Raw genomic sequence first — 57,671 nt, forward strand, 5'->3', positions numbered from 1 at the left:
AAAGAGCATACTGAGCGGCTATTGCCGTGTCAGTGGGATGCATTATAGATAACAGAGCTTCATTGGCAAGTGATTTACTAAACTTTATGACACTTTCACTTAATTAGACTAAAAAACACTCAAAAAGTGACATTTTAAGACTTTTTAGTCGTGAACAATGACAAAATAGTCCTTATATAGAAGATAACCGCCGCTAACAACGAGATCTGCATCATATAATGATAGAAATAGTCACTAATCTACGTAATAACTCTAAACATCGATAAACAAAGCTATATTCATATAACTGTCATCTTTCGCTTTTACACTGCAATGCATCAATATAGATAGCTTATCAGGATGATGACCTTGCGTATTACAACTCTTTCTCGGATCAGTTCCCTTACTTTAATCTGCCTTTCACTCTTAATGACCTATAACCTTTACGGTAGCCACCAACAGCTTAATCGTCTTGATCACCAAAACTCGATGTTTGCGCGAATGAAAGAACAAGTCACGATTAAATTAAACCACTCGATCTCAGATTATTTACAACAAGGCAATACTGCAGATTTACAGCAGTCCGAACAAATTATCAGTCAGTTGATCAATTCACTTCAGCAACTGGCCAGTGCCATTGATACCACAATATTAAGCAAAGAACTCAATCAATTTGCAAGTCTCGTTGAAGGACCTTTACGGTCATCGGGTAAATTCGCCTCTGATAATTTTCAGTTATTGAATTTTAACGAAAAAGAACTGGCGGACAATTTATCGCTATTAAAGCGTCGGTTATTAGAAAGTGAGATACCGTTACGTCAACAAGATCTCGTTCTAATTAGTGATATACAAGCAACTCTCGCCCACTTGGTCAATCAGCGTCAACGCTATTTTAATCAGTTACAAGCATCGCAATGGAAAGAATTATTACTCGTAGTGAAAGAAACAGGTCTACTGATTAACGAATTGTCTCAATTGAGTCGTTATGACACCAGCACTAAACTTACGATTGAGGACGATAACTTCTTAAATGACGAAGAAGATGAAGAAACTATTTTAATAGTTGATATTACCAATGAACTAAACAGTCTTATTAGTCGTTATCCAAAAGAACTATTGAATACTAAAATCGTTATTTCTGAGCAAACACATAACCAACAACTCGTTTTAACGGCAATCAGTAATATTCAAGCCGCTATCTTAGCATTAGAGAAACCCGTTAATGACTATGCCAACGCACAAAGACAAAACACCTATTTATACCTTGCCGTGATCGCTCTCAGTTTGATCTTACTTGGTATTAGTTTGTTTTATGCTCAGAAATATTGGGTCGTAAAACCGTTAATTAAGCTAGATAGAGCCCTTGCCTCTTTAGTGGAAAGTAATACCCGTGAACGTCTGACCTTTGCCGATCATAAAAGTGAAATAGGTTTAATCGCCTTACATTTTAACCAGCTACTTGATAACGTTAAACAAGAGCAAGTTGCTAAACTTAATCAAGTGGAGCAAGTAACACATGCATTAAATTCACTGCAAGATGACTTCCAATCTATTAGCCAATACTCACAAGCCAGCAGTGGTACCATTGGAGACATAAGTAGTGGCGTCTCAGCAATTAATGCATTAGCACAGAAAATTGATACCGAGACCCAGTCGGTGCACGACTTAACCCAGCAAACCAATCAAAAAATGCATAATGCAGCGAGTCAGATTATCGATTTCAGCTCAGCGACTCAGCAGACTAAGCAAGCGGGGACTGACAGTTTAAAAGCCATTAAAACCTTAAATACCAACATGGAAAATGTCGAAACCATAGTCGCCTCAATTCATCATATCGCTGATCAAACCAATTTATTGGCACTCAACGCGGCAATTGAAGCTGCACGGGCGGGTGAGAAAGGGCGTGGTTTTGCAGTCGTTGCCGACGAAGTGCGTAATTTATCGAAAAAAACCCAGCAAGCACTGGAACAAATCAGCATTTTTCTAACTCAATTAAATAGTTCGAGCACATCACTCGAACATGAAGTTGTGCATATCGCAGAACGCTGCCAACAACAGTTAGATAATGCTCAGGACGTGCACAAACAAATTAATAGCGTCATTCAGCAATCTGAACAATCACAACAAAACGCAGCTAATAGTCGTCATAATACTCATCAGCAAGTCAGCCATATTAGTATCGTAAATGATCAAATGCAGGCGCTGAAAAATCACAGTGAAGATACCCATCATAAAACTCAGTCAGCACAGCAACAAGTTTCAGAACAAGTGAAGCAAATATTAAGTATTTTTGCATAATAATTAGAAACTTGAACCCGGTGTATCCAGAAATGCCAATTCTTCGGCGGTAGATTTTCGCCCAAGAATATCATTACGATGAGGATAGCGCCCGAACTGTTCAATAATCGCTTGATGCTTTAATCCAAACTCAAGATTAGTTTGAATATCATTTTCTTTGTATAAAAATATCGCTTGCTGATGGATCACTGATGATTCACTATGCATAAAAGGTAAGTACAAGAAACTACATTGTAGTTGGGTTAACTCACGATCAGCACCGCAAGCTATCGCTTCTTGTGCAAGCGCTAATGCCATACCGTCATGAGCAAAAGCGCCTGCGGTGTCTCGGTACATATTCCTCGAAAATTGATCCAAAACGATAATTTCAGCTAACCGCCCTTCTGCACTTCGACGCCAGTGAAATAACTCCCCGGCAATGGCACGTTTATGTAACTCACTAAAACGGGTTAAAATTGTTTGATCAAACTCAATATCTTTAACCCACCATTTTGCTGGATTAATCTCTTCAAACCAAAACTTAATCACTTCTTTATGCATAGCTAAACCCATCTCCGATGATCCCACCAATTGAGTATAGATTAACGCGAATCACTGAGCCCATTTGATAACGACACCTAGATCTCAATTCTCACATTTACGTGCAGTTTTATTATGTATTTCTAGCGCATGATACAACTTCGGTCTAACGACTGAATTGACGAAAACCGAATACTTAATGTACTCGGTTTTTTATTCTCATTTGAACGACCTATTTACATGGTGTAAAAATAGTATATTTGCGATTTCATCCGAATAATAATACCGCGAATAACATCTAAGAAACCAAGAAACGCAATGGGTTTCACACCACTGATCCAGGCTAAACCAACAGCGCCAACAGGAATGTCATAATCCTCGATTTCAATCAGTTTTAGACGTACAAAATGATGTTTATTCATTACATTCAGTCCCGTGGTAACTCGAACCGAGGTTTCTCTTGCCAGCAATGAACCTTGCGCTTCGCCTGTCGCTTCTATAATCCCTTCTACTTCCGCAGCAAAAATATGACCAGGGTAAACCGCAGACGCAAACTCTGCACCTTGGCCAACTTTGATATTGCGAATGGCTTGGTGGTTAACACGCATTAGCACATATTTTTCTTTGGTATACATTTGAATACGCGGCATCGCACCTATGTATTGACCTTCACGAATAATAAAATTTGTTAAATAACCATCGACTGGCGCATACACACGGGTATTTTCTAAATTCCACAGTGCTTGTGCGTACACTGCGGTTTGATTGGCTAAATCAGCTTTACGACTATTCACAGCATGTTTGGATTTGATAGTATTAAGCTGGGCTTGTTGTGCACTTAGTAGTAATTTTTCAGCTTGAGATTGCAACACTGTCAATTTAGCTTCCGCAACTTGTACCGCAGTTTTCTGCTCATCTAACTTACTTTCAGTGATGGTAAATGCAGCCACTTTGTTTTGATCAATATAGCGCTGCAATGTCGTCTTCTTCCAATTCATATCGACGTCTATTTCAGCTTGTTGATCGAGGTTGATCTTTATCTCTTTATTCGAGATCGCGTATTTAGATTCATTAATACGCACATCATCTAATGACGATGTTAACGCAACTTCAGCACTCTTCACTTGCGCAGCAGACTTATTCAGTGCGATCTGATAAACCTGATCTTCAAGTTCATAAATAAGTTGACCTTTAGTGACAGCCTGATTCGGCTTCACATAGATCTTTTTAATATTGCCGGTCACCTGCGTTGAACCCGGACGTAACTGAATATGTGGCGATTGCACTAATGAACCACCCGATAAATCCATCGGTGTATAAGTAATTAACCCAACCCAGACGAATAACAACCACCCAGAGCCACCTATATAGGCAAAGCTCTTAGAATATTTATTCCATGGCATCCCGATTAAACGTAATAGATAAATAAGAAATGCCCAGACAGCTAAACCTTCTAACATGAGTTATCCCCCTCTGCTTTCCAAATATCACGTACCTTTGCAATAGCTTGTTCTGTATCGACAAACGCAATAATCACTGCGAGTACCCACACCCAATGCCAAATGAACCCGACCCAAGTTAATGTCGTGATCAGCGTCAATTGTTGATGGCTATTTTTATGTGCCTGATGAATAGGAACCTCATGAAACTTCCAAAAGCTAATCCCTGCAGCAGCCACCGTTGCGATAAGTACAACAGCAGCAACAATATGTAATCCCGTATTAAAGCCAGTGCCCACAAAGGGCATAGATATTAAACTCACAGGTTAATTCCTCAATTAGCTAGTTCAGTACCTACGAATTAGGCACTAAATAACAATAATGAATATTGAGCTCGATTATATTCGTGAAAGGAAGTCAAAAGGTACTCGTATAATTGCTAGATTTACACACTGTCACTATTTTTTTATAGCCAAATAGTACGTGGCAAGCCCATAATATATGACTGTAATGAGACGAATTACATATACCTTAAACTTAATAAGGACACTACATATGCGAGCGCTGCCAAAGATGAATGAGGCTGACTTAAGTATCAAACAATTCACCACTAAAATTTCTAATTGGTTATTGGAAAACGATACCGCCGACTTACTGAGTGCTATTGAGTATTCGCTAGCTGCTTTTCTGCCCTATATCCAAGTTCAGCGTATGTCATTGGTTCGCCTAACCCTAGATAACCGCTTTGAAGGTGCACTTGCTGTTGCTGCTCCCGGCTACAAACCCGTATCATTACCAGCACAAGGACTCTACTCCCCCTATTTAGATCAGATAAGTAAAGGCGAGCTCATTATTGCAGAAGGTAATCTGCTCGATATTATCAATCATGATGAATTGCTACTTAAAGAAATGGCTGGAGTTATTGCCCATATTGTCGTCCCCTTCCGTGTGCAAGGCCGAATTTGGGGTGGTATTACAGCTAGCCGCTATATCGAACCAGAGCATTGGAATGAAGATGCCATCACCGGAATAAGTGCTTTTGGCCAGATGCTAGCTTGTACTTACGAACGTTATGCCTATTGGGAAAAGTTACAGCGTAAAAATGAAAAACTCAAATTATTATCACACCATTTAATGGATAGCCAAGAAACCGAGCGTCGACTGTTATCCCGTGAGCTACATGATAATTTTTCACAACGAATGGCGCTATTAACCATTAAAGCATCTTCGCTTTCGCAGACCTTAATTGTCGATAGTGAAAAACAGTCCGCGAGCGCATTACACCATGAGATTCAAGATTTAGCCAAAGATATGCAAGCCTTATCACGATCGTTACATCCTGCAATCTTAGATGATCTCGGTTTAATAACCGCATTAAAAGCGGAATGCCGCCGAATATCTACAATTAAAGATATTGATATACAAACTTTATTCAACTCTATTCCAGCGCTTAATAACGAACTATCCTTAAATCTTTACCGCATATTACAAGAAACATTAAATAACGTTACCAAGCATGCACAAGCATCTGCAGTATTTGTATTGATGCAACACCATGAAGGTAACCTCCACTTTCAAATTATCGACGACGGGATAGGTTGCGATCTAACGTTGAATAAAACAGGTGGGGGGATCGGATTAATTAGCATTCAAGAACGCGCACAATTATTTAACGGTACAGCGGTATTCACTTCTCCAAAAAATGGTGGTTTTATCGTTGATATCATGATCCCTACCTTAAAGGAATATTATGAGTAATATAGTTTTAGCCGATGATCACCTGATTGTAGCGCAAGGCATCACCAGTATTTTACAACCTGAGCATCAAATTTTAGCAATTGCCAAAGATGGCTTAGAATTGATCAAACTAGTTAAACAACATCAACCAAATTTAGTGATCACCGACATTAGTATGCCAGACATGACTGGGATTGCGGCTATTGCAGCGTTAAAGCGGATTAATAAAACCGTGAAAATAATTTGTCTCACGATGCATGACGAACAAGAATATGCCGAAAGTGCAATGGCTGCAGGCGCAAAAGGTTATGTACTCAAGCACGAAGCGAGCGAGAGCTTAATCGAAGCTGTTAACCAAGTATTAGCGGGGAATGAATATATATCGCCCTCTATCTCAGTAAATACCGATAAACCAAAGCTATCATCTCGTCAAATCAGCGTATTACGTTTATTAGCACAGGGGAAATCCGCACGCCAAGTCGCTGATGAATTATTTATTTCACCGCGCACTGTCGAGTTTCATAAGTATTCAATCATGAAGTTAATCAATACAAAAACCAGTGCCGAGTTAATCCAATATGCACTTAATCATGGATTAATGGATTGAAGCTAGGCAATAAAAAACGTCTTTATTGCCTCTTTATACTGGTTATACCGTCTGCTGTTCCAGCGTTAATTTATCAAAGAATAATCGCGTTTCGGCAATCACCACATGACGTAGACCAATCAAACCAATTAAGTTCGGAATAGCCATTAAGCCATTCACAATATCAGCCAAGATCCAAATCAGGTCCAACTGTAGGAATGCGCCACCAGCCACCAACAATATATAAAAATACTTGTACGGTTTAATGCCTCTCTGACCAAACAGATATTGCACACAACGTTCGCCATAATAATTCCAACCGAGAATCGTGGTAAAGGCAAAAAACACGAGCCCTAAGGTAATGACGTATTGACCAATTAGCGGTGATAAACCTTGCTCAAATGCTAGCGTTGTCATCGCTGCACCGGATGTTTCACCACTCCATACCCCAGTTAACACTAATGTTAGACCTGTCATGGTACAAATAATGATGGTATCAAAGAAGGTGCCAGTCATTGAAATCAGCCCCTGCTTCACACAGGAATCTGTTTTTGCTGCCGCAGCGGCAATCGGAGCACTGCCTAAACCTGACTCATTAGAAAACACACCACGCGCCACACCACTTTGGATAGCCAACATAACTGTCGCACCTAAGAAACCACCAGTTGCCGCTGTTGGAGTAAATGCACTGCTGATCACTAAACCAATTGCATCAGGCACCGCCTCGATATTAAATAATAGAATCAGCAACGATGCCAATACATAACATACAGCCATAACGGGCACAGTACGTTGAGCAATAGCTGAAATAGAGCGAATACCACCTAAGGTCACCATAGCAACCAATACCGTCAGTATCCCCGCAGATAACCACACCGGAATATTAAACGAAATCTGAACTGCATCAGTAATAGCATTCACTTGTGGGAAAGTACCAATACCAAAACACGCCACACCAATACCAAACAGGGCAAAAGCTTTCGCTAGCCAACGACTACCCAAACCATGCTCAAGATAATACATAGGACCGCCCGCCATTTGCCCATTTTCATCAACAACACGGTATTTCACAGCTAATAAACATTCGGCATATTTGGTCGCCATACCAAAAAAGGCCGCCACCCACATCCAGAATAATGCACCGGGACCACCCATTTTAATCGCAGTAGCAACACCGACAATATTACCGGTACCAATTGTGGCAGAAAGTGCAGTACATAACGCCGCAAAGCTACTGATATCACCTTGTTTACTGTCACCTTTGTCTCCAGAGAACAGATATTTTAGTGCTAACGGTAATTTGGTGATTTGTAAAAAACTTAAACGTAAGGTGAGATAGATACCTGTGCCGACCAAAAGTAATAATAATGGCGGACCCCAAATAAAATGATCGATGCTTTGTAGGGTTTCTAATAAAGAAGGTGGTACAGTTTGTAGTAAAGAAAATTGTAAATAGTGCATTAAAAATCATTCCTCGAGAATGTGAATCTGAGGAGGATGTAATTATTCAAGATGGGTAAACGAAGCAAAAAAACCACAGCAAAAGCCACAGCAAAAAGCAGACGTGAAAGTACGCAAAAAAAATAATCCTATCCTCTGTCCTTTGTACCTGAGAGTTTCAACGACATTGTCGCTTTGCTCCTTCGGCGTCCAATTTAATGGATCTCTCCAGAGGCTCGTCCAGTAACAGTCCATGCTTTTTCTTGCGAAATAAAGCGCCTGAAAGATTTACTTCTTCGGCGGGCACATTGGCCACTCTCCTGCTACCTTCATCCGAACTTAGTGTGGATACGAAATAGTGTTAAACACTACGCGCAGATAAATACTATCACGTATAACTTCAATAAAAACACAAAAAGCAGTTTTAATGATTAACAATTAATCTTTATTCAAAAAAAAGCCCTGATACTCAGGGCTCCTTTCATTATTCGTTAATGACTATTCATATTTATTGGCTGACGCTTAGCTCATTATCAACCACACTTATCTTAATCTGTTTACCCGGTATTACTTCGCCCGCCAAAATAGCATTGGCTAATCGATTCTCGATCTGCTTTTGCAATACGCGTTTTAACGGTCGGGCACCAAATAAGGGATCGAACCCGGCTTCCGCTAGTTTTGCTAATGCACCAGAGGTGATCGACAAACTATAACCCAACTGTTTTAGTCTCACTTCTAATGATTTTAACTGGATAGCGGCAATCTTTTCAATGTGGCTACGACCCAGAGGGTGAAATACCACGGTATCATCAATACGGTTGATAAACTCAGGGCGGAAACTTTGCCCAAGTAAGTCTAATAAGCGTAATTTTACCGTATCATAATCATGTTTACCGTATTCCTCTTGAATGATATCCGAACCTAAATTAGACGTCATAATAATAACCGTATTACGGAAATCAACAGTACGTCCCTGACCATCGGTTAAACGACCATCATCCAACACTTGTAATAAAATATTAAAAATATCTGGATGCGCTTTTTCAATTTCATCCAATAAAATCACTGAATAAGGTTTCCGACGTACTGCTTCCGTCAGGTAACCCCCTTCTTCGTAGCCTACATAACCCGGAGGCGCACCAATTAATCTCGCGACTGAATGTTTTTCCATAAACTCAGACATGTCAATACGGATCATGGCTTGGTCTGAATCAAAGATAAAATCAGCTAAGGCTTTGCATACTTCAGTTTTACCAACACCCGTCGGTCCCATAAATAAAAAAGATCCCATCGGACGGTTTGGATCAGCCAACCCAGCACGGCTACGGCGTATCGCATTGGATACCACGCTAATCGCTTCAGCCTGACCTATCACCCGCTGATGTAAGTTATCTTCCATCGCCAGCAGTTTTTCTTTTTCGCCTTCCAACATCCGGTTAACCGGGATTCCCGTCCAACGCGATAAAATATCGGCAATTTCAGCTTCACCGACCTTATGCTTTAACAAGGTCATGTCTTGCATTTCAGCTTGGGCGGCTAAATCCAATTGTTTTTCTAACATTGGAATAGTGCCGTATTGCAGTTCTGACATTTTATTTAAATCACTCGCACGTCTGGCCATATCCAACTCAACACGGGCTTTATCTAACGCTGATTTAATGTGCTTAGTACCAGAAAGCGCAGCTTTTTCAGTCCGCCAGATCTCATCTAATTCGTTAAACTTATCCTGCTTCTCATCCAATTCTTCCGCAATCGTCGATAAACGTTTAATACTGGCGGAATCATCTTCTTTTTCCAACGCCTGCTGCTCAATTTTAAGTTGGATAATACGGCGTTCTAACTTATCTAAGGATTCTGGTTTTGAATCCATCTGTAAACGAATAGACGATGCAGCTTCATCAATCAGATCAATGGCTTTATCAGGCAATTGACGGTCGGAAATATAGCGATGAGATAAGGTCGCAGCCGCTACAATAGCCGGATCAGTAATATCAACGTTATGATGCAGTTCATAACGTGATTTTAAACCACGTAGGATAGCAATGGTATCTTCAACGCTTGGCTCTTCAATCAGTACTTTTTGGAAACGACGTTCAAGTGCAGCATCTTTTTCAATATACTTGCGATATTCATCCAAGGTGGTCGCACCCATACAATGCAATTCTCCACGGGCCAATGCCGGTTTAAGCATATTTCCTGCATCCATCGCACCCTCACCTTTACCCGCGCCAATCATGGTATGCAGTTCATCAATAAACAGAATAGTTTGGCCTTCGGTTTGCGCCAGCTCTTTGATCACTGATTTTAACCGTTCTTCAAATTCACCTCGATATTTGGCACCTGCAATCAACGCCCCCATATCCAGTGATAACACACGTTTATTCTTTAACCCTTCCGGTACTTCACCATTCACAATTCGCTGTGCTAACCCTTCCGCAATCGCGGTTTTCCCCACCCCTGGTTCACCAATTAATACTGGATTATTTTTAGTACGGCGTTGTAATACTTGGATAGCTCGACGGATCTCGTCATCACGGCCAATCACAGGATCTAGCTTACCGACTTCAGCACGTTCGGTCAGATCTAAAGTATATTTAGTTAAGGCTTCGCGCTGCTCTTCTGCGCCTTGATTATCCACTTTGTCACCACCACGGATCACATCAATCGCTTCTTCGACTTGTTGACGAGTTCCACCAGCTTTACGCAATAAGTCCCCTAAACGCCCTTTATCTTCAACTCCTGCAAGTACAAACATCTCGGAAGAAATAAATTTATCTTTACGTTTTTGGGCATATTTATCGCACAAGTTTAATAGCATATTTAATGCAGACGATAACTGAATATCACCTTGGGTACCTTGCACTTGTGGTAAGCGATCAAGTTCGTCATTCAACTGCCATCGCAGTGAATTGGCATCAATGCCTGCGGCTGTCAATAATGGGCGAATAGAGCTATGGTCTTGGTTTAATAACGCGGTCATCAAGTGTATAGGTTCGATAAATTGATTATCTTTACCCAAAGCAAGTGACTGTGCATCAGAAATAGCCATTTGGAATTTAGTGGTAAGTTGATCTAAGCGCATAACGATGTCCTATCGGTCGTGGCTATAATTATAGTCGTTTAATTGGCTGGGAATATTTAGCAAGGCACTAAAACCCATAGTTATTATCTGGGGGTTATTTATTGAGATTCAAGGTAAATCAAACTTGCCTGGCGACCCGTTTGGCTATCTCGTCGATAAGAATAGAATAAATCAGTTTCACGGTAAGTACAGTGGTCACCACCATAAATATCAGCCGCATTAATCGTTAACGCTTGTAGACGTTGGCGAGCTAATAAATATAAATCTGCTAACCATTTATCACCATCGGCAATAAACGCACAGCTTGCTTGTGGATCATGTGTAATAAAGGCATCACGTACTTCACTGCCTACTTGAAAATGAGCTTGGCTAATTGCTGGACCTAACCACACTAATAGTTCATTGGGTGTAGCAGTAAGCTTCACTATGGTATTTTCAATAATACCATCGAGTAAACCACGCCAACCAGCATGAATAGCAGCAACTTGCGTACCTGCTTTATCGCAAATTAATAGCGGTAAGCAGTCGGCAGTCATCACTAAACAAACTTGCCCCGTCATCTGTGTTACAGACGCATCTGCAGCAGGAAGTTGCTTCGCATTGTGAGATTGCCCCACTAAACTAACAACATCGATACTGTGAGTTTGATTCAACCAATATGGCTGTTGCGGTAAATGAGCAGCGGTCATTAACAACTGCCTATTTTTCCACACCAACTGACTGTCATCTTGCACATGCAGACCTAAATTTAGTCCTGCATAAGGCATATGACTAACGCCCCCCTCACGAGTGCTGCTTAGCGCCTTGATATTACTCGGCGCTGGCCAGTTTGGTTGAATAAAACGAGGCATCATCAATGATTAACTAATGAAATCATCAATCATGTTTAACGCAGTATCTTCACGTAAGATATGAATTAATGTATTCATATCTGACGGACGCTCTGCGCGCCACATCATCATTTCACCTGTTACTGGATGCTCTAATTTCAACATACGTGCGTGTAGTGCCTGACGGCCAAAACCACGTAAAGCCATAATTAGCGTATCTGTTGCATTACCAGGTGGCTTCGGACGACCTGCGTATACCGGATCACCAACAATTGAATGCGTAATGTGAGTCATGTGTACACGAATTTGGTGTGTACGACCCGATTCGAGACGCAGTCTTAGTAACGTATGAGCACGATATTTCTCAGCCACACGGTAATGGGTTTTAGCCGCTTTACCTAATGGGCGAACAGCCATGTGTGTACGTTTAGTTGGATGACGACCGATAGGCTCATCAACAAAACCACCCGCTGTCATAGTACCGCTTACAATCGCTTCATATTCACGTGTAATACGGCGCGCTTGCAATGCTGTTACTAAATGCGTTTGTGCTGGAATTGTTTTCGCAATTACCATCAAGCCAGTTGTGTCTTTATCTAGACGGTGAACAATACCTGCACGTGGTACGTCAATAATGTCAGGATAATGGAATAATAATGCGTTAAGCACTGTACCATCTGGGTTGCCTGCGCCCGGGTGAACAACTAAGCCCGCTGGTTTGTTGATAACAAGAATATCATCATCTTCATAAACGATATTAAGTTTGATATCTTGTGGCTCGTAACGAACTTCTTCGTCAACTTCCGCGTTCAAAATAATCGCGTCACCAAATTGCATTTTTTCGCGTGCTTTAACGACAATTTTGCCATTAATGCTAACAAATCCTGCAAGAATCCATTCTTTCAGACGTGAACGAGAATAATCTTGGAACATCTCGGCTAAAACTTGGTCTAAACGTTGACCGACTTGGTGTTCTGCAACAGCGGCAGAAAGTTCTATATGTTGGCTCATAGGTAGCTGGGACCCTCTTCGGTCCTAATTTTCAGTATAATTACAGGATTCAGGCTATTTTAGCCTTTTATTTTGCTGTAGCATATTAGCTACGTAATTATTTTTAGCATTAAGCAATTTGGAACTTATCCAACCTAATGAAAAAATCAATAAAATTAGCAATAAGTCTATCGCTCGCACTGGTTGTCGCAACAGGTTGTTCTTCAAAATCAGAACCAACTGTACCGGATAAACCAGCCATTGAGCTGTACAGCATCGCCCAACAATCGTTACAAGCGGGTAACTTTGTTTCCGCTATTGAAACGCTTGAAGCGCTTGATACGCGTTATCCATTTGGCCCTCACACAGTACAAGTGCAGTTAGACTTGATCTATGCTTACTACAAGAATAGTGACACTGCACAGGCATTGGCCAATATAGATCGCTTTATTCGCTTAAATCCAAGCCATAAAGACATAGACTATGTCTACTATATGCGTGGACTTACCAATATGGGCGCGGATTATAACCTATTTCATGACCTATTTAATATAGATCGTTCAGATCGAGACCCAAGTTATGCAAATGCAGCCTTCAATGACTTCACGCGCCTGATCAAACGCTACCCAGAAAGTGAGTATGTGGCTGATGCGCAAAAGCGTGCGATTGCAATTAAAAGTCGTCTTGCACGTTATGAATTATCTGCAGCAGAATATTACATGAAGCGTAAAGCCTACATCGCGGCGATCCAGCGTGCACAGTATATTATCGACAACTTTGCAGATACAGAGTCACGAACTGGCGCCTTAAAAGTTATGATTAAAGCGTACGATATTTTAGAACAGCCAACGCTGAAAGCGAATGCCGAAAAAATATTAGCGGTTAACGCGGATTAATGATCAAGGCACCTCACTAACGATTATTAAGACTAAAAATAAAATATAAAAAAACGGCGTCTATGCAAATAGACGCCGTTTTGTTTTCGATTACCGTATAACTGTAGCCAAGTGAAAGCTACTGTACCTGATTATAGCTTACTTGTGGTATGGCTTACTCAATTCACCAACCGCTTCGATGAATACACCTGCTTTTTCAGGTTCAACATCTAAATGGATACCATGACCTAAGTTCATCACGTGACCATTGCCTTTACCAAAACCAGATAAGATCGTGCTTACTTCTTCACGAATACGTTCTGGTGATGCATAAAGCATTGAAGGATCCATATTACCTTGCAGTGCAACTTTATCGCCGACACGGGCTTTAGCTTCTGCAATATCAATTGTCCAATCCAGACCAATCGCATCACAACCTGTTGCAGCGATCTGCTCGATCCATTGACCACCGTTCTTAGTGAACAGTGTCACTGGCACTTTACGGCCATCGTTGAAACGCGTTAAGCCATCAACGATTTTGTGCATGTACTGCAGTGAGAAATCTTTGTAATCTCGTGGCGATAATACACCGCCCCAAGTATCAAATACCATCACAGACTGTGCGCCTGCCGCGATTTGCGCGTTAAGGTAAGTGATAACAGAATCCGCTAACTTATCTAATAATAAGTGTAGCGTCTGTGGCTCAGCGAATGCCATTTTCTTAATTTTAGTGAAAGTTTTAGTACCGCTACCTTCAACCATATAAGTTGCTAACGTCCACGGACTACCAGAAAAACCAATTAGCGGTACTGAACCATCTAGGTTTTTACGAATAGTACGAACTGCGTTCATTACATATTGTAATTCGCCTTCTGGATCTGGAATACCAATCTTGTCTACGTCTGCTTTACATGTAATCGGACGCTCAAACTTAGGACCTTCACCTTCTGAGAAATACAGACCTAAACCCATCGCATCAGGGATAGTTAAGATATCTGAAAATAGAATAGCCGCATCAAGTGGAAAACGGCGTAATGGTTGTAACGTTACTTCACAAGCAAGCTCTGCATTCTTACACAACGACATAAAGTCACCCGCTTCAGCACGCGTTGCTTTGTATTCTGGTAAATAACGGCCTGCTTGACGCATCATCCATACTGGTGTTTGGTCTACCGATTCTTTGGCTAACGCACGTAAATAACGATCATTCTTTAACTCGCTCATATCCTTTCCTGAATTGCGGCTCTAATATGGCGTGATTGTAACATTATTCAACAATTGACAAAATATCTGACGCCATTTTCACCGTTAATTTAACAACAAGTTGATCATAACAGGGGATTAACGCCAAAATATAAAAGATTTAGCCAAGATTACTGACTTAGCGGAGAAAAAAACAACAGCTTTAAATTACCCATAACAACTCACTCAATCTATGTTTCAATTAGCGCAATTAATTTACGCAATTAGTACTAATAGAATCAGAGACCTTAATCACAATTCATTGACAAGCTCTCTCTACAAACCCAAAAATCATTCATAACAAACACTTATGTGCTATGATTAGACATACAACAGTTTCAAATCAGTAATCGTCCATTAGTAGATAAATCTATTACTGTGATGCTAATTAATCAGGTTTGACCAGATAAAATAGTGTTGACGTTTTACGGTAAAAAATTTAGTAATAGGATACCTTATTTTTTTAAGGGTACATGGAGTAAGTCATATGTTAACCAAATTAGAACAAGCGCAACAAGCTTGGGGCGGCACGCACAACGCCATCGATCATTGGCTAGAAGAGCGACAAACACTGATTGTCGATTATTGCAAACTCGAAGGCTTACCCCCATTTGAAAAAACTGCCGCATTACCCAGCAAAGATGAACTACAAGCCTTCTGCCAAATCTTAATTGATTATTTATCTACGGGTCACTTTGAAGTTTATGACCAGATCGTATCTCAATGTGCAGAATACAGCGCAAAAAGTCTTACCCTCGCACAACAAATCCAACCTAAGATTATATTAACTACAGAAGCACTGGTTGAATTCAATGATAAATACGCTGAAGCAAATCAAGATGACGATACACTTCTGTTGTCTTTAGATAACGATATGTCAAAAGTCGGTGAGCTATTAGAACAACGCTTTGAATTAGAAGATAAGTTGTTATATACCCTATCAACTTATCATCGCGAAGTGGTCGACGCAGAATAAGCACTGTACATTTGATTTAACTCCAGCCAATAAAAAACCCATTCACATCGTCAAATATGAATGGGTTTTTATTTAACAACAGCCACCTAAAAGTAAGCAATTGTATTATTAATATTCGTTTTATTTCTTATCTTGACCAGCAATTTCTAATAACTCAACTTCAAATACTAATGTTGAATTTGGTGGAATGTCTGCACCCGCACCTTGTGCGCCATAGCCTAATTCAGATGGGATGTATAATTTATACTTACTACCCACGTTCATTAGCGCCACGCCTTCAGTCCAACCAGGGATAACACGATTAAGTGCAAATGTTGCTGGTTCGCCACGTTCAACAGAGCTATCAAAAACGTTACCATTTAATAATGAGCCAGTGTAATGCACTGTTACCGTATCATCTGGTGTTGCTTGCTTGCCTGTACCCGATGTTAGTACTTCATATTGAAGACCAGATTCAGTCGTGGTAATACCTTCTTTCTTGCCATTTTCAGCAAAGAAATTTTCTGCATCAGCTTCTGCTTTTTCGCTTTCTATACGTGCAGCTTCAGTTGATAGCGTATTCATTTTCTCGTCATACGCTTTTAATACAGTTTGTAATTCTTCATCAGATAACTGCGTAGATTCGTTTAACGCATCAGTAATGCCTTTAACGATAATCTCCTTATCTAATGGTGCACCTAGCTCTTCTTGACGCTTAAGGGGTGCGACCAAGTTGCGCGCAACGATTGAACCGATTGCATAAGCCGCTTGTTGATCTTCAGTGTATGCTTTAATGTCTGTTACTTTTTCTGCTGGAGCTTCTTGTGCTTCTTGACCACATGCCGCTAACAGAGATACTGCTGAAGCGAGTACCGTTACTTTAAAAAATTTTTTCATCGAAATACCTAATTAAAATAATGCAGTGTAATTCCACAACTACGTTCTAAGTTACTTATACCTAATAACTACTTAGTATTATCATAACTATTTGATGCTTTCATACAAGATATTAGCAACTATAAATGTAAAAAATGATAAATCATCCAACTTTACTTAATTTTACATCCTATCTAGCCTAGTATTTCAGCTCAAATAAATCGACATTACATGTTAAACTTAGTTCATAAAATTATAGCCATAGTGGAAAAACATGGAAATTCAGCAATTAGAAGAGCGTGTTTGTGACTTAGAGATGAAACTAAGTTTTCAAGACGACACTATCGAACAATTAAATAATGCCATTATTGATCAGCAAAAAATACTTGAAGATCAAAAAGTACAGCTGACTTTTTTAATTAGTCGTATAAAAACAATGCAAGTGGGCAGTGGACTAGCAAGCGAAGCAGATGAGACACCGCCACCGCATTATTAATACGTGAATGACTGTGGTTGCCGAGAACAAAATAGCAGGTTATTTACTGTAAACAATAAAATGCCAGTCTCAGTGACTGGCATTTTGCTTTTAATTAAACCGAAATTTAATTGTTATTGTGGGTCATCGACAATCAATAACGACACCCAAGACGACTAGTGACCGCCGCAGCAACCGTCTTTTTTCTCTTCTTTAGGTTCTTCAGAACCACAACAGCCGCCTTCATGATCATGATCGTGTCCGTGGTCATGACCACAACCACCAGCACCATGAATATGACCGTGCTCTAGTTCTTCTTCCGTAGCTTCACGAATACCGATAATTTCACCGTTAAATTGCAGTGTACGACCCGCAAATGGGTGGTTCGCATCAACAACAATAACGTCGTCTTCAACAGCCGTTACAATAACTGTACGGTGACCAGCATCAGTGTCAGCACTGAATGCCATACCTGGTTCAACGCCTTCAACACCATCAAATAACTCAGCAGGTACTTCTTGAACGAGTTCAGGATCGTAAATACCGTAGCCTTGTTCAGGTTGGATCGTTACGTCAAATTCGTTACCAACTGCTAGGCCTTCTAATTCAGCTTCAAGACCAGGAACAAGGTACCCAGAGCCCATTAAGAATTCCAGTGGTGATGAATCACGCGTATCATCGATAAGTTCGCCTTTATCGTCTGTTACTGCGAAGTGTAGTACTACTACTGAGTTTGCTTCAATAAACATATCTATTCTCTTCATTCCTGATTAACTATATATGGTTGTCTTTAAACAAGGCTATTGCCTAACTATTGTTTAAACACACCTATCATTTGTTCAAAATCGCGGGTGGCGGTACTCACCTCTCCATCGGCTTGTGCTTGGGTATAGCCACAACTAACACATTCAATTGTTTCTACTCCATTCACTTGAAATAGCTGGATCACATCTATTTCATTGCACGTCGGGCATTTAGCACCGGCGACAAAGCGTTTTTTCTTCCGTTCAACCACTGCAACCTCCCAGTCATTTACGACGTAAGTTAACTTAAATCATCAGCGTATCATTGCTGATCTTTAGTCTATTACCATCGTTTAGCTATAAGTGTACTTTATTCTTAGTACAAATTTCAAAGTTTAACATTTTAAACTGCGCGTAAATCCGTTAAAATCGCCGCAATTATAGTTACTAATAGCCCTCATATGATCATAGCTAGCGATATTGAACTTCTGCGTGGCGGCAAGCCGCTTATTACGAATACCAGTGCCAAAATCAACCCAGGTCAAAAGGTAGGTTTAGTCGGTAAGAATGGTTGTGGTAAATCCAGCCTATTCGCCCTTATTCGCCATGAAATTAGTTTGGATAACGGTAGTCTAACCTATCCAAGCAGCTGGCAAGTCTCGAGTGTGAAACAAGAAACGCCCGCGCTTGATCGTAGTGCCCATGATTATGTGCTGGATGGTGACATTGAGTTCCGTCAATTAGAAGCTGACCTTGCACAAGCTGAAACAGCGGATAACGGTAATAAAATAGCTGAAATCCATGGAAAGCTAGATGCGATTGGTGCTTACAGCATTAACGCCCGTTGCTCTGAACTCTTATCGGGCTTAGGGTTTACGGAAGATAAACAACAACTGCCAGTACAAAGCTTCTCGGGTGGTTGGCGTATGCGTTTAAACTTAGCACAGGCGCTATTATGTCGTTCTGATTTATTGCTACTGGATGAACCAACCAACCACTTGGATTTAGATGCGGTTATTTGGTTAGAAAAATGGTTAAAACAGTACGATGGTACATTAATGCTGATCTCACATGATCGTGACTTCCTCGATGCCATTATTACTAAGATCATTCACGTTGAAGACCAAAAGCTAAACGAATATACAGGTGATTACACCTCGTTCGAAAAGCAACGTGCCGAGAAACTATCACAACAGCAATCTATGTTTGAAAAGCAACAACGTGAAGTTGCTCATATGCAAAGCTACATCGATCGTTTCCGCTACAAAGCATCAAAAGCTAAACAAGCACAGAGTCGTATTAAAGCGATGGAGCGTATGGAGCTTATTTCTGCGGCCAATGCCGATTCACAGTTTAGCTTTAGCTTCTTAAAACCCGATGCCCTGCCACTCCCGTTGTTAACAATGGAAGACGTATGTGCAGGTTATGGCGATACCTCAATTTTAGATAACATTAAATTGAATCTCGTCCCGGGCAGTCGCATTGGTCTACTCGGCCGTAACGGCGCAGGTAAATCAACACTGATTAAATTATTGTCTGCTGAAATGGAACCGCTCAAAGGCACACTCGAAGTTAACCCCAATTCAAAAGTAGGTTACTTTGCCCAGCACCAATTAGAATTTTTACGCTTAGACGATACGCCATTGCAACACATGGTACGTTTAGCGCCAGAAAAAACTGAATTAGAACTGCGTAAATACCTAGGCGGTTTTGGTTTTATCGGTGAAAAAGCGTTAGATATTGTGCGCCCATTCTCGGGTGGTGAAAAAGCACGGTTAGTACTAGCGCTGATCGTATGGCAAAAACCAAATCTATTGCTGCTTGATGAGCCAACCAACCACTTGGATTTAGAAATGCGTCACGCGCTGTCAGTGGCCCTACAAGGCTTCGAAGGCGCGATGGTTGTAGTATCACATGATCGTCACTTATTACGCTCTACGACCGATGAGCTGTACTTGGTACACGATAAGAAGGTATTACCCTTTGATGGTGATCTGGATGATTACCATCGCTGGTTAAGCGAACAACAAAAAGTTGAAAAGCAAGCCGTACAAGTAATCAATACAGGTGTCAACAGTGCGCAAGCAAAGAAAGATCAAAAGCGTAAAGCGGCTGAATTACGTAAACTAACGCAGCCAGTACGCAAGCAAATAGAGAAGCTAGATAAACAGCTAGAAACCTTAGGTGACAAGCTAACTGCCGTTGAAGTACAGTTAAGTGAAACCAGTATTTATGAAGATCAAAACAAGGCTAAGCTAAAAACCGCATTAGGCGATCAAGCGAAGTTTGTTGTAGCGATTGAAGACGCTGAAACCACATGGATGGATTTAAACGAACAACTTGAAGAAATGATTGAAGAAAGCGAACAAGCTTAAATTATATTGTAAATATAGAGGCTGGATTTGTCTTAGCCTCTATTTATTTTATTTACTATCGTTACTTTTTCACAGTTTAAGGCCAACCCAAACGTCTACTGCTAATTCAATGAACTTAATATTTCATCATATTTGTTCAGCACTGAAAAAGTCACCATGTAAAATGGTTCAGAACAAGCGTTTCCATTGTTCAGTATCGACAAACCATCTTTCCTCATAAATTTTGTCGCCTTCAAATCGGAACAAGACGGATAATGCGGAGAACTCTATTTTATTTGATTTCCATTCAACGATTGAGACAACTTCATTTTCTCCTTCAATCTGACGGAGTTCTGTAATCTCGAAACCGGGAGGAAGTAAGCCACCTAGCTGATCTAGCACAGAGCGGAACGTCATCAGCCCTCTCACTATATTCTCCTGCCCCGGCATTATAAATGTAATATCATCTGTGTAATCAGCGACTAAGGTATCAAAATCACCTCTATCAACGGCTTCCCAACCACGCTGTACTATATTAGATAGTTTCATTACGGTTGCCTTCTATATATTTTTTATCATTTAACTATAGAATGCATTTAATAACTCCGCCTTAGCCACTATTAGATAAATATCCCAGTAAACACCAAGGAATATGACTTACAGCTGCGCTAGCCAACCTTTACTGTAACCTTGGTATTGTTTGGTCTGTAACAGTTGTAAATTATCTTTCGCTTGTGCTTTTTTACCTTGTTCAATTTGGCTGACGGCTAATAAAAGTCGCCATTTATCTGTCATAAGTAACGTTTTTTTATCTTCTCCCTTAACACTACGATCCAACAATGCGGCATACGCTAATTCAGCTTCTGACCAACGTGCTTCTAAATACAATAACTGGGCTTGTTGTTGATCCTGCTTGGCTAACTTAATGCCAGCGGATTTAGCTTGAGCTAAAACAGCGAGTGCCTTACTGCGCTCACGCGCCATTAACCACGCATTGCTCAAACCTTTAAAATAGGCTTTATCTTGGTTAAGTAAGTGCTTATCCGCGCCTTCTAAGTACACAGCTGCGGCTAATCGAGGCTGTTGTTGCTGCAGGTATAACGAAGCTAATACCCGATAACCTTGTGCCGAGAGAAAACCTTGATTACGGGTGATCGCCAATGTCGATAACGCGGATTTATTCTGCTCTAAAGTCAGGTAACTATACGCCAGACGTTCCCAATAATCTTTCGATTTAGGAAAATCGACGACCGCAATTTCAAGGTATTTATTAAGCGGTTTATGCTGTTCTAAACGCTGTAATAAAGCTAACAATAATTTAAGATAAGATTCATTCTTTGGCACAAGTTTGTAAGCACGTTTTGCTGGAGATAACGCTGCGGTTAGCTTGTCTTGTAAATAATACGCTTGCGCTAATAATGCGGCATTACGGGCTTGTTTAGCTGTCGTGATTTTATATTTGGTGCGTTGTTTGTCATCGAATTTATCTACTAATGAAAACCAAGCATTAAGGTGTTTTTCGACCAAGTTCCACGACTTGCTTTCTTGTCCTTTCGTCGCGACAGTTTTTGCTGTTAACGACGCGGCTAACTGCGCTGCGAGTTGTTGGAATGTCAATTGTTGTTCAAGTTCTAGCGATAAACTTAATAACTGGCTCACCACCTGATAGCCTTGCTGATAATCTTGCTGCATAAGCAGAACTTGCAGTTGTAAATTACTGGCCAGCAATTGACGTTCTATCGAGTGATCACGCTGCTGTTGATAAAAATCAGTGATATCTTTAATCAAAATATTGTTAGATTCAATCTTGGCTTTGCTTTGCTTATCGTCTTGTGCAGACATTTTAGCAAAGGCAGTTGTTAAGCTAACGTAACGGCTATAAACAGACGCAGGTACTCGCTGTGCTTGCGCAGGCTGTAATGATAACAACAATAAACTCGAACACAGTAAAATAATAGATAACAATGATGAACGGTATAGCTTCATTTTATTCAAGTTCAAAACTCATTCTCCATTTTTTCCACACCTCAGTACCTACAGGGGCTTTTTCAAACAGCCAACGACGTACCGCTTTACGTGATGTTTTAGCAAAATAACCCCGTGGTTTTTCTTCGATAACCTTAATCTCTTCTGCACGACCATCATCGTTAATCAAGATATGTAATAACACATACCCTTCAATCCTGAGGCGTTTGGCTTTATACGGATATTGCGGTTCAGTTTTACGTAATATTTTTGCAAAACTAATTTCAGGCTCACCAACCGCAGTTTGTTCAACATTAGTCTCTACTGTGGGCGTAACTTCTACTTGGGGCTGAATATGGCTTGTGACATCGATAAGTTGCGGTGATACGTCAAAGGTTGGCATTGATAACGCAGACAAGGTTATGCTGCTGTTTAAATTAATGTTCTGCACATCGAAACTCGGCTGTATCGATTGTGGCAGTGCGACCATATCTTGCTGTGGTTTCGGCTCAGGGATCATCTCTAACTCAGGGGTAACGTGCTGTTCTTCCACATTCGAATCAGTAAACTGACGAAAGTTGATCGTGATCGGATCGTTCACCGGTGCTTTATTCCCGCCAATTGTGAGGGAATAAATAAGTCCTGCTAAACTGATATTAACCAGTACCGCCAGTACTAGTGCGATTAAACGAAAGCGCTTACTTCCCCGCTGTTGCAACTGCAACATTGTCCACCCCAGCTAATCTAATTTGATCTAATACTTCAATTAAACGACCGGTATCAACCGTGCGATCGGCATTTAACATCACCGAAGTATGGTCACCACCGCTCAAGGTTTTTACGCGACTCCGTAATTTACGAATATCGACGGGTTCACCTTCAATCCAAACACCACTTTCAGCATCAATAGACACAACTAAACTGACCGCCCCTTGCATATCATTGGTCGCGCCATCAGGACGTTGAATATCAATCGCATTCATTTTATTAAACGATGCAGTCACTAAAAAAAAGATAAGTAAAATAAACACCATATCAATCATAGGTGTTAAATCAACAGTGAGCGCATCACTATTACTTCGGCTAAATCGCGTTCTCATTTATATCCCTTTAACAACTAATTTTTGGGCGAGATCCAAGGTCAATAAATTCGCCCGTTTGTTCAAACTATGACAAAAAAACAAACCAGATAACCCTGTCACCAATCCCGCTAGCGTAGTTAATAATGCTTGGGCAATCCCACTACTAAATAATTCCGATACACCGAGACTGTCAGACAACACGGAAAAATTATCAATCATGCCATCGACCGTACCCAGTAACCCTAATAACGGTAAAACCCCGGTTAAGGTTTTAATAAAAATAAGCTTACGAGTGAGCTGACTTTGTAATTCAGAAATAAAGCCATCGCGCACCGCGACCGCAAGTAAATGAGATTGTCCCTGCCACTGCGCCCATTCGCGTTGGTAATGCAGTGATAGCACCGGATATTGCAAAGCATACTGTAAATAACAACGTGCTATCGTCCACCACATCACCACCGACAACAACATGATGACCCAAAAAATCACCGACGCATTGCTAAGAAAATCAATAAAGCCAGACATACTTACACGTTACCTGTCGCTTGCTGCTGATGAGTCATTACTCGGGGCTCTGCTTCATTGGCATATAAGCTAAGGCGCTGTTGACGTTGCGCTAATAAACCTGCACTTTGGTGTTCTATTACATGCAGGATACTGTCACTTTTACTGGTTAATAAGCTGTGTAATAACATAAGTGGCACAGCGGCAATCAAACCAAATTTAGTGGTTAACAAAGCTTGAGAGATACCACTTGATAATACTTGAGGGTCGCTGTTTCCGTACGCGGTAATAGCTTGAAATGTTTCAATCATCCCTGCCACAGTACCTAACAACCCGAGCAGTGGCGCGATAGTCGCCAGTACCGCTATCGAACCCAGTCCTTTACGACATTCAGGTAGCTCAGCCAAAATTGCTTCATCAAGAAAACGCGCTAGTTCATCGGCATTACTGCGTTCGTGACGCTCCGCGACACTTATGATACGGCCGAGTGGGTTATCTGTCAGTTTATTTAATTGCTGTTTTTGTAATTCTATTTTCTTCGCTTCACGTGTCAGAACCAACAGACGGAATAAACCGATTGTCATGCCGATAATTCCCACCGCGACAATAATGCCACCAACAACACCCGCATCAGAAAATACCTGCCACCAAGCGCGAACTTGTGTCGCACGCTCCAGTAATGCACCTGCAGAAGGGTCAATTAAGGTACTCACAAAGCCGTCTTGTGGTTGTGAAAAAGCCGCTATACGTGCTGTCATATCCGCCGAATTTGACGGTAATAACTGATAACTTTCACTCGCAGGTTGATACAACAGCGGGCCTTGCGCGGTAAATGCGGTAAAACCAGCGATTTGGGTAACCGCTAACATTTCTTTGCTACCATTCGCCATCGTCACTTGAGTTTCTGTGGTCGTGACTTTACTGCTTGCCACCATTTGCTCGGTAAATAATAACCATAAGTTTTTAATCGCTACAAGATTCGGTTCAAAATTCGCTTCGCTATAAGGTGATAGTTGGATTGAACGTCCTGATAAAATAGCGCTTAGTGGGCTTTTATTTAATTGACCACGTAGGTCCTGGCTAGCGCGGCGGAATTCACTGAACACGTTATCCAAATCGGACTTTTCACTATTGGCTAATTTTTGTTTCGCTAAAATCAGTTTATTGTTGCCAGCAATGGTATTTTGCAACTGGGTCATTTGTTGTTGTAGTGTTTGGTTACGTTTAGCTTGTTTCGCTAAATTGGCTTCTTGAGTCGCAAGATTACTTTTAAAACGCGTTAATGCCTCATTGTCTATTTTAGTTTCAGCCACATTACTTTGCTTAACTTGCTTTAACAGATCATCCAATGGTGTCGCATTGACGTTGAACATCAACAAGCTAGTCGTAATCAAGAGAGCGTTAAAATACGTTGGCATAATTCTAAGCGTAGTCGTAATAGTCATTATAGCGCCTCCTGCTGCTGCGTGGCCGAAACAGAATTCGCCGGTACGATTTCCGATACTATCGATGCCTCTAATAAAGGTAGGGATAATAAAGTTGGTACGGTTTTGTTGTCTGCCACATCATAGGCTTGTTTCACTTTCGGCAGCCAACTTGCTGGTAATATTAACCAAGTGCGACTGCTGTTATCCCAATAACCTGCGTTATTATGATCTGGCGTCAGGTAATATAGAGCGACGCGACCAACACGGATAAGTTGTACAGTTTTGTCGGCATCACTTAATGGTAGCTGTGCTTGCCATGTTTCGATAGTATCACCATATTCAGTCTCAATTTGATAGGCTTCTAAGATACGACGGTATTTATCCGCGACACTAATATTAGGGTTATCTAACAAACGATTGAGTTCAGCTAAACGTAATTGACGTTCTTGCCATAAGAAAGGGATATCTTGTTCAACAAACAGGGTTAGTACTTGTACCATTTCTTGCATTAACGGGGTCAGTTCCATACGTGTTTCACGGACGCTGGCCATGTTCTTTTCTAAACTGATGAGTAACTGCTGCTGTTGTGAAACCTGTTTTTCTAACTGTGTTGTATAAGCAGTCAATACTGCGTTTTCACGTAACAATGCACGATATTCATTCACAGTTTCGCTTGTTTTGTCATCTAGATCAGCAATATGCTCCTGAGTACGTTGTGCTTGCACCTGTGATTGCTGCTTGCTACCAATAATATTATCAAGCTTACTCGTTGCCTGAGCAGGCATAATTAATGCGCCTGTAAGTAACCCGATTGACCAAATTGCTGAATAGTTCATGTTGTTCCACTGCGACTAAATATGAAGTTAAGAGTGAGCGAATATATAAATCGAAACAATCTAAATGAGAATCATTGTATTTAAGCTGGCTGTATTTAGCAATCAATTAGAAAAAATATGTTAATATTAGACAAATTATCGGTAACCACTAATGTAGAGCTCAATTATGATTATTCCATATCAGCAACTAGATACAAATACGCTAAATACATTAATCGAACATTTCGTGCTACGAGAAGGTACAGATTATGGCAGCCTTGAAATGTCGATGTCAGAGAAAGTGTGCCAGGTAACCAAACAACTTGAAACCGGTGATGTGGTTATCGTTTACTCTGAATTACATGACAGCGTAAACATCTTACCAAAGAGCGAAGTTCTTAAAAACCCACAATAACTGTGCAAATTTTATACTTGATCTCAGTGCATTTAACTCGTATAACATAGCACTCACTCCTTAAATTCAACTAGTTGGTCGATCAAATGTCAGCAAAACATCCTATTATTGCTGTGACAGGTTCATCAGGCGCCGGTACTTCTACCACTAGCTTGGCCTTTGCACATATGTTCCAGCAAGAAAACATCAAAGCCTCTTTTATCGAAGGCGACAGTTTTCATCGATATACCCGTCCCGAAATGGATGTGGCTATCCGCAAAGCCCGTGAACAAGGTCGACATATCAGCTATTTTGGCCCTGAAGCCAATGATTTTGAGTTACTGGAAAGCTTCTTTCAAGACTATGGCCGCGATGGCAGCGGTAAATATCGTCGTTACCTACACTCGTTTGACGAAGCCGTACCATACAACTTAATGCCGGGTACATTTACGCCTTGGCAAGATATCGATGCGGGTACTGATCTTTTATTTTATGAAGGCCTGCACGGCGGCGTCGCGACCAAAGACAATGATGTGGCCAAGCATGTAGATCTATTGATCGGCATGGTGCCGATCGTCAACTTGGAGTGGATCCAAAAACTAGTCCGAGACACTGAAGACCGTGGTCACTCTCGTGAGGCGGTAACAGATTCAATTGTGCGGTCGATGGACGATTACATTAACTTTATTACTCCGCAGTTCTCACGTACCCACATTAACTTTCAGCGCGTACCGTTAGTCGATACCTCAAACCCATTTAGTGCGACAACGATCCCAACATTGGATGAAAGTTTGGTGGTGATCCGTTTCCAAAGCGTAAAAAATGTCGACTTCCCTTATTTGCTAACCATGATCGATGGCTCGTTTATTTCTGGGATCAATACCTTGGTTGTACCTGGCGGAAAAATGGCACTGGCGATGGAGCTTATCTGTGCGCCATTAATTCGTCAGCTATTAGTTGAAGGCAAGATTAGCTAATTCAAAAATTAACTTGTTCAGGGACTAAATACAAAAAGGGAGGCGCTGACTAACAGCATCTCCCTTTTATTTATCTGGATTTATTAGCCTAAGTTCCTGTGATTACAGTACTAAGAACAAACTAATAAATAACGGTGACGATAAACTTAAAATAAAACCACTAACAATGGCAAGCGGTACATAACCATTACCACCGGATTTTTGGATCATTGGTAGCGTGAAGTCCATTGCCGTCGCGCCCGCATAACCAATTGCAGTGGATGGGTATAAACGAATCAATGAGGGAATAATTAAAATAGCCAGCAGCTCACGACCTAAATCAATAATAAACGCCGCACCACCAAATACTGGCGATAAACCATCTGTAATCAAAATACCCGATAACGAATACCAACCGAAGCCCGATGCCAAGGCCAAACCATTCGTTAACGGTATATCCAGTAATAAGGCTGCAGCCAACCCACCAACCCAAGAACTCAGTATCATCACTATCGCAATCTTGATACCCCAAGTATTAAGTAAAATTTCGCGTAATTGCATACCACTATTACGTAATTGGCAACCGATAAACAGTAACAGTAATACCAATGCACCTTCACTGATAATATCGATATTAATCATTTCTGAAGGAATAAATAAACCCGATATAAAACCGCCAGCAATAACAAAAATTAACTGTATCGATTCTAAAATAAGATGCCATTTACTTAATGACTCCCCTTCCCCCACTATCGTTTTAGTTAAACGTTTATCCAGTCCCCACAACGTAATTAAGTTCGCGATTGACACACAACTGAGCACCGTAAAACTGTATAATCCGATATTCTGAATATTTTGCGCAAAGTTATCCAAATGCGATAAGCTAATTCCCATCAAGAACAAGATCACGTAGATCATTTTATTGGTACAAACATTAATCCAATGAATATGTCTCGTTTGTTTTAATTCGACAAGGTAGCCCAGTACCAAAGGGACTATAACAATGAAAAAACCTGAATACATCTTAAAATCAGTCCTACAAATAATTAAGCGATAACACTAACCGCGTTGAGCTCTGTGGTTAATAAATTAAACTGTTCGTTGTTATTAATTAACAGACAAACCCGTTCGCCTTGTTGCTTACGCGCTTGTACTTGCACAGCAAAGTCATCACTCAGTACAGGATAGCGCTCGGCATCACGACGGCATAATTCAACAAAATCAGCAATATTGTCATCGCCTTCTACATATAAAATCACATCAGCTTGCTGCATTAAACGCAAGGCTCTTAACCGTAATAAATCAATTTCATCAGGTAATTGAATAAGGTAAATATCCCCACCAACATCGGTATTCGGTGTGCTTAACTGTCGATCAAATTCAGACTGTAATTTCGTGTTGTCGGTTGCAAGTTCAACTGCTTTCGAGGTGAAAAAACGTTCCCAAAAACGACGTCTTTCTGTCACGCTACCAAATTTTTGCTGTACACGTTCACGCTGTTCACCAGCAAAACTACCAAGCAGGCCGAGTGTTTCCGGTAATAATGCTTCTAATTTCTCCCGTAAATAGCGGATAAGTACAGGCGAAGCGCCACCACTCGATATAGCAATTTGTAACGGTGAACGATCAATAATAGAGGGAGTGATAAACTCACACAATTCAGGCTGGTCGGCGACATTCACTAATAAGTTACGTTCGCAACAGTCTTGCCATACTTGTTTATTGAGCAAGGTATCATCCGTTGTTACCCATACCATCACGTAATCACCGAGGTAATCACGATTATAGCCGTCAATAACCACTGTTATTTTGGCATCATCACGATAGCGTTGCAGCGTATCGTTTAAACGTGGAGATAACACAGTTACCTTAGCACCGGCACTCAATAACAAGTCAACTTTTCGACTCGCGACTTCACCACCGCCAACAACTAATACGTTCTTATTATTTACATCCATAAAAATTGGCAAATACTGCATGTTACATCCATTTAAAAGTGCATAAACAGTACTTAGTATACGGCTCAACCAACTGATAGTCATCAATATCACGACTATTGAAAATAATTAATTTAGTGGCACAAAAAATGCTTATATTTGAACCTAAGAAGAATTACAGAAATAATGTCATACATCAGACAATTTTTTGACAGCAGTTATTAGTAGAGGCTTGATCATGCATGAACTTAAGCAGTATATTCAAAATTACAAACAGATAAACATTGCCACAACTTGGTTACTGCTTGCAGCAGCATTAGTACTGCTACTGCCAACCACAGCATTGTCGGTATCAGGATTAGAACAATGGGTGACGGAATACCGTGGTTATATCTCTATTGTTGTCATTTCAAGCATCGCTTATTTTATCGCACTGTTACTTGTTCAAGTGGGCCACTCAGTGCTTGAGAAACAAAGCGAAACAGATATGATGAATAAAATAACCAAAATGGTTAAAATAATGAATACCTCTGAGCAAGCTGTGATCCGTGAATTCATTTTTCAAAAGAAAGATATTATTTCACTGCCTTTAGAAGTCGCTTCTGTTGCCAATTTAATCGAACACTGCATTTTAGTTCCCGCCCTCAACAGTCAAGAAATCATCGGTAGTGGCAGTAAAATCAAACTGTGTATTAATATTAAGGCCCGTGCTTTACTCGATCACAAAGCGTTAGGTTTTCCAGCCGGTAAAATGACTGAACAACAAGCACAAACTCTTAAAGCGGCACGTCCATCATTTGCAAAAGAGTTTTACGTACGCCACTAATACTCGCACTCATAGAAATACGGCGAGCACCTAAGCACGATCCACGACGGTAAAGTACATAATTAGGTGTACTTTGCATTGATCGTGATAACGAATGATAATTATCCCGTCTTTTTACAATTCTCTATTCAGATTGCCGCCATAAACGAGTAAACTAGCCAAAAGAAATTCTATTTGACGTTCATCGCTAATCATAGCGCTGGATAGTAAGAGGTAATCCGTGTCTATTAAATTTATCGCATCTTCAAAACTACCTACACCTTTTGGTACTTTCACAATGCACGGCTTCGAAGACTCAGAGACAGGCAAAGAACATGTGGCGCTAACTTATGGCGAGTTAGCGAAGGATGAAGTCGTACTAGGACGTATCCATTCAGAATGTTTAACTGGTGACGCTTTGTTTAGTTTACGCTGTGATTGTGGCTTCCAACTTGAAACCGCAATGAAAAATATCACTGAAGCAGGTTCTGGTTTCATTCTATATTTACGTCAAGAAGGACGTGGTATTGGTCTACTAAACAAGATCCGTGCGTATAATTTACAAGACTCTGGTGCCAATACGGTTGAAGCAAATGAAAAGTTAGGCTTTGCTGCCGATTTACGTAATTATGCGATGTGTAAACCTATGTTAGATCACCTTGGCATTAACAAAGTTAAATTGATGACCAACAACCCGAAAAAATTAGCGGCAATGGAAGAATACGGCGTTAATGTGGTTGCTCGTCAACCATTACAAGTGGGTAAGAATATGCACAATGAACATTATTTAAAAACCAAAGCCGACAAGCTTGGTCATATGATGACTGAAGAGCATTTCAAAGAAGATTAACACGACTTATGCCAATCAGTAATAACAGCAGATAGCTTCTGCTGTTATTACCTTTCATACTGCCATTTCAAAACAATAATTATTTTCTGTTATTCGAAAACAATAGTTATTTTCTGCGTTATAGCTCGCAAGTACGTTCCGCTAAATAACCTTCGTAATCAGGCACTGCATGTTCGTATTTGTTACTGGTATGAATCGAATCAATAATGAAATCAGCCGTTGCTGGATTTGTCGCAACAGGAATATTCCATACTGCGGCTAAACGTAATAATGCTTTTACATCCGGATCATGCGGTACTGCGTTCATTGGGTCCCAGAAAAAGATCATCATATCAATCTCGCCTTCGGCAATCAGTGCGCCAAGCTGTTGATCGCCGCCCATAGGACCGCTCAATAGTGCTTTAACAGGTAGTTCAACGTGTTTGGTTAATAAGGTGGCTGTCGTGCCAGTTCCGAATAAATGGTGTTTTTTGAGAATATCAACACGTGCTTTTGACCAAGCAATCAAATCTGACTTCATGTGATCATGGGCTACAAGCGCGATACGTTTATTAGTTGCCATGCAACGGGTAATTTTTTGCATCAGTGACCTACTTTTAATTTACAAATGATAACTTAAGACACAAGTTTACAAATGATAACTCAAGACAATGGGGCTGATGATACTACTAAATAAACGGACTTACACTGATAGGAGTCCCATATCAGGCATGCAAATGCGTACCTGATAGGGTTATTCATATTAAGCTAACAATTAATGGTCGCCGCCACCGAGTTCTAACAAGGTTGCATTACCACCCACAGCAGTAATATTAATGGTACGTGTACGCTCGGTAATAAAGCGTAAGATAAAGTGATTATCTGTTACGTAAGCCAATGCACTACCACTCACTTCAGCCACTAACTGCGCCAATAAACCCTCGCGTGTAGACAAAGTACGGTTAATCGTTTGCGCGGTTTTTTTATCACCGGTAAACGCAACACCCGCTACTTTTGGAGATTCAATCAGTGCCGTTAATTCTGTTTCTTCAGCACCCTGCACAACAAGTTCAGGAATACCCGCGGCATGCAGTGTATTAAGCAACACAAATTGCAATGCTTGCTGCGCTTGTGGCAGAGCCAATACCAAAGTATTACCCGCTAATAACGCCGCACTCACATGACCCACAATGGCATTAATCGTGCTGCTTTGCTCGGCATCTGTTGCTGCGACAATAAATAAACCACGTCCGGCACTGTAAAGCTCGTTCACTTCTCCTGTCGGCCCTGGCATTAATTTTTCATCGCCCAATAGGGTAATGGCTTGGTGTTTTTGATACTTCGCCATTTCAGCCGTAAGTTTACCTAATGCGGCTTCTTGGCTAATAATCTCAGCCCATTTTGCAATCAACTCAGCACGTGCAATAACACCCTGTTCGTTCCAGCTCTGCCACGCACAAAGGCCAGTTTCAATCAGATGCTGCGTCTGAACTAATTTTTTTTCTACAACCATGGTTTAACTCCTTAATTTACAATGACGCAGCTTAAGCGCTAACAACTTGCTTAGTGAAACGATATAGATAATGTGGACCACCCGCTTTTGGACCCGTACCTGATAAACCTTGACCACCGAATGGTTGTACACCAACAACAGCACCAACTTGGTCACGGTTAATGTAACAGTTACCCACTCTAATTTGGCGTTCGATATCAGTGTAAGTACGTTCATTACGACTGTGGATCCCCATCGTTAAACCAAAGCCTGTCGCATTAATCTCAGTAATCACATTGTTTAAATCAGCCGCTTTATAACGCACGATATGTAAAATAGGACCGAACTGTTCATTTTCTAATTGGTTAATGCTGTTAATTTCAAATGCTATTGGAGCAATGAAGTCACCAAAGTTACATTCGTCAGTCAGACTTACTTCACCGACTAGTTTGCTTGTCGCACGCATTTTATCAATGTGCGCTTGCAGTTTGTTCTTAGCAAGTAAATCAATCACCGGGCCCACATCTGTATGATGATGTTGCGGTAGACCAATATGTAATTCTTGCATTGCACCTTGAATCAAGGTGGTAATACGGTCAGCAATATCTTCTTGCACAAACAATACACGCAGTGCTGAACAACGTTGACCCGCAGAAGCAAATGCAGAACGCATCACATCACGAACAACTTGTTCTGGCAGTGCCGTACTGTCAACGATCATGGTGTTTTGACCACCCGTTTCAGCAATTAAGGTGGCAACGTTCGTATCACGTTTCGCTAATGCACGGTTAATTACTTGTGCAGTTTCTGTTGAACCAGTGAATACAACACCCGCGATACGCTCGTCAGCTGTCAGTAGTGAACCAATTGCCGCACCGCCACCAGGCAATAAATGCACAGCTTCTTTAGGCAGACCCGCTTCTAACATTAATTCCATAGTACGTGCCGCAATCAAGCTTGTTTGCTCTGCAGGTTTCGCGATAACGGTATTACCCGCAACCAATGCAGCCGCAACTTGACCAAGGAAAATTGCCAGTGGGAAGTTCCACGGACTGATACACACAAACACACCTTGTCCCTGACGCGTTACTTGCTGGGCAATACCATCAAAACGAACTTGGTTTTTTGCTACCGAGAAATTTTCGGTGGCTTGCATTGCGTAGTAACGACAGAAATCAACCGCTTCACGTACTTCATCTAAGCTGTCGTGAATCGTTTTCCCGGCTTCTTTATGACATAACGCCACTAATTCGGCTAAGTTCGCTTCCAGTAGATCTGCAACGTTATTTAAATATGCTGCACGTTCAGCCACCGGAACTGCTGACCATGTAGGGAAATAATCAGCAGCTGTATCTAATGCTGTTGTGACTTCTGCAGGTGTTGACCACAATACTTGGCCAACGTGAATACGGCGGTCGTAAGGGGCACTGACTGGTTTTGCATTGTCTAATTCAGTCGTGATCACCTGCCCATTAACCACTGGTGCCGCTTGCCACGTTTTTTGCATTTGCAAGCTAAGCTCTGTATTAAACGGCGTAATTTCACTAATAATGTCAACATTGATGTTGCATGAGTTTTTACGTCCCGCAAAGATCTTAGTCGGCAGTGGGATCAAACTGTTATGTAATGTCGGACGACTATCTAGAGTATCTACCGGATGTTCTGTTAATTCCGTAATCGGACAATCGGCATCAACTAAACGATGCACAAACGAGCTGTTTGCACCATTTTCTAATAAGCGTCGAACCAAGTATGGTAGCAAGTCTTTATGGCTACCCACTGGTGCGTAGATGCGCACATCAACACCATAGATCTCTAATGCGTGATTATATAACGCATCACCCATGCCGTGTAGACGCTGGAATTCAAAATCTTTATGCTCAGCCATGGTCGCAATCGCAGACACCGTATGAGCATTGTGGCTGGCAAACTGTGGATAGATACAACCACGAATTTGCTCGCTTAATAAGAAACGAGCACACGCTAAATAGGCAACATCAGTTGCTTCTTTGCGCGTATAAACAGGGTAAGCATCATAGCCATTTTGCTGTGATAATTTAAGCTCTGTATCCCAATAAGCACCTTTAACTAAACGTAATGGGATCACATCACCCTGCTCTTTCGCTAATGCTGCAAGCCAAATTAATGTTGGCAGAGCACGCTTAGAGTAAGCTTGTACAACGATACCGAATTTGCCCCAACCTTGCAGTTTCGGGTGACGGTACAGTTTTTCAAATAATGCGAGTGATAATTCTAAACGATCCGCTTCTTCCGCATCGATAGTAATACCCACATCCAAATCACGTGCACGCAACAGTAATTCTAATACTGTGTCGTGCATTTCAGTCATAACACGCGCTTCGTTAGCCACTTCATAGCGCGGGTGCAGTGCTGACAGTTTAATTGAAACTGTTGGTGCCGGCGTTTTGTCATTACCGTATTTATTGCTACCAACCGATTCGACGGCTTGAATGTAATCATTAAAATATTTCTTCGCATCGGCAGTTGTTAATGCCGACTCACCTAGCATATCAAATGAATAGGTAAAGCCTTTATCACGCGATGAACGACCATTTTTTTGTGCTTCAGCAATATTACGACCCAATACAAATTGGTGTCCCATGATCTTCATGGCTTGGTTCATTGCTTGGCGAATAATAGGTTCTGATACTTTATTCACTAAACGGCTAATAGTACTGCTCGCCGATTTAGTATCTTTGCGATCCATACTGACAACTTTACCAGTCAGTAATAGTCCCCAAGTGGATGCATTCACAAATGTTGAATCAGAATTTTTTAGGTGTGACTTCCAGTCTGCAACACTTAATTTGTCACGAATTAATGCATCTGCTGTTGCCGCATCCGGAATACGCATCAATGCTTCAGCAAGACACATCAACAAGATACCTTCTTTGGTATCTAGGCTGTATTCCAGTAACAAGGCATCGATCATTTGGATGGCTTGCTTATCAGCGCGCACGCGTTCAATTAACACAGTTGCATTGGTGGTGATCTGAGATTTTTCTTCTGCAGATGGGCGTGCCATTGGTAACAATTCTGCTAACCATTTTGACTCATCAACCATATACAAAGGAGAAATTAACTGCCAAAGTTCATCCAATGGACGATCTATAAACGACGGAGAAAGTGCATCTAACGCTTTAAACATACCAAGGGCCTCTTAACTTACGAAATTTAATGCTGCGGGAGTGTTACATTAAAGATACAAAAATAATATGAGTTAGTTAGCAGAAATGGAAAAAAATACGATTTATATAAAATAATTAGTATTTCAGTCCAGTTTAAGCAACTATTTTAGCCTGATAGCCGTGTAAAAATCAGTACAATAGTGATTATGGCAAGCGTTGTAAGGATAGAAGGTGACGGCTAACAAGGCAAGCGGTGACCAATAATAGTATTTTCACATACCAGATAGGGGCAAAATATATCGCTAACAACATCGCAATCCACATGCTGGAAAGTGAGCTCAATAGCTGCTTTTTACTGATGCCCTGACGCAATAAATAATTAGTTAAGTACGGTCCGAGATAGCGATGGTTAAACAACCACAACTGTAATTTTCGTGAAGAACGACTAAAACAAGCAGCTGCTAACAATAAAAATGGCACAGTGGGTAATAGGGGTAAGAATATACCTAGCACGCCAAGACCCACCGCTAGGCAGCCTGCACACAGCAATAATGCCCGCCATGGCTGCGAGACTAAAAAATTTTCAGCCACAATTGGTTCACTAACCATATCTCCAGACTCAGCTGCAGTTGGTTTTGTCGAAGGTTTATTCATCATCGTTTCTTATCACCACTTTTAATCCGCATTATTACCACTATATGTGGTATCCAAGTTTCTTCAAGATGCTATATCAGAGACTAGCAGGGATATCAAAACACGGCGTAATATGTAGATAATGGTTATTTTAATAATAAGAATGCGGGAAAACGGATCTTTTTTACCATTATATACAAACGCATAGAGACAATTAATATCATACATGTCAACGCTGCTAATGTTATATCAACCTGAAAATTAATCAATAATATATACAGGCAACAGCCTAAAATAACAGGGCTTGCGTACAGTTCTGTATTATTAAACAAGGTTTGTCGATGAGCAAGAATATCCCGTAATACCCCACCAAATATCGCAGTGACTATACCCATTGATACCGAAACATAAGCCGCATAACCAGCACTGTATAATTGTTGAGTGACTAATATCGAGAATAGCGATACGCCGATAGTATCAAACATAATAATGAGCTTGTTCAGGCTATTCTTACGGATATGGGTAATGCTGAAAAATCCAATAACAGCACTCGACAATGCGGTCCAAAAATAACTGGGATCGCGGATCCAAAATATCGTCTCTGCCGATAAAATAAGATCGCGTAATGTGCCGCCGCCTAATGCCGTGATCCAACCTAGCATCATGATACTGACAATATCTTTACCGCGATTAGACTCAACCAATACCCCACTGAGCGCAAACGCAACAATGCATATCATTTCTAGGCTATAGACCAACATTTACAACTCCTTGTCGCGGCAAACTCACTATTTATATACAAACTTAATGTTTAAATATAACTATCGAGTCGGCAGTCTACCCAGTGCTTCCATTCATTGGCAACCATAACAGCAACTATTTTCATCGAATTGCGCACTTGGTTCATCCTGCATATCACCAGTTTAAATAGCCAAAAACAATAAAACCCCAGCAGGCTGAGGTTTTATTATTAATATTTACATAATGCGTATTAACGATTAAGTAAGGTATACGTGTCCGTGTATTTGGTTTTATTGTTTTGAACTATATCTGCAGGTGACAATACAACGGAAACCAAATCTGAAACTGCATTTTCATACATGAAAAATGTTTTCAAATCGGCAGTTAATGAATCAGCTGATAATACCGCGGTAGTTAGATTAGTCGCACTCGTTGGGTCATCCAAGTTAGTCAATGCAAGGTTTGGAATAATCACATTTTCACCGCTTGCAACTTCACTATAAATAACATGGTTTAAAGTATTTGTTTTACCTTCAATATCAGTAACATCGATATAATAACTACTTCTTTGTAAACGCGTTAATGTAGAATCAATACCTCGTGCTTGAAAAACAAAATTGGAAGCAAGGGTATTAATTTCAGAATCGTCATTACGGAGGGTTAGCTCTGTTGGTAGGTTAACGTCTAATGAGACAGGTAGTAATTCATCATTGTGTCTGAAGTTCCAATTTGAGGTTGTTCTACCTGTAGCGTTATAGCTCCAATTCGTTTCCGTGTCTACGTAAGCAAAACCAGTTGTCACGCCCGTAGCCGCAACAAATGTTGCATCAAGCCATGGGTAACTGTAATTACCTCGATTTAATCGTACCGATAATCCAGAGAGCTGCCCAGTAAGCCTTTGGCCAATCGTCCAATTATGCGTAGGAAAAGCAACACCAGATAAATGCTTTCGATCTCCACCGTCACCTGGTGTTAACGTTGACACAAACGCATAATCAACTAAATCTGTTCCACCAAAATAGGCTCGTACTAATACGTCTTCATTACCATACGCACTAACCTTTTTACTCGTAAAAGCAACCGCTGCAATCTCACTCTGAGATGAATCATAAGCCCAAGTGCTTGAAGGAATACCATTTGGGGTAACCGAAGCATATCCCGTTTTCATCGTTATTGGAGTTTCTTTATAACAAGACGAGTTAACTCCCTGATTTCGCTCTACTGCAATCATAAGGTCACCCAGAAGTGCTTTCTGGATTGATAATACTTTGTAAAACGAATCTGTATCACTCGGAGAATCAATAACGGATATATAACCACCATCCGCTACGCTATTTTTAGCAATACTTAATATACCTGCAGTCGTAATTGAAGATGATAAATCTTCGACGAAATCGCCATTTTTATCATACATTTTCACAGTGACATCAGTTGCTAATTTTGCGTATGTTTCTTTGCCGCTAGCCTGTCCGCCAACATCAAATAAAGTACAACGAGCATCACCAGTATTTTCAGCTCGTTCAACTAATTGCACAAACTGAAGTCTATACTTCGTGGTTGGCGTCGAACCAGAGTTACTACTATCACTGCCACCGCTTCCACCGCTTCCACAGCCTGATAGCAGTAGACTTGCCAACACTGAAGTTATTATTGATTTTCTCATTTTCGATTCCTTGATCACACCGTCAAAATATTGGTCATTTCATTTTAAATGCAATAATCAGGCCAACTAAAATATTAACGGAGATCAGATATTGAGGTCTATTGATATTGATTAATTCAGGAATAAAATGCTGTATTGAAAACAACAAAACCCCAGCAAGCTGAGGTTTAAGTGTGTTACAAAAACATAAATAAAACGAAAGTGATTAGTTAGAAGTCAGTATATTGAGAATAGACTTATCAACATCGTTAATATACATCCCCTCACCATAGACCCAACCCCAAGGAGAAAAATACTTAGAGTAGGAAATTTTTTCCTGCTCTTCATGTGAAACTTTAGAATAAGCATAATAATGAGAATAACCCCCATTAGCTCTCGTTATCACTTCGGTATGTAAAAGCTGATAGAGCTTTACACCTTTAATATCCTTTACCTCTTTGACATTCTGATTACGCAAGACAGAACGGTTAATGGATTCAAGTAAGGTATAATCATCCTTAAACACAAAAATGTAATTATCATTGTCTTTATTGATTTGATGTATTCGCTTAATCGCCTGCGATTGAGCGTCTAATAATGCTAATTTACCATCAAGATATTGCTGATAATAATCGTTAATAATTGAACCAATGAAATTAATGCGGGGTACTAATGCACATAGACGCTGATCGATGACATTATTTCGAATATATAAAAAATAATTGATACTAAATATAATAAATAGCGCAGATAGACTGCCTGCTATTAATAATAATTTTTTTTCTAGTGATACTTTTTTTAACATTAATGAACTTAATGAACATTCACATCCCTATTAGTTCAATCCTCTGTCGATGATAGTGACATAATCATACAGGACAAATATATAAAGAGTAAAGAAAGATGTGAATGATCCACAAACCTTTATATAACAGTGCATTACTTAACATGACAATACGTTTCATATAACTTGCGTTATGCTTTAAATAACTATTTATTACCCACCTATTCTTCATAAAGCTGTCATGAAAATCCACAAAAACTGTCATAAAAAAGGCATAACATACACAACGAACTCACCTGTCTAGGAAGATAGAGATAATGAAAACGTTGCTAACCAGTACTACATTAATCGCAAGTTTGATGATAACGGCCGTTAATGCTAATGACAATCTTGATTCAATTATTGTCGCTGCAAAAAAAGAAGGTGCCGTATACAGTGTCGGTATGCCAGATAGCTGGGCGAACTGGAAAGATACTTGGGTTGATCTGAGTAATATCTATGGCTTAAAACACCAAGATACTGATATGAGTTCAGCACAAGAAGTGGCTAAATTTGCAGCCGAAAAACACAATGCAACCGCAGATATCGGTGACGTTGGTTTTGCTTTTGCACGTGTAGCAGTAAAACAAGGCGTAACACAAGCATATAAACCAAGTACCTGGGACAGCGTTCCAAATTGGGCCAAAGACAAAGACGGCCACTGGGCACTTGCTTATACTGGTACCATCTCATTTATCTCGAATAATAATTTAGTCAAAAACCCGCCAAAATCATGGGACGATATTCTCAAAGGCGATTATAGAGTCACAGTGGGTGATGTGGGCATCGCATCACAAGCAAATAATGCAGTGCTTGCTGCTGCCTTTTCCCAAGGTGGTAGCGAAAAAAATCTGAAACCAGCGATTAAATTTTTCGCTGAATTGGCAAAACAAGGTCGCCTATCACTGAATGATCCCGGTTTAACGAATCTTGAAAAAGGCGAAGTTGAAGTCGCTATCCTTTGGGACTTTAATGCCCTTAACTATCGTGATCAAATTGATCGTAGCCGTTTCACCGTATCGATTCCACAAGATGGTTCGGTTATCTCTGGTTACACCACCATCATTAATAAATATGCCCAAAACCCAAATGCGGCAAAACTGGCGCGTGAATACATCTTTAGTGATCAAGGCCAAATCAATTTAGCTAAAGGTTACGCACGTCCAATTCGTGACGATGTTAGCTTACCAGCGTCAGTCCAAGCAAAGTTATTACCGACTGAGCAATATAGCAATGTACACCCGGTAACAGATTTTAAAGCATGGGAAAAAAGCACACGCAAACTACCACGTCAGTGGCAAGAAAACGTACTGCTCCATATTAAATAGCAAAAAAGTCATATCAAATAACGAGAATTGAATGAACAATAAAGTCATACTTGTTGTTCTCGATGGTCTTAATCATCAAGTAGCCCGTGAGTGCATGGGTTACTTGAATGCATTAATCGAACAAGATCGAGCGACACTTTATCCGATTATCAGTGAACTACCATCCATGTCACGCCCGCTGTACGAATGTTTATTAACGGGCGTAACACCAGCACAAAGTGGCATAGTCAATAATGATATTGTTCGTCTGTCCCACCATAGCAGTATATTTAGTTTAGCTAAAAAAGCCTCTCTCACCACTGCTGCTGCCGCTTACCATTGGATGAGCGAATTATATAATATCGCACCTTACAATGCCGTGCGCGATCGATTTACCCAAGATCCAAGTTTAAATATTCAACATGGTTGCTTCTATCACTTGGATCATTACCCTGATGAAATGTTGTTTTTGGACGCAGAACATCTACGCCAACAGCACCAGCCTGATTTCTTACTGATCCACCCGATGAACATCGATGATACAGGGCATAAATTTGGATTGGACTCGAGCCAATACCGTAATTCAGCCCGTCGGGTAGATATCATTTTGTCTAACTATATGGATATTTGGTTACAAGCGGGCTATCAAACCATGATTACCAGTGATCATGGCATGAACAATGATAAATCACATGGCGGCATATTACCTGAAGAACGCGCGGTGCCTTTGTTTGTAATCGGTGAACATTTTAGCCACCAGCCTACGACAATGAAACAAACAGATATTTGCGGTAACGTTTGCCAATTATTGGGATTAACCGACCATGACAAATCCTACAATCAGGATCTATTAATCAAAAAACCTGAGCTATTAATCAACCAATCTAGCTCGCTTAATCAAACAGTCCAAGAGTGTAAATAAACAGTCCAAGAGTGTAAATAAACCTATGAACACTGTTTCGGCCCCAGTTACACAAGTAGCAACCACAAAGCCAAACCATAAGCGTTTGGCATTAACGAAGTTCAAACCTGCATTAATCTTGCTGCCGTTTGCACTATTATTTTTTATGTTCCAAATAGCCCCGATGTTATGGGTACTGGTTAACAGTTTCATTTATGAAGAAGCATTCAGCGTCGAGAATTATCAAGAGATTTTTGACTCGGCGTTTATCTTACAAGGATTTACCAACAGTCTCTGGTTATCCATTACGTCTAGCTTGGTGGCTATTACCATTGCCGCGTGCTTCGTGTCATCACTGCGCCGCTTTGATTCAGGGTTACGCGATTAGATCATTTCGTTTACCAATATGGCCGCTAACTTTAGCGGTGTTCCCCTAGCCTTTGCATTTATTATTATTCTTGGTTTTAACGGGGCACTAACATTACTGCTGAAAAGATACGGCATCATTGACGATTTTAATTTATATGGTCAATGGGGACTGCTGGCCATTTATATCTACTTTCAAGTACCTCTCGCGGTACTACTGCTGTACCCGGCATTTGATGCGTTAAGTGACGATTGGCAAGCCGCATCCGCATTACTGGGCGCGAAAACATGGCAGTTCTGGCGTTACATTGCCCTGCCAGTATTATCTCCAGCCTTACTCGGTACTTTTATTATTTTGATTGCTAATGCTATGGGAGCGTACGCCAGTGTTTATGCGTTAACGACGGGTAACTACAATGTCATCACAGTACGTATTGCCAGTTTAGTGTCGGGGGATATTTTTCTGGAACCAAATCTAGCCGCCGCGATTTCAGTTTTACTCATCTTATTACTGGCGTTTATTACCATCATTAACCAACTGCTTATTGGCCGGAGTTATCATGCAAAACGTTAATTCTTCGTCGTTACATAAATTTATTGTCTATGGTACGGTGACATTATTATTCATCCCGATACTAGCAACGTTTATTTATTCTATTTCCTCTAGCTGGGGCGCAACGATTGTACCCGATGGTTTCACTACCGGTTGGTATAGCCAGTTATGGCAAGACCCGCGCTTTATTGCTGCATTTGGTCGTTCACTGTTTATCTGCATTAGCGCATTGATATTAAGTAGTGTGTTGATCATTCCAGCCATCTTTGTGGTGTTTTATTATTTTCCTAAATTAAATGGGCTGATGAATGTACTGATCTTATTACCCTTTGCCGTACCGCCAGTGGTATCGTCCGTGGGTTTACTGCAAATATATGCCGATAGTTCAATGCAGATTGTTGGTACGCCATGGATCTTAATCGGTACTTACTTCACTATTGCGCTGCCATTTATGTATCGCGCCATCGCTAACAGTTTTGAAGCGATTCATTTGGCGGATCTGATGGATGCAGCACACTTACTTGGTGCAAGTTCGGCACAAGCATTCTTTATGGTTATTTTACCTAATTTGAAGAAAGGGTTATTTGCCTCACTGTTTTTATCTTTCTCGTTCTTATTAGGTGAATTCGTATTTTCGAATATTTTGGTGGGTACACGTTATGAAACCCTGCAAATCTATTTATATAACATGCGCCAAACCAGTGGTCACTTCACCTCCCCATTAGTGATGACTTACTTTGCCTTTATCTTTCTTTTCACTTGGTTGGCCAGCCGTATTAGCCGAGGAGCACCATCATGAGTTTTGTTACTGTAAAAAATCTACAAAAAAGCTTTGGTAGTAATACCGTATTTTCAGATATTAACTTCAGTATCAAGCAAGGTGAATTTGTTACCTTACTCGGCCCCAGTGGTTGTGGTAAATCAACTTTGTTACGCAGCCTTGCTGGTCTAAATAACGTCGAAGCAGGCGAAATATGGGTGGGAGACCAAAATATTACCCATTTAGCCCCACAAAAAAGAGACATCGGCATGGTGTTTCAATCTTATGCTTTATTTCCAAATATGACGGTAGCAAATAACATTGCCTTCGGTTTAAAAATGAAAAAACTGAGCAAAAATGAAATAAGCAAACAAGTGGCTCGGGTGATTGAATTAGTCGAGCTAAAAGGCAAAGAACACCAGCATCCACATCAATTATCTGGCGGTCAAAAACAGCGAGTCACACTGGCGAGAGCATTAGTGGTACAACCAAAAATATTACTGCTTGATGAACCACTGTCAGCCTTAGATGCCCGTATTCGTAAACATTTACGTCAACAAATCTGTGATATTCAAAAAGAACTTAATCTAACCACTGTGTTTGTTACCCATGATCAAGAAGAAGCCATGACCATGTCTGATCGTATCTTTTTAATGAATGAAGGTGCTATTGTACAACAAGGCAGTGCGGAGAAAATTTATACCCAGCCACATAATGAATTTGTGGCCGGATTCATGGGTCATTATAATTTATTATCGACCCAGCAAGCCCAAGATGTGCTTAATATACAAATCAATGGCAAACTGGCGATCCGTCCGGAATCCATTTATGTACGTGAAGCGGGTCGAACTTACGGTGAGCATATTTCCGCGCCGACTCAGGGCATCATTAAAAACCATCAATTATTGGGAAATGTGATCCGCTATCAAGTAACAGTAAAAGGTTGTGATATTACTGTCGATTTACTCAACCGTTCATCAGAGCGATTATTCAAGACGGGCTCGCAGCTCGAGTTACTGTTTAATTTAAATGAATTACAACAAGTAAGTTAAGGGAATGAATACCATGAGCCAAGCATTATATATTTTTGATCTTGATGAAACCCTAATTGGTGCGGATAGCTCTGTATTGTGGCACCAATTTTTGGTCAAAAAAGGAATTATCACCGATCCAACATTTCTAATTGAAGATCAGCGTTTAATGACGCAGTATTCCGCAGGTCAATTGGATATGCCGACCTATCTCGACTTTGCAATAGCACCGCTTGCGAAACTTCCTAAAGAACAAGTCGATAGTTTGGTGGATGAATGTGTAGAAAAATATATTATGCCAACCGTATTTCCACAAGCCCTGCAACTCTTAGCACAGCTTAAGCAAGATAATATTACCACGGTATTAATATCAGCAACAGTCAGCTTTATTGTCAAAAAAGTAGCCAAAAAACTCGGCATCGAACAGGCGATGGGTATCGATCTGTTAATTGAAAATGGCCATTATTCAGCGAACGTACTCGGCGTTGCCAGCTACCGAGAAGGAAAAGTAACACGCTTAGAGTCTTGGTTAGCAGAACAAACCGAGAGCTTTGCTGATCTCTATTTTTATACTGATTCAATTAACGATCTGCCTTTATGTCTATTCAGTCAATACCCGCATGTTGTTAACCCTTGCCCGCAATTGGCCCGGTATGCTGAAACACAGCACTGGCCGCAATTGACTTGGTCACCGTTAATTAAGAAATAACAACGATCTTAGTCACAGCACAAGCTTTCATAAATAGCGCATATTCGCACTTATATTGATCGCACAAAAAAGCCTGACTATTCACACAGTCAGGCTTTTTTCGTATTTATTAATTGCCATTTAACTAGCCAGTATCACTGACCTTAATAAGCGTTAAAAGCGAGGGTAAAGTGCCGTGTTCTTACCCGTGACTTTACCGAATGGGAATGAGAAATAAATAACCCGTTGTACTACCGATGCATACTGGCTAAAGAAACTCCCCGTATTGTAAGCAATCCCGTATTTAGCTGCGATCACTTGCACTTCTTTCGACATAGCCACATAACGATGTGCAGGCACTTCAGGAAATAAATGATGCTCTACCTGGCAGCTCAAATGACCCGTTAAAATATGGAACCATCTAGGCCCAGTTAAGTTTGCCGAACCTAAAATTTGACGATAATACCAATGGCCACGAGATTCATCCTCACATTCTTTTTCCGTAAAAGTATATACTTCAGTAGGAAAGTGCCCGCAGAAAATAATCGTTGAGGTCCAAAAGTTACGCAATAAATTAGCGCATAGATTACCTAACAGTACCATCACGAAAAGCGGTCCGGCTAAGATTGGAAAGATCACGTAATCTTTTAAAATTTGGCGCGTTGATTTACTGTAAAATACTTGCTTTAAACGTTCGATATCAACATGTGACGCACGGCCTTCTTTTCTCTTACCAAAGAATACTCGTTCACCCGCCATCTCGTGAAAAGCGATCCCCCACTGAAATAAAGTACTTAATATAAGGTACGTACCGAACTGCCATAAATTTCGTAAACGCCAAGAAAAATCATCACTTAAGCGTAATAACCCGTAACCAAAGTCACGATCCTTACCAATTATATTAGTGTAAGTATGATGTTCGTAATTATGCACTCGCTTCCACGATTCCGAACTACAGGCATTATCCCATTCAAATGTTTGGGAGTTAACCGTTGGATCGTTCATCCAATCATATTGACCGTGCAGGACATTATGACCAATTTCCATGTTATCTAAGATCTTAGATGCGCTTAATAGCAGTACACCAACCCCCCAGAAGTATAACGACATAAAACCCAGTACAATACTAATTCGCCCTGCAATTTCTAACGTTCGTTGTAAACGAATAATTTTCTTAATATACCGTTCATCAACACTGCCTACTTCTTTCATAGCCCTTTCTTTCACAGCATCAAGGTCTATCGCCAGTCGTTCTAACTGCTGTTCATTTAACTTTGCCATTACGCTCTCCCTATAAATTAATAACGACGTCAGTCACTGGAACACTGATACAAGCTTGGATATCTTCTTCACCAGTATCTGAATATGTTTTAGTTTGGCTGTTATAAACCACACCGCTTACCTTCTTACACTTACACTCTTGGCAAATACCAATACGACAACCATATTTCGCAGGAACATAATTATCCTCAGCAATGGTTAATAGTGTTTTCTGATTTGCTTCATTCACAACAATGCTTTTGTTAGTAGTGATGAATGAAATTTTGCGCGCGACATTTAAATCGACATTACTGAAGCTAGCGAGACCAAATTGCTCAAGGTGTAATCCATCCAACGGCAATCCCATCTCGACTAATAATGCTTGTGTGTTATCCATCATGCTATTTGGGCCACAGATATATACATCACAATGTACTAAATCGGTTGTAATGGCGTTAATATGCGCTTGAGAGCAATGTCCATCACGTTCACTTTGTAATAATTTCAAGGTAAAGTTAGCGTGAGCCACTTCTAACGATACAAGGTTTTCTTTTAGTACATGTTGATTAGCTCGAGCATAATAAAGCAGGGTGAAATCGATTTTCGGGTTATTCACTACATGCGATAACAGTAAGCTGTGAAAAGGGGTAATACCACTGCCACCAGCAATGAATATAACCTCTTTCGTTATTTGCGTATTTCGGTTTTGTGGTATCGCCGTATTTAATACAAATTCGCCTTTGGCAGGAGAAATACCGAGTAACTCTCCTTTCTCGACCGCATTTTCCAACCAAGGCGTGATCCGCCCTTCAAATTGCTTCTTAATTGTTAAAGTGATGGTTTTATCTTGTTGTAACTGCAATACCGACGACGAAATAGTAAAAGGACGTTTAATATAACTGCCATTTTTCTTTACTTGCAGCTCAACATATTGACCAGCCTTAAATGAAAAATATTGTTCGTTCACCTTGCCTGATATCGCTAATGTTAATGAATACATATCATTATTTTCAGCCTTTATACCCACAACGCTTGCCGCATGCATATCACCCATAAGTACGGCGATCGGTTTGGTTGAAAACGGTGCGAAGTAAGCCTTGAATGTATCGTTATTAAATAACGTCAGCGATAATTTATTGGTTAGTTCATTAAGCATATAGCACTCTCCCTAAAAGTTAAATAGAGCTTACATGTGTACACTAGAATGATCTATCAATATTTGAAAAACATTCTAATTTAAACCAAAGCAAGAATAACCATTCAAAAACAACAGGATACACAAGGCGGGTGGAATAAAATTAAAATAAAACATAAACAAGTGTTAACTAATAAGTTTTTAAATTACATTTTAATTACAAATTTATATGATATTTATGAAAAGAAACCTACAATTCATATAAACAAAATGCTAAAAATAAAATACATCGGAGCCACAACAAAATGTTGAACTAACTTAAATTAAAGTACTGGAATCGATGGGAAATGAAGTTTATCTATACAATGTATTAGGACAAGGGCAGGTTATTTATCCGACATCATTACAAGGCCGCTATAAAACGATCACGAGACTGTTACACGGTGTAATTTACGAGGGCTATCGGCATAATCAATAACCGCATAATGCTGAGTACTACGGTTATCCCAAATAGCTAATGAATTTGACTGCCACTTAAAACGAACCTGATACTCAGGTTGTCTTGCCATTGTAAATAGTTTCGCTAATAACGCATTACTGTCATCACAATTCATACCTATAATATAACGGGTGAACTGCTCGTTAATAAATAATATTTCTTCATCTGTATCAGGGTTGCGTGTTATTACAGGGTGCGATACAGGCGGATTTAGTGCAGATACTGCCATCACCTCTTTTTGCCAATCCTCGGTGATATCTCTCGATTCAATACCATCAAAAGCAAATAATGCATGCATGGAGGATAATGTTCGCAGCAGCACTTTATCTCGTTCAGGTAAATCCCGAAATACAGCGCTCATCGAACACCACAAAGTATCACCACCGCAAGAAGGCACATGTTGCGCGTGAAGAATAGACGCTTTAGAAGGTTTCTCTCGCCAGGTTAAATCAGTATGCCAAAAACTTTCTAATGGTGGTTTACCGCTAACGGTTTCAATAATACTGACTTGTGGTGCTTGCTCTACATGGGGGAAAAAAGGATGTACAGGCTCTAATTCCCCAAAACGGGCGGCAATGGTTAAATGTTGCTGCGGTGAAAATTTTTGCTCACGAAAGAAGATCACTTGATGGGTAAACCAAGCTTGATACACAGTTTCAAACGTACTGTCATTACAATTGGCTAAATCAACGTCATGGAGCAACGCCCCAATATGAGGAGTAAGCAATTCAATTTTCATGATACTACTCGGTAGCAGTCTTGGAAATAATATCTAAATCTGTAATAGCCGCATTGTTTGTTAAGGTATCCGTTTCTGTCAGTCCCAATTTGACCTTTTCTGTTAAGGTAATAATTAGCTGTGCTTGCTCATTATTAAGGGCTTGTTGCTGTTCGAATTTATTATGCAATGCATCATGAAAATACGCAATTTGCTCAACATAAGTTAGGCTAGAAATATCTTCTGAGAATAAATTAAATGCCGCAGTTGCAATCGCATCGCGGTAGCGTAACGCGATCATTTCACTGTCAGAACGATCAACACTGTTGATCCACTTTACTTCTGTAGTGACGTTGTTGGCGCGACGTAAATCATCTTCCACTTTAGTCACTATATTTTCGATAATATCTTGGTTTCGCGGAGCAAGCATAATCGCATCATTCAACTGCTGCACGCTCTGTTGTATTTGAGCATATGTTTGTGGGATCAGGTCTTGATCCATTTTTTTCATTTTCTTTACCAATGGCGTGTAGTAATTACTTTTAACAATTCGGATCTCAAGTTTTAATAAACGCGCTTGCACTGCCATACTGCGTTTTTCATAACCATCAGTTGAATCATCATCTTCAATATCAGCAATTAAATCAGCCGTACTTTCATTAATATCATTTAATGAATTTTGCCATTGCCCATGAACTTGTGGTGACAAATATTCAATGTCAGCTAACTGCTGTGCTAAAAATACCGATACCAGTTGTTTAATACGCACGGCTTTATCTAATGATGTTTGCGCGTCTTCAATTTTATCGATTACTTTACTTTCCGAAGGTCCACCAAAAAAACCTTGGTCATTGGGATCAAATCTAGCGACCAGTGTACGCATCGTTCGGACATCGGAGTTTACATCTCCCCAGCTATCTGGTGCAAAGTAAACATAGTTCTGTTCTTTTGCTTCTTGGTATTGCTGCTCAACATGTTCAGCTAGGGCTTTGACTTTCTGTATCGCCAACGTAGCCTCATCCATAACTTCAACATCATTGGTATTATGAACATTTTGTTGCGTTGATTCAGTCGACGCACAGCCTGATAATCCAGCAGCCGATATAATGATCGCTGCACACAGGGTTTTCTTCATTTTGTTCATCCAATACATTATGTTGTCATAAACCTCGATACTACCGAACACACAGCAAGGTAACAATACAAAAACATTAAATGTGTGCCAGTGATAAAATTGTAACCACTATATTTCTTACATTTCTCTACATCCTCTTACATCCGTTGACACCTTCTTACTATGCCTTACAACATATCCCCCTGCCACTGTGTTCTAATTTAGATAATTGTTTCAATTAGATTAAGATGGATGAATAAATGAATCAGACTGATGTGATAAGCAACGCAGGAAAGCCCGGATATACAGGATTAACGCGAATTATCAAAGCCACCGGATATTCATGGCAAGGCTTACGAGCTGCATTCAAATACGAATCGGCAATCAGGCAAGAATTGCTATTACTGATCATTTTCACGCCCATAGCCCTGCTATTAGACATCACTAATATTGAAAAAATACTGCTTGTGGCATCACTGGTACTCGTACTCATTGTTGAATTATTAAATTCTGCCATTGAAGCAATTGTAGATAGAATAGGCACTGAACATCACGAATTAAGTGGCCGCGCTAAAGACATAGGCTCAGCAGCCGTGTTTGTTACCTTGTGCTTAGCTGTATTCACTTGGTTTATGATAGTGATGCTATAAAGATGAAGAACATATTCAACGCTCAACACAATCGTACATTTTCGAATATTAATATTAGCGTCAAAACATTACGTAATTTTCGTATTGATATCAGTATGACCAAATTCTTATTGCTGTATTCGTTATATTTCGGCTTCGTGCTTAATACGCCTATCACCTCGCGTTTAATTGAAATCACGGCAGATACTAGCAGTTGGTTATTTGTTTATACTGCGCCCGTATTATTAAGTTGTGCGTTTATCATTATTTTTTCGTTATTTGCGATCCCTTATTTTGCCAAGCCATTCTTTATTTTTGTACTCGTATCTTCCGCAGCAGCTTGTTATGCAACATCAAAATATGGTGTGCTATTTGACTATTCAATGATTGAAAATGTGATTGAAACTAATTCGAGTGAAATGTCGTCATATGTCAATTTAAGTTCGTCCAGCTATCTGTTGTTTGTTGGTATTATTCCAGCCATATTAATCGCCTTCATTCGATTTAACACCCAAGAGCCGTTACTCAAGCGTGCTTTTAAAAGGTTGATATTGGTTATTTCAGCCATTCTCATATTACTCTTAATCGCCGCCTGTTTTTATAAAAGTTATGCCTCTGTCGGCCCTAATAATTCTTACCTAAATAAAATGATTGTACCTGCACATATTTTTAATAGTGTTAAATACCTAAAGAAAGAAGTGTTTACCGAAAAGCTAGCTTATAAAGCGCAAGGAACAGATGCAGTACTACCAGCAGCAGTCAATGGTAAACCAACGCTAATGGTGTTAATTGTGGGTGAAACCGCACGTTCAATGAACATTGGTTACAATGGCTATACACGTAATACCAACCCTTATACTCAAAATATGGGCATTATCTCATTCCAAGATGTGTCATCTTGTGGCACGGCAACAGCACATTCATTACCTTGCATGTTTTCAAACCTAAACCGTAATAACTATGATAAAAATCGGGCGAACAGCCAAGATAACGTACTTGATGTATTGACACATGCAGGCATAGATACGTTATGGAAAGATAATGATGGTGGAGATAAGTCAGTAGCAAAAAATATTAAAAAAATAACAATAGATGCCAGCCAATATGCTGATGTATGTAATGGTTCCACCTGTTATGACGAAGCCATGCTAAAGTCATTTGATGATGAAATCGCCAACATGAAAGAAAATAAATTAATAGCCATGCATATGATCGGCAGTCATGGTCCGACCTATTGGTTAAGATACCCACAACAAAAAGAGTTGTTTACTCCATCATGTAATCAGAGTGATATTGAAAATTGTAGCGACGAAAAAATCGTTAACGTCTATGATAATACGATCGCCTATACCGATTACGTGATCGCAGAAACGATTAAGAAATTACAGCGCTATTCAGCTGATTATAACGTTGCTTTAATGTATATTTCCGATCACGGCGAATCATTGGGTGAGAAAGGCTTATATTTGCATGGAACTCCTTACTCATTTGCCCCAGAGGAACAAACTCAAGTACCATTTTTCATGTGGCTACCGCAACAATATGCTGACGCAAAGGGCATTAATAAACGCTGCTTAATGGAAAAAGCAAAAACAGAAACCTTCTCTCACGATAATTTATTCCACACTTTACTTGGATTCTATGGTGTCGAAAGTAACGTGATAAACCCGCGTTTAGATATTACCGCAAGCTGTCGTTTGTAAGTAATAAGTGACCCAACTAATAGTTGGGTCATCATTTACAACGGACTAAGTTATTATACTAGCCGTCTTCTAAATAACGCTAACATGCTTAAAACAAGTAAAGTAATCCAATTAATAGCGCCGCCGCTACCAGCAGAACTTCTATTAGTCGAATTACCATCAGGTCTAGTAGACTCTCCTGTAGACTCGCCAAATGCCGAGTGAGTTAAATTACTGATAGTAATTCGGTCATCGCCATACGAATTATATGAAGATTTTCTATACTCAAACACAACTGTATTATTATCTCTAGATAAGCCAATAGTAAATTTATCGGACTCAATACCACTAACTCTGCGATGTAAATGACCATTAATATATATGTTAAAATAATCATCGTATTCTTGGATTGAGATATCGCCATTGAAAGATAACTTCCCAGCAACTAATCCCGTAATCGCTAATTGTGAGTACTCATTGTTACCCAATACTGGAGATTCAATTGAGTGACCATTGTTAAACCATGAATTTGCAGAAGAATATATACCACTGTTCGTAACAGAAATCATATTACTAACACTTGAAGACGCAGTTTCAATACCAATATATGACACAGCCATATCAAAGTGAGATGCTTGCGCATAATCGGTCGATATACTCACCGACACGTTACCAAAATCTAACGCACTAACAGTGTAATTAATCGTCACGGCGCAACTGGCATTAACAGCAATCTCAGAACAAGTATTCGAAGTTATTGAAGCGCTAACTCCTTGTATCGTAGAGTCTAGCGTTCTAATCACTTGTTCTGTATTATTTTGAAGAGTAAAAGTATGCGAATAAGCACCCAGACGTTTAGCCCCAACAAATTCTGATTGACGATAGCTGAATCCTTGCATTTTTCCTGAAATCCAGTCTGAGAAATGGCTTACATTAGCATAAACACCGTAATTTCCGGCTTCTGCACACCCATCCCCCCAGCTCACAATACCAAGTTGTTCATATCCGTTAGCACTGGCAACAACGATTGGCCCACCACTGTCACCCTGACAAGAATCATAACCACCATCAAGGTATCCAGCACAAAATGCATTATCTTTTAAGCTGACACCACCAGGACATAGCGCTTGTTCGACTAGCGGTACATCAACTTGGTATAACTCATTCTTAAATTTCATGTTATCTAAGCCTGGCTTTGGGTCTTGATCTCCCCACCCCATCACAGTTAATACTTTACCTACTGGTAGGCTGTTACGTAAATGCCTATCAGCCAAATTAACGGCTGTATAATTTATCTCGCGCTCAAGTTCTAAAATTGCAATGTCATTACCAGCAGTTGCCTTCCAATAATCTTCGTGAACATAAACTTCTTTAACACTATATCGACGTGCTGCTGCATCATTCTGAGCGAGATCTGAAATACCAATAACGGCATCAAAATCTTGCCCTTCTTTGCTGTCGACACAATGCGCAGCAGTTAATATATAGCGCCCACCTAAAAAGCTAGCCCCACAAAATTGGCCACTATATACGTCTCTATTTTTAGAGACTAAAGCCACCATAAATGGCCAGCTCCCACGGCCACTTTTTCTCCATTAATGATTTTTGGATCCATGTTTTCTGTAGCATGAACCTGACTTAGCGATATCAGCGCTAAAATCAACAATAAAAATATTTTATTTAAATGCATTACCTAGTCCTTGGATTAACTGTTAACCGTTGATTATATTGATAATTAACAACAATACATTATAATTAGTTAAAATACTCTAACGACACCGCAACATTTCAATCTAGGCGGAAAATAAACATGTACATATATGATTATAATCTCGTTTTATGATTGAAATTGCGTATGTTTTGTATAAACCAATAATTCATTAATAAAGCACAACGCGATATTAATCGTCCTTTTAATTGTCTACACCAAATCCTACTTTTATTGATGTAATAACAATTCAAACTCTTTAGCCGGTACTGGTTTGCTATAAAAATAACCTTGCCCATATTCACAGTTCATTGTTCTCAAATAGTCCGCATGCCATTGATCTTCAATTCCCTCTGCGACCACCTTTAAGTTAAGTGCTTTCGCCATCGCAATAATCGCATTTACCAGCTCACGATCGGAATCACTACCCTGCATATTTTTCAGAAAAGCACGGTCAATTTTTAGCTTATCAAAGGGAAATTTTTGTAAATAACTCAGTGCCGAATAACCCGTACCAAAATCATCAATCGAGAGCTGAACACCCATAGTTTGAAGCCTATTAAGTAAGGTCACGACTTCTTCATTATGATTAAACAGCAAGCTTTCGGTGATCTCAATATCCAACTTATCCGCAGGTAAGCCAGATTGTATTAATCCAGTATTAATTTGCTCGAACAGCTTATCGCAAAACCTAAATTGAACACTCGAAAAATTAATAGCAATATGTAACGGCGTGATCTTTTGCCATTCAGCGGCCTGCATACAGGCTTTGTTAATCGCAAATTCACCAAGTAAGTGTATTAAGCCATTTTTCTCAGCTAAAAGAATAAATTCATCCGGTGGTATAAAACCAAACTCGATATCATGCCAACGCATCAAGGCTTCTGCACCAATAATCTTGTTGGATGCTAACTCAATAATCGGCTGATAGTAAATTTCGAGTTCATCGCGCGCAAGCGCTTGACGTAATCGCCCATCGAGATCTAACGTGCGCTGTAAATCAGCGCTCATCGCCGCATTATAAAAACTAAAGGTATTACGCCCATCTTGTTTGGCTCGATACATGGCGGTATCAGCTCTGGCAAGTAACTGTTGTACATTATGACCGTCTTGAGGATATGCCGACATGCCAATACTAGTGGAGATAAACAACTCCTGGTTTTCCCAAATAAAAGGAGCATCAAATAACGACAACACCCTAGCCGCTAAGTATGTTGCCGAGTCCAAGCTTTTCAGTTCCGGGATAACTAATAAGAATTCATCGCCACCTAAACGGGCGAGAACGTCGGCATCACGTATAGAATCCAGTAATCTTTCGGTACTCTGCATCAAAATCTGATCGCCAGCAGAGTGCCCCAAGGTATCATTAATCTGTTTAAAATTATCAAGATCAATAAACATGACTAATACGTTAGTATTCGATCTTTTTGCTCTTATTAATTCTTGATCCAAGCTGTCATTACCACAATTTCGATTGGGTAACCCAGTCAACGCATCGTGCGAGGCTTGATAAGCCAATTCTTGTTCTGAAGCCTTTCTTTTTTCAATCTCTTCAATTAACAATTGATTTTGAGTCGATAAGATCCGTCGTTGTTTATAACTTTCTTCAAATTTAGTTCTTAAAATAACATTTGCGTTATTAATCATGAATGTATATAAAAGTCCAAACACAACAGGCACAGCAAGAAAAGACAGACCGGCGATAAACCAACCCGAAGTGAAAATTTCTTTTTCATTGACGGGTTCAAACCAACTTCTTAATTTAAAAGGTGTATTTTCAATCTCCATTTCAAAATAAATTTTATTCGCGAGCACGTTTTTATCATCAGCTTGTAGTTTCGTTGTTAATGAATCCCAGATAAAAATATCACCGTCGGCTGTAATTAAATCCATGCGGCTTCGACTATCAGCATCCTCCTGTGCCGTCAATTGTGAAATGATTACTTTCCTATTCAAATCCGCCACCAAAAACGCAACCGGTTTACCTGCGTATTGAACTCGTTTAACCAGTTGAATATAAGGACTCTTACCATCTTGAACTATACGAATAGTCAAACTCTGTTCGTGAATATGTGGCATGTTGACCTTATCGAACGCGGTATCAGGGTTCTTTTCGGTATCAGCAATAACAGTGCCATCATAATCAACAAGTACCAAACGTTGATAAACCGATTGTTGACTAATTTCAGTATTATCGATGAGGCTGTTCAGTTCCCTATTAAGGTTGAATAAACTCGCTCCTAAGCCATATTGCATTGACATGCCTGATGCCAAATTAGCAAAATAAGTCAACATTGATTTATCATTAGCAAGATTTGCTAACTCATCATTTGTCACATTGAAAAAATATTCCAACATATTGGTGTAACTTTGTACTTTAAGATTAAGTTCTCGTTGCTGTGACTCTTTCAATCGTGTCTGGCCAAAATTGGTTACAGCCAAAATAGACACTAAATACGCTGCAAGTAATACCGCAGCAATAATAATTAAACGGCTACTGGATAATTTACGCTTCAACTTTATCATCGACCTAACTTATTGCTGTGGTTAAAATAATCGCGATAGAAATAAGAAACTGATGGATAGTATTTCTCAACTAATTGCAGATAAGCCCCATCTTTTTTTATGTCATCTAAATATTGATCAAACGCTTTACGTAGCTCTGGCGAACTTTTTCTAAAGACAGCCCCCATTCTTTGTTCTTTTGACACTGGCCCTATCACTTTTATTTCACCGGGCCACTTTTCTAGCGCAATTAAGGTATCAGCAACATCAAGTAAGGTACTTTCGGCATCCTTATTTAGGATCGCCGGAACCATTTCATTCAAGCTACGTTCAGTCGCGGGTAATATGATATTGGCACCCGTGCTATAAAGATTATATAAATTAGGGTCTAGACAGGAATGTTCCATCGCTAACACATCTCTGCCATTAATAAGTTCCTTCACTTTCTTAATGTCTTTATCAATAGAGTTAGTTGGGTGAATAGGTTGTAGATCTGAATCTGAACGTGCCACGAGCCATACTGCTGAGGGGAAATAATCATTTGAAAAATCGGCTAGTTCAGCACGCCAATCTAAAATAGTGACACCATTAGCAATGATATCGCCTTCTATTGCGCATTCATCGCCAATTAGGGTTTGATTGTTTTGGAACTGCGCATGTTGACCGGTTAATTTTCCTATCACATTGTTCCATTTTGCTGGCACATATTGGTACTCAACACCCAGAGATTCCGCAAAACCTTTCACGAGTTCTACATCCAATCCGCTTAACAATTCAAAGTCATCTTTTTTAATATAAGACACAAAATTTGCGTAAGGTACGCCAATATGACGTAGCACACCTTGTTTTTTTATCTCTTGTAAATCAATAGCCAAGACACCTTTACTAAAAATCATGGCTGAACCTATAAACAAAATATTATTTATCGTATTTTTAAATTTTGTAACTCTCATCGATATACTCTATCTAATCGGCTCTAATTTAAAGAGAGCGCCCAGTTTAACTGGACGCCTAAGATATTAAGCCATGCGTCTATATAGTTTCTTAATCGCGTTGACTAAACCTCTCACATCCTTTTCATCATGGAAAAGATGCGTCGAAATTCTTAGAGCATAAGAATTAGTGGTATCTTCTTTATACAACTTAAAATTAGTTGTGCGAATAATGTAGCCGTAGTGGTTACGCAGCCGATCTCTAAACT

56 protein-coding genes and 1 riboswitch (1 of these 57 running past the window's edge) are annotated in these 57,671 nt (G+C 40.1%); of the genes, 20 read left to right on the forward strand and 36 right to left on the reverse strand.

Going from position 1 to position 57,671, the window contains the following annotated elements:
- Nucleotides 1–342 precede the first annotated feature (342 nt).
- Nucleotides 343–2,277, forward strand: coding sequence for a methyl-accepting chemotaxis protein (locus BT797_RS11260; RefSeq protein WP_244534183.1), 1,935 nt, complete (start codon nt 343–345; stop codon nt 2,275–2,277).
- A gap of 3 nt (nt 2,278–2,280) precedes the next feature.
- Here BT797_RS11260 and BT797_RS11265 read toward each other — a convergent pair whose 3' ends face one another.
- The 3 genes from BT797_RS11265 to BT797_RS11275 all read right to left on the reverse strand — a co-directional run bounded on the left by BT797_RS11265 (nt 2,281) and on the right by BT797_RS11275 (nt 4,543).
- A complete protein-coding gene (locus tag BT797_RS11265; RefSeq protein ID WP_244534176.1) occupies nt 2,281–2,829 on the reverse strand; it encodes a DUF924 family protein in 549 nt (182 codons plus the stop codon).
- A 203-nt stretch (nt 2,830–3,032) separates the two neighbouring features.
- A complete protein-coding gene (locus BT797_RS11270; protein ID WP_075472121.1) occupies nt 3,033–4,256 on the reverse strand; it encodes an HlyD family secretion protein in 1,224 nt (407 codons plus the stop codon).
- On the reverse strand, nt 4,250–4,543 hold the full coding sequence (locus BT797_RS11275) for an MFS transporter (RefSeq protein ID WP_075472158.1): 294 nt from the start codon (nt 4,541–4,543) through the stop codon (nt 4,250–4,252). The genes BT797_RS11270 and BT797_RS11275 overlap by 7 nt, the downstream gene beginning before the upstream one ends.
- Before the next feature lie 247 nt (nt 4,544–4,790).
- Here BT797_RS11275 and BT797_RS11280 point away from each other — a divergent pair, with 247 nt between their 5' ends.
- Nucleotides 4,791–5,993 (forward strand): GAF domain-containing sensor histidine kinase, encoded by a 1,203-nt coding sequence (locus BT797_RS11280; RefSeq protein ID WP_075472124.1) that lies wholly within the window; start codon nt 4,791–4,793, stop codon nt 5,991–5,993.
- The gene (locus BT797_RS11285) at nt 5,986–6,579 is read left to right on the forward strand and encodes a response regulator (RefSeq protein ID WP_075472126.1); all 594 of its coding nucleotides are present in this window, start codon (nt 5,986–5,988) and stop codon (nt 6,577–6,579) included. Before BT797_RS11280 ends, BT797_RS11285 begins: the two co-directional genes overlap by 8 nt.
- Before the next feature lie 42 nt (nt 6,580–6,621).
- Here the strand turns inward: BT797_RS11285 and BT797_RS11290 are convergent, their stop codons facing one another.
- From BT797_RS11290 to rluD, 4 genes are all read right to left on the reverse strand, one after another.
- Complete coding sequence (locus BT797_RS11290; RefSeq protein WP_075472128.1) at nt 6,622–8,019, reverse strand: alanine/glycine:cation symporter family protein; 1,398 nt, start codon at nt 8,017–8,019, stop codon at nt 6,622–6,624.
- 125 nt (nt 8,020–8,144) lie between these two features.
- Nucleotides 8,145–8,240: riboswitch (glycine riboswitch) on the reverse strand.
- A gap of 266 nt (nt 8,241–8,506) precedes the next feature.
- Nucleotides 8,507–11,080, reverse strand: coding sequence for an ATP-dependent chaperone ClpB (gene clpB / locus BT797_RS11295; RefSeq protein ID WP_045111884.1), 2,574 nt, complete (start codon nt 11,078–11,080; stop codon nt 8,507–8,509).
- Nucleotides 11,081–11,178: 98 nt separating this feature from the next.
- Complete coding sequence (pgeF, locus tag BT797_RS11300; RefSeq protein WP_045111885.1) at nt 11,179–11,934, reverse strand: peptidoglycan editing factor PgeF; 756 nt, start codon at nt 11,932–11,934, stop codon at nt 11,179–11,181.
- A 6-nt stretch (nt 11,935–11,940) separates the two neighbouring features.
- Entirely contained in the window at nt 11,941–12,921 is a 981-nt protein-coding gene (gene rluD, locus BT797_RS11305) for a 23S rRNA pseudouridine(1911/1915/1917) synthase RluD (protein ID WP_045111886.1), read from the reverse strand.
- A gap of 137 nt (nt 12,922–13,058) precedes the next feature.
- On the opposite strand from rluD, the gene bamD reads away from it, so the two are divergent.
- On the forward strand, nt 13,059–13,796 hold the full coding sequence (bamD, locus tag BT797_RS11310; protein ID WP_045111887.1) for an outer membrane protein assembly factor BamD: 738 nt from the start codon (nt 13,059–13,061) through the stop codon (nt 13,794–13,796).
- 138 nt (nt 13,797–13,934) lie between these two features.
- Here the strand turns inward: bamD and hemE are convergent, their stop codons facing one another.
- The gene (gene hemE, locus BT797_RS11315) at nt 13,935–14,999 is read right to left on the reverse strand and encodes a uroporphyrinogen decarboxylase (protein WP_045111888.1); all 1,065 of its coding nucleotides are present in this window, start codon (nt 14,997–14,999) and stop codon (nt 13,935–13,937) included.
- A 505-nt stretch (nt 15,000–15,504) separates the two neighbouring features.
- Here hemE and BT797_RS11320 point away from each other — a divergent pair.
- Complete coding sequence (locus tag BT797_RS11320; protein ID WP_045111889.1) at nt 15,505–15,993, forward strand: Rsd/AlgQ family anti-sigma factor; 489 nt, start codon at nt 15,505–15,507, stop codon at nt 15,991–15,993.
- A 120-nt stretch (nt 15,994–16,113) separates the two neighbouring features.
- Here the strand turns inward: BT797_RS11320 and fkpA are convergent, their stop codons facing one another.
- Nucleotides 16,114–16,869, reverse strand: coding sequence for an FKBP-type peptidyl-prolyl cis-trans isomerase (fkpA, locus tag BT797_RS11325; protein ID WP_045111890.1), 756 nt, complete (start codon nt 16,867–16,869; stop codon nt 16,114–16,116).
- A gap of 253 nt (nt 16,870–17,122) precedes the next feature.
- On the opposite strand from fkpA, the gene BT797_RS11330 reads away from it, so the two are divergent.
- Nucleotides 17,123–17,344: a SlyX family protein gene (locus BT797_RS11330; protein ID WP_045111891.1), complete on the forward strand. Its 222-nt coding sequence runs from the start codon at nt 17,123–17,125 to the stop codon at nt 17,342–17,344.
- A gap of 155 nt (nt 17,345–17,499) precedes the next feature.
- Here BT797_RS11330 and slyD read toward each other — a convergent pair whose 3' ends face one another.
- Nucleotides 17,500–18,072: a peptidylprolyl isomerase gene (gene slyD / locus BT797_RS11335; RefSeq protein WP_045111892.1), complete on the reverse strand. Its 573-nt coding sequence runs from the start codon at nt 18,070–18,072 to the stop codon at nt 17,500–17,502.
- A gap of 62 nt (nt 18,073–18,134) precedes the next feature.
- Nucleotides 18,135–18,338, reverse strand: a complete 204-nt coding sequence (locus tag BT797_RS11340; RefSeq protein ID WP_045111893.1) for a YheV family putative zinc ribbon protein — start codon at nt 18,336–18,338, stop codon at nt 18,135–18,137.
- Between the two features lie 189 nt (nt 18,339–18,527).
- Here BT797_RS11340 and BT797_RS11345 point away from each other — a divergent pair, with 189 nt between their 5' ends.
- A complete protein-coding gene (locus BT797_RS11345; RefSeq protein WP_075472130.1) occupies nt 18,528–20,441 on the forward strand; it encodes an ABC transporter ATP-binding protein in 1,914 nt (637 codons plus the stop codon).
- Between the two features lie 168 nt (nt 20,442–20,609).
- Here BT797_RS11345 and BT797_RS11350 read toward each other — a convergent pair whose 3' ends face one another.
- From BT797_RS11350 to BT797_RS11380, 7 genes are all read right to left on the reverse strand, one after another.
- Nucleotides 20,610–20,969 carry a nuclear transport factor 2 family protein gene (locus BT797_RS11350; protein ID WP_045111895.1) on the reverse strand — a complete coding sequence of 120 codons (360 nt, stop codon included), beginning with the start codon at nt 20,967–20,969 and terminating at the stop codon, nt 20,610–20,612.
- Nucleotides 20,970–21,077: 108 nt separating this feature from the next.
- On the reverse strand, nt 21,078–22,421 hold the full coding sequence (locus BT797_RS11355; RefSeq protein WP_045111896.1) for a tetratricopeptide repeat protein: 1,344 nt from the start codon (nt 22,419–22,421) through the stop codon (nt 21,078–21,080).
- On the reverse strand, nt 22,408–23,112 hold the full coding sequence (locus BT797_RS11360) for an energy transducer TonB (protein WP_075472132.1): 705 nt from the start codon (nt 23,110–23,112) through the stop codon (nt 22,408–22,410). Before BT797_RS11360 ends, BT797_RS11355 begins: the two co-directional genes overlap by 14 nt.
- Nucleotides 23,084–23,485 carry an ExbD/TolR family protein gene (locus BT797_RS11365; protein WP_045111898.1) on the reverse strand — a complete coding sequence of 134 codons (402 nt, stop codon included), beginning with the start codon at nt 23,483–23,485 and terminating at the stop codon, nt 23,084–23,086. The genes BT797_RS11360 and BT797_RS11365 overlap by 29 nt, the downstream gene beginning before the upstream one ends.
- The gene (locus BT797_RS11370) at nt 23,486–23,992 is read right to left on the reverse strand and encodes a MotA/TolQ/ExbB proton channel family protein (RefSeq protein WP_045111899.1); all 507 of its coding nucleotides are present in this window, start codon (nt 23,990–23,992) and stop codon (nt 23,486–23,488) included. It abuts the gene before it with no gap.
- Between the two features lie 2 nt (nt 23,993–23,994).
- Nucleotides 23,995–25,416, reverse strand: a complete 1,422-nt coding sequence (locus BT797_RS11375; protein WP_075472134.1) for a MotA/TolQ/ExbB proton channel family protein — start codon at nt 25,414–25,416, stop codon at nt 23,995–23,997.
- The gene (locus BT797_RS11380; protein WP_045111901.1) at nt 25,416–26,234 is read right to left on the reverse strand and encodes a DUF3450 domain-containing protein; all 819 of its coding nucleotides are present in this window, start codon (nt 26,232–26,234) and stop codon (nt 25,416–25,418) included. The genes BT797_RS11375 and BT797_RS11380 overlap by 1 nt, the downstream gene beginning before the upstream one ends.
- 166 nt (nt 26,235–26,400) lie before the next feature.
- On the opposite strand from BT797_RS11380, the gene BT797_RS11385 reads away from it, so the two are divergent.
- Together BT797_RS11385 and BT797_RS11390 are read left to right on the forward strand one after the other, a co-directional pair.
- Nucleotides 26,401–26,628: a YheU family protein gene (locus BT797_RS11385; protein WP_045111902.1), complete on the forward strand. Its 228-nt coding sequence runs from the start codon at nt 26,401–26,403 to the stop codon at nt 26,626–26,628.
- An 86-nt stretch (nt 26,629–26,714) separates the two neighbouring features.
- Nucleotides 26,715–27,584 carry a phosphoribulokinase gene (locus BT797_RS11390; protein ID WP_045111903.1) on the forward strand — a complete coding sequence of 290 codons (870 nt, stop codon included), beginning with the start codon at nt 26,715–26,717 and terminating at the stop codon, nt 27,582–27,584.
- 102 nt (nt 27,585–27,686) lie between these two features.
- Here the strand turns inward: BT797_RS11390 and BT797_RS11395 are convergent, their stop codons facing one another.
- Both BT797_RS11395 and BT797_RS11400 read right to left on the reverse strand, forming a co-directional pair.
- Nucleotides 27,687–28,586: a LysO family transporter gene (locus tag BT797_RS11395; RefSeq protein ID WP_045111904.1), complete on the reverse strand. Its 900-nt coding sequence runs from the start codon at nt 28,584–28,586 to the stop codon at nt 27,687–27,689.
- Between the two features lie 23 nt (nt 28,587–28,609).
- Entirely contained in the window at nt 28,610–29,542 is a 933-nt protein-coding gene (locus tag BT797_RS11400; protein WP_075472136.1) for a precorrin-2 dehydrogenase/sirohydrochlorin ferrochelatase family protein, read from the reverse strand.
- Nucleotides 29,543–29,738: 196 nt separating this feature from the next.
- Here BT797_RS11400 and BT797_RS11405 point away from each other — a divergent pair, with 196 nt between their 5' ends.
- The gene (locus BT797_RS11405; protein ID WP_045111906.1) at nt 29,739–30,326 is read left to right on the forward strand and encodes a super-infection exclusion protein B; all 588 of its coding nucleotides are present in this window, start codon (nt 29,739–29,741) and stop codon (nt 30,324–30,326) included.
- A gap of 220 nt (nt 30,327–30,546) precedes the next feature.
- Nucleotides 30,547–31,155, forward strand: a complete 609-nt coding sequence (gene ribA / locus BT797_RS11410) for a GTP cyclohydrolase II (RefSeq protein ID WP_075472138.1) — start codon at nt 30,547–30,549, stop codon at nt 31,153–31,155.
- Nucleotides 31,156–31,273: 118 nt separating this feature from the next.
- Here ribA and BT797_RS11415 read toward each other — a convergent pair whose 3' ends face one another.
- From BT797_RS11415 to BT797_RS11445, 7 genes are all read right to left on the reverse strand, one after another.
- Nucleotides 31,274–31,738, reverse strand: a complete 465-nt coding sequence (locus tag BT797_RS11415; RefSeq protein WP_075472140.1) for a methylglyoxal synthase — start codon at nt 31,736–31,738, stop codon at nt 31,274–31,276.
- 171 nt (nt 31,739–31,909) lie between these two features.
- Nucleotides 31,910–32,647: an aldehyde dehydrogenase family protein gene (locus BT797_RS11420; RefSeq protein WP_045111909.1), complete on the reverse strand. Its 738-nt coding sequence runs from the start codon at nt 32,645–32,647 to the stop codon at nt 31,910–31,912.
- Nucleotides 32,648–32,678: 31 nt separating this feature from the next.
- Complete coding sequence (putA, locus tag BT797_RS11425) at nt 32,679–35,795, reverse strand: bifunctional proline dehydrogenase/L-glutamate gamma-semialdehyde dehydrogenase PutA (protein WP_075472142.1); 3,117 nt, start codon at nt 35,793–35,795, stop codon at nt 32,679–32,681.
- A 184-nt stretch (nt 35,796–35,979) separates the two neighbouring features.
- The gene (locus BT797_RS11430; protein WP_075472143.1) at nt 35,980–36,432 is read right to left on the reverse strand and encodes a YbaN family protein; all 453 of its coding nucleotides are present in this window, start codon (nt 36,430–36,432) and stop codon (nt 35,980–35,982) included.
- A gap of 122 nt (nt 36,433–36,554) precedes the next feature.
- On the reverse strand, nt 36,555–37,169 hold the full coding sequence (locus BT797_RS11435; protein ID WP_045111912.1) for a trimeric intracellular cation channel family protein: 615 nt from the start codon (nt 37,167–37,169) through the stop codon (nt 36,555–36,557).
- Nucleotides 37,170–37,399: 230 nt separating this feature from the next.
- Nucleotides 37,400–38,812, reverse strand: a complete 1,413-nt coding sequence (locus BT797_RS11440) for a hypothetical protein (RefSeq protein ID WP_045111913.1) — start codon at nt 38,810–38,812, stop codon at nt 37,400–37,402.
- 205 nt (nt 38,813–39,017) lie between these two features.
- Complete coding sequence (locus BT797_RS11445; protein WP_045111914.1) at nt 39,018–39,596, reverse strand: cache domain-containing protein; 579 nt, start codon at nt 39,594–39,596, stop codon at nt 39,018–39,020.
- A gap of 296 nt (nt 39,597–39,892) precedes the next feature.
- Between BT797_RS11445 and BT797_RS11450 the strand changes: the two genes are divergently transcribed.
- From BT797_RS11450 to BT797_RS11475, 7 genes are read left to right on the forward strand one after another with little or no spacing between them, the layout of a single operon-like run.
- Nucleotides 39,893–40,942, forward strand: a complete 1,050-nt coding sequence (locus BT797_RS11450) for an ABC transporter substrate-binding protein (protein ID WP_045111915.1) — start codon at nt 39,893–39,895, stop codon at nt 40,940–40,942.
- Nucleotides 40,943–40,973: 31 nt separating this feature from the next.
- A complete protein-coding gene (locus BT797_RS11455) occupies nt 40,974–41,843 on the forward strand; it encodes an alkaline phosphatase family protein (protein ID WP_045111916.1) in 870 nt (289 codons plus the stop codon).
- A 25-nt stretch (nt 41,844–41,868) separates the two neighbouring features.
- Complete coding sequence (locus BT797_RS24270; protein ID WP_244534177.1) at nt 41,869–42,210, forward strand: hypothetical protein; 342 nt, start codon at nt 41,869–41,871, stop codon at nt 42,208–42,210.
- Nucleotides 42,211–42,228: 18 nt separating this feature from the next.
- Nucleotides 42,229–42,762 (forward strand): ABC transporter permease, encoded by a 534-nt coding sequence (locus BT797_RS24275; protein WP_244534178.1) that lies wholly within the window; start codon nt 42,229–42,231, stop codon nt 42,760–42,762.
- Nucleotides 42,749–43,540 carry an ABC transporter permease gene (locus tag BT797_RS11465; protein WP_045111918.1) on the forward strand — a complete coding sequence of 264 codons (792 nt, stop codon included), beginning with the start codon at nt 42,749–42,751 and terminating at the stop codon, nt 43,538–43,540. Before BT797_RS24275 ends, BT797_RS11465 begins: the two co-directional genes overlap by 14 nt.
- Nucleotides 43,537–44,553 (forward strand): ABC transporter ATP-binding protein, encoded by a 1,017-nt coding sequence (locus tag BT797_RS11470; protein WP_045111919.1) that lies wholly within the window; start codon nt 43,537–43,539, stop codon nt 44,551–44,553. The genes BT797_RS11465 and BT797_RS11470 overlap by 4 nt, the downstream gene beginning before the upstream one ends.
- Nucleotides 44,554–44,566: 13 nt before the next feature.
- A complete protein-coding gene (locus BT797_RS11475; RefSeq protein ID WP_045111920.1) occupies nt 44,567–45,241 on the forward strand; it encodes an HAD family hydrolase in 675 nt (224 codons plus the stop codon).
- A gap of 153 nt (nt 45,242–45,394) precedes the next feature.
- Here the strand turns inward: BT797_RS11475 and BT797_RS11480 are convergent, their stop codons facing one another.
- The 4 genes from BT797_RS11480 to BT797_RS11495 form a co-directional block, all read right to left on the reverse strand.
- Nucleotides 45,395–46,501 carry a fatty acid desaturase family protein gene (locus BT797_RS11480; protein WP_045111921.1) on the reverse strand — a complete coding sequence of 369 codons (1,107 nt, stop codon included), beginning with the start codon at nt 46,499–46,501 and terminating at the stop codon, nt 45,395–45,397.
- A 10-nt stretch (nt 46,502–46,511) separates the two neighbouring features.
- A complete protein-coding gene (locus BT797_RS11485) occupies nt 46,512–47,636 on the reverse strand; it encodes a flavin reductase family protein (RefSeq protein WP_045111922.1) in 1,125 nt (374 codons plus the stop codon).
- A 404-nt stretch (nt 47,637–48,040) separates the two neighbouring features.
- Entirely contained in the window at nt 48,041–48,853 is an 813-nt protein-coding gene (locus BT797_RS11490; protein WP_045111923.1) for a TauD/TfdA dioxygenase family protein, read from the reverse strand.
- Between the two features lie 4 nt (nt 48,854–48,857).
- Entirely contained in the window at nt 48,858–49,967 is a 1,110-nt protein-coding gene (locus BT797_RS11495; protein ID WP_045111924.1) for a hypothetical protein, read from the reverse strand.
- A gap of 239 nt (nt 49,968–50,206) precedes the next feature.
- Here BT797_RS11495 and BT797_RS11500 point away from each other — a divergent pair, with 239 nt between their 5' ends.
- Both BT797_RS11500 and BT797_RS11505 read left to right on the forward strand, forming a co-directional pair.
- Complete coding sequence (locus BT797_RS11500) at nt 50,207–50,596, forward strand: diacylglycerol kinase (RefSeq protein ID WP_045111925.1); 390 nt, start codon at nt 50,207–50,209, stop codon at nt 50,594–50,596.
- A gap of 2 nt (nt 50,597–50,598) precedes the next feature.
- Nucleotides 50,599–52,278 (forward strand): phosphoethanolamine transferase, encoded by a 1,680-nt coding sequence (locus BT797_RS11505; RefSeq protein WP_244534179.1) that lies wholly within the window; start codon nt 50,599–50,601, stop codon nt 52,276–52,278.
- Nucleotides 52,279–52,331: 53 nt separating this feature from the next.
- Here BT797_RS11505 and BT797_RS11510 read toward each other — a convergent pair whose 3' ends face one another.
- The 5 genes from BT797_RS11510 to BT797_RS11525 form a co-directional block, all read right to left on the reverse strand.
- On the reverse strand, nt 52,332–53,819 hold the full coding sequence (locus BT797_RS11510) for a trypsin-like serine protease (protein ID WP_244534180.1): 1,488 nt from the start codon (nt 53,817–53,819) through the stop codon (nt 52,332–52,334).
- Complete coding sequence (locus BT797_RS24280; RefSeq protein ID WP_244534181.1) at nt 53,807–53,947, reverse strand: hypothetical protein; 141 nt, start codon at nt 53,945–53,947, stop codon at nt 53,807–53,809. Before BT797_RS24280 ends, BT797_RS11510 begins: the two co-directional genes overlap by 13 nt.
- A 249-nt stretch (nt 53,948–54,196) precedes the next feature.
- Nucleotides 54,197–56,491, reverse strand: coding sequence for a putative bifunctional diguanylate cyclase/phosphodiesterase (locus BT797_RS11515; RefSeq protein WP_075472145.1), 2,295 nt, complete (start codon nt 56,489–56,491; stop codon nt 54,197–54,199).
- Nucleotides 56,488–57,366, reverse strand: coding sequence for a transporter substrate-binding domain-containing protein (locus BT797_RS11520; protein ID WP_244534182.1), 879 nt, complete (start codon nt 57,364–57,366; stop codon nt 56,488–56,490). The genes BT797_RS11515 and BT797_RS11520 overlap by 4 nt, the downstream gene beginning before the upstream one ends.
- A 123-nt stretch (nt 57,367–57,489) precedes the next feature.
- A protein-coding gene (locus BT797_RS11525; RefSeq protein ID WP_045111928.1) for an aminotransferase class V-fold PLP-dependent enzyme crosses the window boundary here: on the reverse strand, nt 57,490–57,671 show its end. Its footprint extends 1,219 nt past the window's final position; the window shows 182 of its 1,401 coding nt (coding positions 1,220–1,401); its start codon lies off the right edge, out of view — the gene reads right to left on this strand; it ends in the stop codon at nt 57,490–57,492.

The organism is Moritella viscosa (genome assembly GCF_900120065.1).
Lineage (GTDB): Bacteria > Pseudomonadota > Gammaproteobacteria > Enterobacterales > Moritellaceae > Moritella > Moritella viscosa.

Bases quoted from the DNA above. Each gene is read 5' to 3' on its own strand.
- BT797_RS11260 (WP_244534183.1), top strand. From the start codon at position 343: ATGACCTTGCGTATTACAACTCTTTCTCGGATCAGTTCCCTTACTTTA.
- BT797_RS11265 (WP_244534176.1), bottom strand. From the start codon at position 2,829: ATGGGTTTAGCTATGCATAAAGAAGTGATTAAGTTTTGGTTTGAAGAG.
- BT797_RS11270 (WP_075472121.1), bottom strand. From the start codon at position 4,256: ATGTTAGAAGGTTTAGCTGTCTGGGCATTTCTTATTTATCTATTACGT.
- BT797_RS11275 (WP_075472158.1), bottom strand. From the start codon at position 4,543: ATGCCCTTTGTGGGCACTGGCTTTAATACGGGATTACATATTGTTGCT.
- BT797_RS11280 (WP_075472124.1), top strand. From the start codon at position 4,791: ATGCGAGCGCTGCCAAAGATGAATGAGGCTGACTTAAGTATCAAACAA.
- BT797_RS11285 (WP_075472126.1), top strand. From the start codon at position 5,986: ATGAGTAATATAGTTTTAGCCGATGATCACCTGATTGTAGCGCAAGGC.
- BT797_RS11290 (WP_075472128.1), bottom strand. From the start codon at position 8,019: ATGCACTATTTACAATTTTCTTTACTACAAACTGTACCACCTTCTTTA.
- clpB (WP_045111884.1), bottom strand. From the start codon at position 11,080: ATGCGCTTAGATCAACTTACCACTAAATTCCAAATGGCTATTTCTGAT.
- pgeF (WP_045111885.1), bottom strand. From the start codon at position 11,934: ATGATGCCTCGTTTTATTCAACCAAACTGGCCAGCGCCGAGTAATATC.
- rluD (WP_045111886.1), bottom strand. From the start codon at position 12,921: ATGAGCCAACATATAGAACTTTCTGCCGCTGTTGCAGAACACCAAGTC.
- bamD (WP_045111887.1), top strand. From the start codon at position 13,059: ATGAAAAAATCAATAAAATTAGCAATAAGTCTATCGCTCGCACTGGTT.
- hemE (WP_045111888.1), bottom strand. From the start codon at position 14,999: ATGAGCGAGTTAAAGAATGATCGTTATTTACGTGCGTTAGCCAAAGAA.
- BT797_RS11320 (WP_045111889.1), top strand. From the start codon at position 15,505: ATGTTAACCAAATTAGAACAAGCGCAACAAGCTTGGGGCGGCACGCAC.
- fkpA (WP_045111890.1), bottom strand. From the start codon at position 16,869: ATGAAAAAATTTTTTAAAGTAACGGTACTCGCTTCAGCAGTATCTCTG.
- BT797_RS11330 (WP_045111891.1), top strand. From the start codon at position 17,123: ATGGAAATTCAGCAATTAGAAGAGCGTGTTTGTGACTTAGAGATGAAA.
- slyD (WP_045111892.1), bottom strand. From the start codon at position 18,072: ATGTTTATTGAAGCAAACTCAGTAGTAGTACTACACTTCGCAGTAACA.
- BT797_RS11345 (WP_075472130.1), top strand. From the start codon at position 18,528: ATGATCATAGCTAGCGATATTGAACTTCTGCGTGGCGGCAAGCCGCTT.
- BT797_RS11350 (WP_045111895.1), bottom strand. From the start codon at position 20,969: ATGAAACTATCTAATATAGTACAGCGTGGTTGGGAAGCCGTTGATAGA.
- BT797_RS11360 (WP_075472132.1), bottom strand. From the start codon at position 23,112: ATGTTGCAGTTGCAACAGCGGGGAAGTAAGCGCTTTCGTTTAATCGCA.
- BT797_RS11365 (WP_045111898.1), bottom strand. From the start codon at position 23,485: ATGAGAACGCGATTTAGCCGAAGTAATAGTGATGCGCTCACTGTTGAT.
- BT797_RS11370 (WP_045111899.1), bottom strand. From the start codon at position 23,992: ATGTCTGGCTTTATTGATTTTCTTAGCAATGCGTCGGTGATTTTTTGG.
- BT797_RS11375 (WP_075472134.1), bottom strand. From the start codon at position 25,416: ATGACTATTACGACTACGCTTAGAATTATGCCAACGTATTTTAACGCT.
- BT797_RS11380 (WP_045111901.1), bottom strand. From the start codon at position 26,234: ATGAACTATTCAGCAATTTGGTCAATCGGGTTACTTACAGGCGCATTA.
- BT797_RS11385 (WP_045111902.1), top strand. From the start codon at position 26,401: ATGATTATTCCATATCAGCAACTAGATACAAATACGCTAAATACATTA.
- BT797_RS11390 (WP_045111903.1), top strand. From the start codon at position 26,715: ATGTCAGCAAAACATCCTATTATTGCTGTGACAGGTTCATCAGGCGCC.
- BT797_RS11395 (WP_045111904.1), bottom strand. From the start codon at position 28,586: ATGTATTCAGGTTTTTTCATTGTTATAGTCCCTTTGGTACTGGGCTAC.
- BT797_RS11400 (WP_075472136.1), bottom strand. From the start codon at position 29,542: ATGCAGTATTTGCCAATTTTTATGGATGTAAATAATAAGAACGTATTA.
- BT797_RS11405 (WP_045111906.1), top strand. From the start codon at position 29,739: ATGCATGAACTTAAGCAGTATATTCAAAATTACAAACAGATAAACATT.
- BT797_RS11415 (WP_075472140.1), bottom strand. From the start codon at position 31,738: ATGCAAAAAATTACCCGTTGCATGGCAACTAATAAACGTATCGCGCTT.
- BT797_RS11420 (WP_045111909.1), bottom strand. From the start codon at position 32,647: ATGGTTGTAGAAAAAAAATTAGTTCAGACGCAGCATCTGATTGAAACT.
- putA (WP_075472142.1), bottom strand. From the start codon at position 35,795: ATGTTTAAAGCGTTAGATGCACTTTCTCCGTCGTTTATAGATCGTCCA.
- BT797_RS11430 (WP_075472143.1), bottom strand. From the start codon at position 36,432: ATGATGAATAAACCTTCGACAAAACCAACTGCAGCTGAGTCTGGAGAT.
- BT797_RS11435 (WP_045111912.1), bottom strand. From the start codon at position 37,169: ATGTTGGTCTATAGCCTAGAAATGATATGCATTGTTGCGTTTGCGCTC.
- BT797_RS11440 (WP_045111913.1), bottom strand. From the start codon at position 38,812: ATGAGAAAATCAATAATAACTTCAGTGTTGGCAAGTCTACTGCTATCA.
- BT797_RS11445 (WP_045111914.1), bottom strand. From the start codon at position 39,596: ATGTTAAAAAAAGTATCACTAGAAAAAAAATTATTATTAATAGCAGGC.
- BT797_RS11450 (WP_045111915.1), top strand. From the start codon at position 39,893: ATGAAAACGTTGCTAACCAGTACTACATTAATCGCAAGTTTGATGATA.
- BT797_RS11455 (WP_045111916.1), top strand. From the start codon at position 40,974: ATGAACAATAAAGTCATACTTGTTGTTCTCGATGGTCTTAATCATCAA.
- BT797_RS24270 (WP_244534177.1), top strand. From the start codon at position 41,869: ATGAACACTGTTTCGGCCCCAGTTACACAAGTAGCAACCACAAAGCCA.
- BT797_RS24275 (WP_244534178.1), top strand. From the start codon at position 42,229: ATGGCCGCTAACTTTAGCGGTGTTCCCCTAGCCTTTGCATTTATTATT.
- BT797_RS11465 (WP_045111918.1), top strand. From the start codon at position 42,749: ATGCAAAACGTTAATTCTTCGTCGTTACATAAATTTATTGTCTATGGT.
- BT797_RS11470 (WP_045111919.1), top strand. From the start codon at position 43,537: ATGAGTTTTGTTACTGTAAAAAATCTACAAAAAAGCTTTGGTAGTAAT.
- BT797_RS11475 (WP_045111920.1), top strand. From the start codon at position 44,567: ATGAGCCAAGCATTATATATTTTTGATCTTGATGAAACCCTAATTGGT.
- BT797_RS11480 (WP_045111921.1), bottom strand. From the start codon at position 46,501: ATGGCAAAGTTAAATGAACAGCAGTTAGAACGACTGGCGATAGACCTT.
- BT797_RS11485 (WP_045111922.1), bottom strand. From the start codon at position 47,636: ATGCTTAATGAACTAACCAATAAATTATCGCTGACGTTATTTAATAAC.
- BT797_RS11490 (WP_045111923.1), bottom strand. From the start codon at position 48,853: ATGAAAATTGAATTGCTTACTCCTCATATTGGGGCGTTGCTCCATGAC.
- BT797_RS11495 (WP_045111924.1), bottom strand. From the start codon at position 49,967: ATGAAGAAAACCCTGTGTGCAGCGATCATTATATCGGCTGCTGGATTA.
- BT797_RS11500 (WP_045111925.1), top strand. From the start codon at position 50,207: ATGAATCAGACTGATGTGATAAGCAACGCAGGAAAGCCCGGATATACA.
- BT797_RS11505 (WP_244534179.1), top strand. From the start codon at position 50,599: ATGAAGAACATATTCAACGCTCAACACAATCGTACATTTTCGAATATT.
- BT797_RS11510 (WP_244534180.1), bottom strand. From the start codon at position 53,819: ATGGTGGCTTTAGTCTCTAAAAATAGAGACGTATATAGTGGCCAATTT.
- BT797_RS24280 (WP_244534181.1), bottom strand. From the start codon at position 53,947: ATGCATTTAAATAAAATATTTTTATTGTTGATTTTAGCGCTGATATCG.
- BT797_RS11515 (WP_075472145.1), bottom strand. From the start codon at position 56,491: ATGATAAAGTTGAAGCGTAAATTATCCAGTAGCCGTTTAATTATTATT.
- BT797_RS11520 (WP_244534182.1), bottom strand. From the start codon at position 57,366: ATGATTTTTAGTAAAGGTGTCTTGGCTATTGATTTACAAGAGATAAAA.